Origin of the sequence: Bifidobacterium indicum, from assembly GCF_036987015.1 — a bacterium.
Lineage (GTDB): Bacteria > Actinomycetota > Actinomycetes > Actinomycetales > Bifidobacteriaceae > Bombiscardovia > Bombiscardovia indica.
Window position 1 is genome coordinate 57,672 of sequence record NZ_BTXM01000002.1, and the last position, 57,671, is coordinate 115,342.

Annotated in this window: 38 protein-coding genes and 1 pseudogene (1 of these 39 only partly in view); 20 read left to right on the plus strand and 19 right to left on the minus strand. The window is 61.1% G+C overall.

The window, feature by feature from the left end; all coding sequences use genetic code 11:
- Positions 1 to 537, minus strand: partial view of a glycoside hydrolase family 43 protein gene (locus AACP59_RS06990; RefSeq protein WP_339350588.1) — the 5' end (the start) only. Its footprint begins 981 nt before the window's first position; the window shows 537 of its 1,518 coding nt (coding positions 1–537); it begins with the start codon at positions 535 to 537; its stop codon lies off the left edge, out of view.
- A 324-nt stretch (positions 538 to 861) separates the two neighbouring features.
- On the opposite strand from AACP59_RS06990, the gene AACP59_RS06995 reads away from it, so the two are divergent.
- From AACP59_RS06995 to gnd (AACP59_RS07045), 13 genes are all read left to right on the plus strand, one after another.
- The gene (locus AACP59_RS06995; protein WP_339350474.1) at positions 862 to 3,051 is read left to right on the plus strand and encodes a family 43 glycosylhydrolase; all 2,190 of its coding nucleotides are present in this window, start codon (positions 862 to 864) and stop codon (positions 3,049 to 3,051) included.
- Positions 3,048 to 4,130, plus strand: coding sequence for a LacI family DNA-binding transcriptional regulator (locus tag AACP59_RS07000; protein ID WP_339350476.1), 1,083 nt, complete (start codon positions 3,048 to 3,050; stop codon positions 4,128 to 4,130). The genes AACP59_RS06995 and AACP59_RS07000 overlap by 4 nt, the downstream gene beginning before the upstream one ends.
- Positions 4,131 to 4,327: 197 nt before the next feature.
- The gene (locus AACP59_RS07005; protein WP_339350478.1) at positions 4,328 to 7,192 is read left to right on the plus strand and encodes a family 43 glycosylhydrolase; all 2,865 of its coding nucleotides are present in this window, start codon (positions 4,328 to 4,330) and stop codon (positions 7,190 to 7,192) included.
- Between the two features lie 105 nt (positions 7,193 to 7,297).
- Complete coding sequence (locus AACP59_RS07010) at positions 7,298 to 8,290, plus strand: glycoside hydrolase family 43 protein (RefSeq protein WP_339350480.1); 993 nt, start codon at positions 7,298 to 7,300, stop codon at positions 8,288 to 8,290.
- 275 nt (positions 8,291 to 8,565) lie between these two features.
- A complete protein-coding gene (locus AACP59_RS07015) occupies positions 8,566 to 9,876 on the plus strand; it encodes an ABC transporter substrate-binding protein (protein WP_339350481.1) in 1,311 nt (436 codons plus the stop codon).
- Positions 9,877 to 9,987: 111 nt separating this feature from the next.
- Positions 9,988 to 10,938, plus strand: a complete 951-nt coding sequence (locus AACP59_RS07020) for a carbohydrate ABC transporter permease (protein ID WP_339351213.1) — start codon at positions 9,988 to 9,990, stop codon at positions 10,936 to 10,938.
- On the plus strand, positions 10,935 to 11,843 hold the full coding sequence (locus AACP59_RS07025; RefSeq protein ID WP_339350485.1) for a carbohydrate ABC transporter permease: 909 nt from the start codon (positions 10,935 to 10,937) through the stop codon (positions 11,841 to 11,843). The genes AACP59_RS07020 and AACP59_RS07025 overlap by 4 nt, the downstream gene beginning before the upstream one ends.
- Before the next feature lie 903 nt (positions 11,844 to 12,746).
- Positions 12,747 to 13,325: a TIM-barrel domain-containing protein gene (locus AACP59_RS07030; protein WP_339350590.1), complete on the plus strand. Its 579-nt coding sequence runs from the start codon at positions 12,747 to 12,749 to the stop codon at positions 13,323 to 13,325.
- 101 nt (positions 13,326 to 13,426) lie between these two features.
- Positions 13,427 to 13,663: a TIM-barrel domain-containing protein gene (locus AACP59_RS09535; RefSeq protein WP_370465991.1), complete on the plus strand. Its 237-nt coding sequence runs from the start codon at positions 13,427 to 13,429 to the stop codon at positions 13,661 to 13,663.
- Positions 13,664 to 13,704: 41 nt separating this feature from the next.
- Entirely contained in the window at positions 13,705 to 14,028 is a 324-nt protein-coding gene (locus AACP59_RS09540) for a glycoside hydrolase family 31 family protein (protein ID WP_370465995.1), read from the plus strand.
- A gap of 204 nt (positions 14,029 to 14,232) precedes the next feature.
- Complete coding sequence (locus tag AACP59_RS07035) at positions 14,233 to 15,189, plus strand: TatD family hydrolase (RefSeq protein WP_339350487.1); 957 nt, start codon at positions 14,233 to 14,235, stop codon at positions 15,187 to 15,189.
- Positions 15,190 to 15,480: 291 nt separating this feature from the next.
- Positions 15,481 to 17,919 carry a KUP/HAK/KT family potassium transporter gene (locus tag AACP59_RS07040; RefSeq protein WP_339350489.1) on the plus strand — a complete coding sequence of 813 codons (2,439 nt, stop codon included), beginning with the start codon at positions 15,481 to 15,483 and terminating at the stop codon, positions 17,917 to 17,919.
- 246 nt (positions 17,920 to 18,165) lie between these two features.
- Complete coding sequence (gnd, locus tag AACP59_RS07045; RefSeq protein ID WP_339350490.1) at positions 18,166 to 19,632, plus strand: NADP-dependent phosphogluconate dehydrogenase; 1,467 nt, start codon at positions 18,166 to 18,168, stop codon at positions 19,630 to 19,632.
- Positions 19,633 to 19,801: 169 nt separating this feature from the next.
- Here the strand turns inward: gnd (AACP59_RS07045) and gnd (AACP59_RS07050) are convergent, their stop codons facing one another.
- The 3 genes from gnd (AACP59_RS07050) to AACP59_RS07060 form a co-directional block, all read right to left on the minus strand.
- On the minus strand, positions 19,802 to 20,680 hold the full coding sequence (gnd, locus tag AACP59_RS07050; RefSeq protein WP_297316724.1) for a phosphogluconate dehydrogenase (NAD(+)-dependent, decarboxylating): 879 nt from the start codon (positions 20,678 to 20,680) through the stop codon (positions 19,802 to 19,804).
- 104 nt (positions 20,681 to 20,784) lie between these two features.
- Positions 20,785 to 21,459, minus strand: coding sequence for a gluconokinase (locus AACP59_RS07055; protein ID WP_339352931.1), 675 nt, complete (start codon positions 21,457 to 21,459; stop codon positions 20,785 to 20,787).
- Between the two features lie 36 nt (positions 21,460 to 21,495).
- A complete protein-coding gene (locus AACP59_RS07060; protein WP_339350495.1) occupies positions 21,496 to 22,941 on the minus strand; it encodes a GntP family permease in 1,446 nt (481 codons plus the stop codon).
- Positions 22,942 to 23,215: 274 nt separating this feature from the next.
- Here AACP59_RS07060 and AACP59_RS07065 point away from each other — a divergent pair, with 274 nt between their 5' ends.
- Positions 23,216 to 23,872, plus strand: a complete 657-nt coding sequence (locus AACP59_RS07065) for a FadR/GntR family transcriptional regulator (protein ID WP_339350497.1) — start codon at positions 23,216 to 23,218, stop codon at positions 23,870 to 23,872.
- Between the two features lie 487 nt (positions 23,873 to 24,359).
- Here AACP59_RS07065 and AACP59_RS07070 read toward each other — a convergent pair whose 3' ends face one another.
- From AACP59_RS07070 to zwf, 6 genes and pseudogenes are all read right to left on the minus strand, one after another.
- A complete protein-coding gene (locus AACP59_RS07070) occupies positions 24,360 to 24,662 on the minus strand; it encodes a hypothetical protein (RefSeq protein ID WP_339350499.1) in 303 nt (100 codons plus the stop codon).
- A 190-nt stretch (positions 24,663 to 24,852) separates the two neighbouring features.
- Positions 24,853 to 30,654 (minus strand): annotated as a pseudogene (locus tag AACP59_RS07075) (RCC1 domain-containing protein); the annotation flags it as partial.
- Between the two features lie 21 nt (positions 30,655 to 30,675).
- The gene (locus AACP59_RS07080) at positions 30,676 to 31,194 is read right to left on the minus strand and encodes an InlB B-repeat-containing protein (protein ID WP_339352933.1); all 519 of its coding nucleotides are present in this window, start codon (positions 31,192 to 31,194) and stop codon (positions 30,676 to 30,678) included.
- A 565-nt stretch (positions 31,195 to 31,759) separates the two neighbouring features.
- On the minus strand, positions 31,760 to 32,551 hold the full coding sequence (pgl, locus tag AACP59_RS07085; RefSeq protein WP_339350505.1) for a 6-phosphogluconolactonase: 792 nt from the start codon (positions 32,549 to 32,551) through the stop codon (positions 31,760 to 31,762).
- Between the two features lie 78 nt (positions 32,552 to 32,629).
- Positions 32,630 to 33,679, minus strand: coding sequence for a glucose-6-phosphate dehydrogenase assembly protein OpcA (locus AACP59_RS07090; RefSeq protein WP_339350507.1), 1,050 nt, complete (start codon positions 33,677 to 33,679; stop codon positions 32,630 to 32,632).
- The gene (gene zwf / locus AACP59_RS07095; RefSeq protein WP_370465992.1) at positions 33,676 to 35,280 is read right to left on the minus strand and encodes a glucose-6-phosphate dehydrogenase; all 1,605 of its coding nucleotides are present in this window, start codon (positions 35,278 to 35,280) and stop codon (positions 33,676 to 33,678) included. Before zwf ends, AACP59_RS07090 begins: the two co-directional genes overlap by 4 nt.
- 118 nt (positions 35,281 to 35,398) lie before the next feature.
- On the opposite strand from zwf, the gene AACP59_RS07100 reads away from it, so the two are divergent.
- Positions 35,399 to 36,091, plus strand: a complete 693-nt coding sequence (locus tag AACP59_RS07100) for an HD domain-containing protein (RefSeq protein WP_339350511.1) — start codon at positions 35,399 to 35,401, stop codon at positions 36,089 to 36,091.
- A 130-nt stretch (positions 36,092 to 36,221) separates the two neighbouring features.
- On the opposite strand, the gene AACP59_RS07105 is transcribed toward AACP59_RS07100, so the two are convergent.
- The 5 genes from AACP59_RS07105 to AACP59_RS07125 form a co-directional block, all read right to left on the minus strand.
- Positions 36,222 to 37,238: a hypothetical protein gene (locus AACP59_RS07105; RefSeq protein ID WP_339350512.1), complete on the minus strand. Its 1,017-nt coding sequence runs from the start codon at positions 37,236 to 37,238 to the stop codon at positions 36,222 to 36,224.
- A gap of 28 nt (positions 37,239 to 37,266) precedes the next feature.
- Entirely contained in the window at positions 37,267 to 38,235 is a 969-nt protein-coding gene (locus tag AACP59_RS07110; RefSeq protein ID WP_297316714.1) for an ATP-binding cassette domain-containing protein, read from the minus strand.
- Positions 38,232 to 39,470 (minus strand): ABC transporter permease, encoded by a 1,239-nt coding sequence (locus AACP59_RS07115; protein WP_297316713.1) that lies wholly within the window; start codon positions 39,468 to 39,470, stop codon positions 38,232 to 38,234. The genes AACP59_RS07110 and AACP59_RS07115 overlap by 4 nt, the downstream gene beginning before the upstream one ends.
- A gap of 254 nt (positions 39,471 to 39,724) precedes the next feature.
- Positions 39,725 to 41,152, minus strand: a complete 1,428-nt coding sequence (locus AACP59_RS07120; RefSeq protein ID WP_339350514.1) for a DHA2 family efflux MFS transporter permease subunit — start codon at positions 41,150 to 41,152, stop codon at positions 39,725 to 39,727.
- 185 nt (positions 41,153 to 41,337) lie between these two features.
- Positions 41,338 to 43,710 carry a leucine-rich repeat protein gene (locus AACP59_RS07125; protein WP_339350515.1) on the minus strand — a complete coding sequence of 791 codons (2,373 nt, stop codon included), beginning with the start codon at positions 43,708 to 43,710 and terminating at the stop codon, positions 41,338 to 41,340.
- 557 nt (positions 43,711 to 44,267) lie between these two features.
- Here AACP59_RS07125 and AACP59_RS07130 point away from each other — a divergent pair.
- From AACP59_RS07130 to AACP59_RS07150, 5 genes are all read left to right on the plus strand, one after another.
- On the plus strand, positions 44,268 to 48,017 hold the full coding sequence (locus tag AACP59_RS07130; RefSeq protein WP_339350516.1) for an SNF2-related protein: 3,750 nt from the start codon (positions 44,268 to 44,270) through the stop codon (positions 48,015 to 48,017).
- A 166-nt stretch (positions 48,018 to 48,183) separates the two neighbouring features.
- On the plus strand, positions 48,184 to 50,049 hold the full coding sequence (locus AACP59_RS07135) for a sialate O-acetylesterase (protein WP_297316709.1): 1,866 nt from the start codon (positions 48,184 to 48,186) through the stop codon (positions 50,047 to 50,049).
- A 236-nt stretch (positions 50,050 to 50,285) separates the two neighbouring features.
- The gene (locus AACP59_RS07140; protein WP_339350518.1) at positions 50,286 to 52,307 is read left to right on the plus strand and encodes an alpha-glucuronidase; all 2,022 of its coding nucleotides are present in this window, start codon (positions 50,286 to 50,288) and stop codon (positions 52,305 to 52,307) included.
- Between the two features lie 11 nt (positions 52,308 to 52,318).
- Positions 52,319 to 53,938, plus strand: coding sequence for a glycoside hydrolase family 43 protein (locus AACP59_RS07145; protein WP_297317337.1), 1,620 nt, complete (start codon positions 52,319 to 52,321; stop codon positions 53,936 to 53,938).
- 9 nt (positions 53,939 to 53,947) lie between these two features.
- A complete protein-coding gene (locus tag AACP59_RS07150; protein WP_297317336.1) occupies positions 53,948 to 54,718 on the plus strand; it encodes an MIP/aquaporin family protein in 771 nt (256 codons plus the stop codon).
- Between the two features lie 152 nt (positions 54,719 to 54,870).
- Here AACP59_RS07150 and AACP59_RS07155 read toward each other — a convergent pair whose 3' ends face one another.
- The 4 genes from AACP59_RS07155 to AACP59_RS07170 all read right to left on the minus strand — a co-directional run bounded on the left by AACP59_RS07155 (position 54,871) and on the right by AACP59_RS07170 (position 57,669).
- Positions 54,871 to 55,287: a glycerophosphodiester phosphodiesterase gene (locus AACP59_RS07155; protein WP_297317335.1), complete on the minus strand. Its 417-nt coding sequence runs from the start codon at positions 55,285 to 55,287 to the stop codon at positions 54,871 to 54,873.
- 273 nt (positions 55,288 to 55,560) lie between these two features.
- Positions 55,561 to 56,895 carry a polysaccharide deacetylase family protein gene (locus AACP59_RS07160; protein ID WP_339350519.1) on the minus strand — a complete coding sequence of 445 codons (1,335 nt, stop codon included), beginning with the start codon at positions 56,893 to 56,895 and terminating at the stop codon, positions 55,561 to 55,563.
- A gap of 357 nt (positions 56,896 to 57,252) precedes the next feature.
- Complete coding sequence (locus tag AACP59_RS07165) at positions 57,253 to 57,390, minus strand: hypothetical protein (RefSeq protein WP_297317333.1); 138 nt, start codon at positions 57,388 to 57,390, stop codon at positions 57,253 to 57,255.
- 33 nt (positions 57,391 to 57,423) lie between these two features.
- Positions 57,424 to 57,669 (minus strand): SDR family NAD(P)-dependent oxidoreductase, encoded by a 246-nt coding sequence (locus tag AACP59_RS07170; RefSeq protein WP_339350592.1) that lies wholly within the window; start codon positions 57,667 to 57,669, stop codon positions 57,424 to 57,426.
- Positions 57,670 to 57,671: the final 2 nt, after the last annotated feature.

A 57,671-nucleotide genomic window follows, 5' to 3' on the forward strand; every position in this document is an offset into this window, starting at 1 on the left:
CGTATCGGTATAGGACTGATAACGATCCAGCGTGGGATCATTGCCCAGCACCTTGGGCACGTCTGTTCTCATGTAGTTTGCTCTGGTGAATCCTGAATAGACCACCGGTCCCACATAGGTCCAGTCCCCATTCGGCTTATCCGAGGTCAGCAGGACGATGACCGAACGATGCTCGGCCCCGTTCAGGCTGAGGTACATGCACCATTTCTTCATGGTCGCGTTGTAATACACGTCCGGGGCCCACATATTGCCTTTCACATCCGGGGTGGCCGACTGCTTGGGCCAGGAGTCCCATACCGATGAAAGGACTCGTCGGTAGTCATGACTGAGGTTGTTGGTGAAGGGGGTCCAGTTGATCATGTCCTTGCTGGAGGCATAGGCGCGATGGGACCCGAATACATAGTAGGTGCCATCGTCCTGGATCACTGAGGGGTCATGGACGGAGACCCTTTTGGGTTTCTGAGCCGAGGTATTCGCTGAATGATTCGGTTGGGAGGATTGACCTGAGTATGCGGACAGGCCACCGGATAGCAACATCGCCGCTCCGGCGGTCACGACCGCCAGGAATTTGCGTGCATGTCTGTGCCGTGCTGACTGGTGCAAGGCTTCCTCCTTGATGGGGCGCACATCGAAACATTCCGATCCGCAGCACACCGCTGTCCATGCAGGAATCGGGATGCTGGATTCTTGTTGCGGTTCTATGCATACAGAGAATTCAGACTGACATCCATGTATAATTTATATCGTTAGAAACACTATCACTCCGCGGATGAAATGTACAAGCCAGGGTGGCAGCGCCGGCAGGTGGAAGACCTCAACGATTCCGTGCCTGTTGCAGTTAACTTCAGTTGGAGGTTTTGTATGTGCAAGGTCGTAAAGCAGAAGAAAGGGGACGGACGTATCTCGGTCTCCCTGCTCTGCTACACCCGTCAGCCCACTGACCGGGAAGAGGCCAATAATGAGGATGTGGCTTTGAGCATGCATCTGGCCGTCAGGTCCGCAATCTCGGGGGCATGGGAACCGCTCAATGCTGATTACGGCATTTTCTTCGCCGCAGGGGTTCCGGCACCCGGCCTTTCACCCCAGGCGAGGTTGGCCTGCACCAGTAGTGCCGCCCCCACAGCCGGGAAATCGGATATGAAGGGAGCCCTCGGTCAAGGTCCGGACACATCAGGCGCTGATGCTGTTATTCCCGGGGAGGATCTGGACCTGAAGAGCCTGATCGATCCCTTCATCCTGCGGTTGCCTGATGGAACCTTCGCAGTGTTGGCGACCCAGGTTGCCAGAGGTGGGCAAGAGGACGGGTCGGAGAAGGACTCCTTCCTCCTGGCACATTCGTCCGATCTGCTTGCCTATCGCCGTCTTCCTTCTGTACGTGTTGTCGGAGCCACGGGTATACACCGCCCACGGGCTGCCCTGGTGCATGAAGGTTCCTCCTGTGCCGTCTACTGGGATGATGACCAGGGCAGGCTGTGTATGGCCCTGGTAGACGATCTACTGCAAACGGGTCAGATTGCGGCGATCAAAAATCTCGACGCGCATGATTCGGCGAACGTGAACGACCCCCTGCCACAGTCGGATTTGGAGATGATCCGGCAAGGTTGCGGGCGTGAGGATATCAGACCGGGCAACATCATCAAGGTCGACAACTCCGAACTGGAAGCCTTGGCGGGAAGGTTCGGCAGGACATACGATACGTCGGTCCGGGCGGGTGAGGTTACAGTGCATCTGGATGGCGGGTCCGGAGAGAGCAGATTGCGGGCCGCGCGTCAAGCCATGGATAGGGTTGCTTCAACCCCGGCATTGCTTGGGTACAGCGACGGTTCCCAGGCGACCAGGCAGGTCGACTGGGACCCTGACCAGTTGGCTGAACTGGGTAGGGGAATGGCTGATGGCTCATTATGCACCGGTGACCATATATCCATCCGGGGCAGGGTGCGTCAGACCATCTACCCCGTTCCCTTTGCCCGGCAGAGGGCTGATCCTTCGATCTTCCGTTGGTCCTGGCGGGGCAAGCCGCTTTGCATGTTCATCGCCACGGAGGACCAGGATGGCAACTGTGTGGACCCAAGGGGAGGGCGTACCCATATGCCCTTAAGGGTGGCCTCTGATATCGCCGGCCTGAGCGACGAAGCGGGCGGGCGTGAACACGAAATCGATCTCTTGCGCAAGGGTGATCGCAACAGTGAGGGTCGGGTCATGACGGGTTGCTTCTGGGCTCCCGAGATTCATATGATCGGAGGCAGGCTCTCCATTCTGTTCATGCCCTGCTTCGACGGGGAGGCGGTTAATCCGGATGGCAGCCTTAACGACAGGGCCGGCCTGCCGGACATGTGGACGGGCTGCTGCCATATCATGCAGTTACGTAAGGATGAGGCGGGGGAAGACCTGGATCCCCGTCTTCCTGATAACTGGACACGGCCCAGCCCTATACTGCGTGCCGACGGGGGGGCATTGAACCCGGTGCAGAGAATAAGCCTGGATATGACCGTTCTCGAGGATTCCGGTACTTGGTATTACGCCTGGCAGCAGTTGGGATCGGTGTGGATTGCCACCTTCGACCCGGGCCGACCTGAGAGGCTGTCCGGGGAACCCCGCCAGATCATTGTTCCTGAATTCGCCTGGGACAACATGATCGCTGAGGGGCCGAACGCTCTGGTTCATGATGGCAGGATATTCATGATTTACTCAGGCTCCTTGGTGGGCATCGATTACACCACCGGACTGGTCACGGCGCCGGCCGGGGTTGGTGCCGATCTGACGAATCCGCAGGTCTGGAGCAAATTGGATTACCCATTGCAGAAGTCCGGGCTATACAATGGTCAATGGCAGTTGGGGACCGGTCACGGTATGTGGTCTGAAGATGAGGATGGCAACATGCTGTACGTGTTCCATAACGCCAAACTAGAAGGCGGTCGTTACCTCGGGCGGGATGCCCAGGTGCGTCGTGTGCACTGGTCGGCTGATGGGATGCCGATATTGGATATGCAGACGGATGAAGAACTCGATCCCACCCGGGCCCTCGTCTCTTTGGAGGTTAATGTCGTATGAGTACACCCCCGTCCCCGGATTCGGGTCGTATATCTTCGCCTACGATGAAGGATGTCGCCTCAACCGCCGGTGTCTCCGTCAAGACCGTATCGAACGTCATCAACGATTACGAATTCGTCTCGGATGCCACCAGGAAAAAGGTCAACAAGGCCATCAAAAAGCTCGGATACCGCGTGAATGTGCCGGCCAGAAATCTCCGGCTGGGGTACACCGGCATGATTTCATTGGCCATTCCCGACCTCGCCATGCCGTATTTTGCACAGCTGTCATCGCTGATGATCGAGGAGAGCAAGAAGCTGGGGTTCCGGGTACTGGTGGAACCAACCCAGTACTCGCGTGACGGGGAGCTGGAGGCCTTGCATGGTTCCCAACGCTCAATGACCGACGGCCTGATATACAGTCCCCTGGAACTTGGTATGGATGACGTGTCCGAGCTCGATGTGGATTACCCCCTGGTTGTTCTGGGCGAGAGGATTTTCAGTGACCGGTTTGATCATGTGGCTACGGAAAATGTCGAAGGCGCCAAACGTGCAACGGCCTATCTGATCAATACCGGATGCCGCCGTGTGGCGGTGGTCGGTACGCACCCCAAGGAAAAAGTGGGTTCTGCTGCCCTGCGTTTCCAGGGATACCGGCAGGGATTGGAGGAGGCGGGGGTGGATTACGATCCCAGGCTGGTGGCCCCCTCGCGTATGTGGCACAGGATCGATGGGGTCAAAGCGATGAATTCCCTTCTGGACTCCGGCATCGTTCCCGATGGGGTGGTTGCTCTGAATGACATGTTGGCGGCTGGCGTGCTTCACTCCATCCAGATGCATGGAATGACTGTTCCCGATGACATCTCGGTTATTGGATTCGACAATTCGGATGATTCCCAGTATCTTTCCCCCTCCTTGACCACCATCGATCCGGGTCTGCACGCTGTTGCCCGCCTTGCGGTGAGGGTGCTGAAGGACCGGGTGAATGGTGTGCAGCCCCTCAATACCAAGCCAGGCGAGCATGTTTTCCGAAAGGTGTCCTCTTCCTTGGTCGTGCGCGGAACCACCCGTTCAATCAGCGATCGGGAGATGGCGTTCTGAAACCCCTCGGGTTTTACCTGTCCCCTGGTATCGTCTGTGATGAGCCAAAGCGGGAGGGGCAATTCTTGCGTTTAATTTATAACGTTGTAATATAATAATGAATCGATGCACTGTTCGTATCGATACAACCGGCAGATGAAGGTCGGTTTCCGCGACAAGCTCGTGAAGAAGCAGCTTCAGCCAAGGAGGTGGCGATTATGCTACGGGGTTTTTCTGCAGGTGTCAGACGGTGGACCCATCTGTGTGCCCTGGGTGCGGCGGTACTGGGTTTGGCGGTGTCTGGTTCCTGCGCCGGCCCGGCGCTGGCTGCTGATGCAACGGTAGGTGGGATACCTCGGGAACGGTCGGCAGCCATACCTCAGCCGGCCCTGCATTACGATTTTGCCTCGGTCCCTGCCGGTTCCCGGGTTGTGCCCAATGCGGAGACGGGTTCGTCTCTGGGCGAGGCCAGAATTCTCGATGCACGGGGAGGGGAGACCGGTGCGGTCAAGTCGGATGGTGCCCTTCTCTTCGACGGGTCCTCATATGTCAAGCTGCCTGATGATGTACTTCGTGGGCGGTCCAGTGCCACGGTCTCCGTCCAGGTGCGCAACGATGCCTTCAATGGTTCGGGTCCCTGGACCTATCTCTGGTCTCTGGGCGGAACCGGCCAAAGCGCTCGGGGATCGTGGGCCACGTCCACCCATACATCCCTATACACATCAATCACCTCCAAAGCCAATGGGGATGGTGAGACCTTCTTCTCCGCCTCTCGAAACCTGAATACTGAGCGATTTGAGACCTTGACGGCCACCGTGGACGGCACTGACAACACGGTGCGCCTATACATCAACGGCCGTGCCGTAGGTTCCGCAAAGGCCGGTGCCAACCCCGCTGATTTTGGCGATCATAGCCACAATGTGATTGGGCAATCACGCTACCCTGGCGTGGGGGATGCCCTCTTTCACGGGGCAATCAAATCCTTTTCCGTGTATGACACGGCATTGAGCCAGACACAGATCGAGGCATCCCTGCCCGCTGACGGCATCGTCGATCTTCTGCAGTCCCAAGCGGCCGCCCTTTCGGTGCCTGAGGCGGTGATCGAGGACTTCACGCTGCCTGACTCCACGGAATCCGCAAGGGTGCATTGGTCTTCATCGAACCCTGCTGTTCTCAATGTGGATGAGGGCACGGACGGGGCCCATATCACCCGTGGCGATCAGGATGTCACCGTGACTCTGACTGCGAGACTGGAGCCACGCCCTGGACTGCAGGTGCCGGGATCGACCGTATCCCGTTCCTTCCAAGTGACGGTCAGGGCACGTTCGGCCACGGAGGCCGACTCCCATGAGAGGGTTTCAGTGCATGATCCTGGTGTCGTCAAGGCCAATGGCAAGTATTATCTGTTCGGGTCGCACAGGGCTTGGGCGCGGAGCACCGATCTCAAACATTGGGAACCCTTTACCAACAACCTCAGTACTGACTATCAACGTATCCTGGCCCCAGTATGGAATTCTTGGCCAAAGCAGCCATCCAACCCGGACGTAACAGGCAACATGTGGGCCCCGGATGTCATTTGGAATCCCACCATGCATAAATGGTGTATGTATCTGAGCCTGAACGGGGGAGGATTCCCCTATCAGAAGTCGACGATGGTTTTGTTGACGGCTGACGACATCGAGGGGGACTGGACCCTGGTGGGTCCGGTGATCTATTCCGGTTTCAATGCCGCTGACGTGGACAGGACCGATGTACCACGCGTTCTGGGAGCAGATGCAGACCTGCATCGTTACGATAGTCTTCAGGATACGGGTATCAATATGATTGATGCCTGTGTCAGGGATGATGGTCAGGGCGGCCTGTGGATGAGTTTCGGATCCTGGTTCGGGGGCATCTGGATGATCAGACTGGACCCGGCCACCGGGCTGCGCGACTACGGGACCACCTACACGACCAAGCCCAACACCTCCGACGCCTATTACGGGCACAAACTCGCAGGAGGCTTCGGCAATTCGGGCGAAGGCTCAGCCCTGGTGCATCGTGGGGGTTGGTGGTATCTGATCCTGTCCTATGGAGGTCTGAGCCAGACGGGCGGTTATCAGATGCGTGAGTTCCGTTCCCGGAGCATTACCGGCCCTTATGTGGATCAGAACGGAAAACCGGCGGTCTATGGAAGACATCTGACGGATGACACGATCATCAATCGTGGTCTGAGAATTGACAGTTCATATATCCAGCCGGGTCAGCGGGACGTGTATACCTCGCAGGGAGGTAATTCGGTTCTCGTGGATGGCGATTGCGTGTTCAACGTTTTCCACACCCGTTTCGTGCGTACCGAAGGGAATCTGGAGGAGCATCAGGTCAGGGTTCAACAAATGGTGACCACTGCGGATGGGTGGCTGGTCATGGCACCATTTGAGTATACGGATGCGGTAGGTACCGTGCCTGCAGATCAGGTGCCTGGCACATATCAGGTGGTGGTCCATGACCCTGTGAAGGCCTATGCCGGATCCGGTATGAACAGTGATGCCATCTACCGGTCGAGGACCCTGCAGTTGTTGCCGAACGGGAGCCTTTCCGGCGTAGCTGCAGGAAGTTGGAATCTGCAAGGGTCCAATCTGACCTTGCAGGTGTCCTCATCTCACGATGGTGCACTGATTCATGGCACTTACCATCTGTCCCTGGGCAAGCAGTTGGATGAGTCAGGTCGCCCTGTGGTCTTCTTCACCGGTTTGGGAGGCGATCTCTTTACCGACGCGGGAGATGATGTGTCCCAGGCTGCAGGATCGGCAGCCTTGTGGGGTTCGCGACCTCTATCCAATGCAGGTGGGGTCTCCACCACAGAGACAGGTCAGAAAGAAGTCACAGCCACTTCGGATGCGGGTAGCGTTTCTGCAGGTATCGGACTTGGAACTGAACGAGATGTGACGGTCGTGGCCGACCCCGGTGCAGGCGATGGCCACCTGTCTGCGACGGGCGTTGATGCCACTGTTCTTCTGACAAGCGGTCTAGTAGCCCTGGGGCTCGGCATCTGTCTGATGGGAGGACCCGTCATTTCCAGGAAGATGTCCGGACCTCATTGACGGTTGCATCCCTTCGGAGTCTCGCCGTCGCCTGGCTCGTCTTCGAGTATCAACAGTTACCAGTATCGCCATGTCTCTTCAGGCTTTCGGAATAGGAAAACAACAATGTGCCAGTACCATAATCCAATTGTTCTGCAACGAGCCGATCCCTGGGTCGTCAGACATAACGGAACATACTATTTTACAGGATCCCACCCATCCTATGACAGAATTATCCTTCGGCAGGCCTCCAGGATCAATGATCTGCAGACCGCTCAGGAGAACACAATCTGGTGGAAGCATGATGCAGGACCGATGAGCAGGTATATCTGGGCCCCTGAGTTGCACAGAATCAATGATGCTTGGTACATTTACTTTGCCGCGGCCGAGGAGGACTTCGGGTCGACTGAATTGCCTACCCATCGCATGTATGTGCTTGAGAATACCGACACCGACCCGATGAGCGACCACTGGGTCGAAAAGGGCCGAATCCTCACGCCCATGGATTCTTTTTCCCTGGATGCGACCACTACGGAAATCGGCGGCGATCAATACTTGATCTGGGCTCAGAAGGATCCCTCGATTCCAGGCAATTCTAATCTGAATATCGCCCGTATGGAGAATCCATGGACCCTGGCCAGTAAGCCGGTCCTGCTCTCCAAGCCCGAATATGACTGGGAGTGTGTCGATTTCATGGTCAACGAGGGTCCCGCCATTTTACGTCATCAGGGTATGGTCTACCTGACCTATTCGGCATCGGGTACGGGTGTGCCCTATGCGGTAGGTATGCTCGTAGCCAGGGAGGACGCGGATCTGTTGGACGCAAGGTCCTGGTCAAAGAGCACCGAGCCTGTGTTCAAGACGGATGAGGCCAATCACCAGTATGGTCCGGGGCATAACTCCTTTACGGTCAGTGAGGATGGCAGCAGGGATCTGATGATTTATCACGCCCGAAACTACACCCATATAGAAGGTGATCCCCTGTTCGATCCCAACCGGCATGCCCGTGTCGGAGTGGTGACATGGACTGATGACGGACCCGATTTTGGGATCCCCCTTCCTGATGACCGGTGGACACCGCTTAGCACGACAATTCTTCCGCCTGACGGCTCCCACTGAGGGGGATGACGGTTCAGGAATGAGAATCCGACATCTGGGAAAACGGATGGAAGAGGTTGGTATTAGCCACTCGGCCACGTAACTTGTACATCGTTATAATTACTGCTATTATTTATTTTGCAACGTTATAAATGTGAGTTTACAAAGAAGTCGGCTACATCCACATGTGAAGGAGCATGACTCAACCAGGGAATCAAATGGACCCGGCTCAGGGAGATATGAGGTTTCCGCTTCCTGATTGCTTTGTGAACATCCTTGGTGGAAAGGAAAAGAAGATGAAGATAATGAGGAAAGCGGCAGTAGCTGCAGTGGCTGTGGCCACATTGAGCACCGTCTGGCTCTCCGCCTGTGGCTCCGGCAGCAATGGCGCCGAAGGCAAGGATGGTGTGACCAACATTGTGATGTGGCACGGCTTCTCGGAGGCAGACGGCAAGACCTTGAAGAAGATTGTCGACAACTTCAACAAGTCGCAGAAGCAGTACCATATCGACGCCCAGCTTCAGCCCTGGAGCACCATCGGTGAGACCATGGTTACCAAGGTCACTTCCGGTGACGGGCCTGACTTTGTCACCACTGGTGCCGACAACGGCCAGGGCTGGTCCATCGATGGTACCTTCCAGTGTGTACAGGATTTCTATGATGATCCCGCCAATGGAACCAAGGACTATCTGCCGAACGTGACGGCCCAAACTGAATTCAGCATCGACGGTAAGAAGCAGCAGTGCGCGGTTCCGATGGGCTACGCGCCTACTACCGTCTGGTACAACACCGACATGTGGAATGCTGCTGGTCTGACCGATAAGGACTACCCCCAGACTTGGGACCAGTTGCTCGATGTCGCCAAGAAACTGACCAAATCGGATGGCTCCCAGTATGGTCTCGCCCTGCCTGATGCAGGTTGGGCACCCTTCATGAAGGGCAACGGTTCCGGCTTGTATACCACCAAGGGCAAGGTGTCTTTGGACACCCCTGAGAATAAGGCCTTCCTCGAAAAGATGCGTGATTTCTACAAGGGTGGATATTCTAAGAGCGGAATGGATGACACGGCAGCCCGTGAGTCCTTCGAATCGGGTCAGTCCGCCATGGTGATTGTTGGTCCCTGGGAGGATCAGGCCGCTACCGACAAGGGCATCAAGCATGATCTCTTCCCGGTCCCTGGTGGTAACGGCACCTACGTTTACCCAGATGGGAAGAAGGGTTCCAACACGGGTTCGACCGGTTTGTATTGGTGGATCACTTCTCAGGTCAAGGATGATAACAAGAAGAAGGGCATCTACGAGTTCTTCAAGTACTACAACAACCACGACAACCAGGTTATGTGGTCTCTCGGATCCGCATATCCGCCGAACAACAAGACTGTGACGGCCGAAGAGCTCTCCAAGCGCCCGCTCATTGCCAAGGTGGCTGAGAATACCGACAAGTCCTATGTCGGCATAGCCGGCCTCAAGGGTGGATTCGCGGATATCGCCGCAACCCTTGATTCCGTCTCTCAGAATACCGCCCGCACCGATGACGATATCTCGGCCTCCCTTTCCAAGGCTTCAGGCAAGATCCAGAAGTATCTGGACGAATACAAGGCAGACTGACCAGGAAAAGCCGTCGTGGTTCCGCGTCGGACCGTTTGTACGACCCGACGCGGAACCAGACGGCTGACCCGTCTCCTGGGATGACACCCAGACGGTACTTTGGAGCGATTAATGTCTACTACCAGTCGAAATCCTCCTCAGCAGGGCACTGTGGAGGATATCAAAGAAAACAAAAGAACTCTGTCTCGGCGCAACGTACGCATCGGTCTGAGCTTTGTAGCCCCGGCCCTGATCGTGTTGTCGGTATTTGTCTTCTACCCTACAATCAAGACCTTTTTCACGTCACTGACCACGGACCGTATCAACCGTAAAGGCATCTTCGTAGGTCTGAGCAACTACAGCGAGCTCTTCTCCAATGCAGATTTCTGGACTGATTTCCGCAATACGGTCATCTATGCGGTGGTGTATGCGCCTCTGGTGGTCATCGTGGCCCTGGCCTTCGCCATGCTGCTCAACCGGAAGGACATCAAGGGGGTTGGTTTCTTCCGTACCTGCCTTTTCATGCCCTACATCATTTCGCTGACCGTAGCCTCGATTGCATGGAGTTTCCTCCTTTCACCCTCGCTGGGTCTCATACCTTACTGGGCCAACAGATTCTTCGGAGTTCAGCATCTTGACCTGCTCGGCACCAAATCCACGGCCCTTGCCACTATAATTCTCATTACGGTCTGGAAGAACTTCGGATACTTCATGGTGATCTTCCTGGCCGGGTTGCAGGGCATCAATCCGGATCTGTATGAAGCGGCCTCTCTGGATGGGGCCAATGCCTGGCAAAGGTTCCTTCACATCACCCTGCCAGGTCTCATGCCGACATTTAACTATGTGGTCATTTTCGGACTGATCGGTTCCTTCCAGGTCTTCGATCAGGTCTTCATCATGACCTCTGGAGGCCCTGACCGGGCAACGGAAACCATCGTCTACCGCATCTACACGGAGGCTTTCGGCAATGGCAAGATGGGCTATGCCTCGGCCCTCTCCTACATACTGCTGATCATGACGCTGATTATCGGCATCATCCAGCTCGTGTGGAACAACAAGCATGAGAAGGAGGAGATTGGATGAGTCACGCGACTTCCATGACTTCAGTAAATGACCGTACCCCGGAAGAGATGGCCCATGACAAGCTGGTGAGAAGAGCCCGTATCCGTCACACCATTGCCAGGATACTCACGTATGTCCTGTTGATTGTCATGACGATCATCATCATCTTCCCCCTGTTGATTGTCCTGATCACCTCCTTTACGCCCAATGAGTTGACGCAGACCTGGCCGCCGAAGGTGATACCATCGTCTTTCACCCTGGACAATTACACCTCCTTGTTCCAGAGGATGCCAATAGGTAAGCAGTTGCTCAACACGGTGATCTTCGCCGGTGCGGTGACCGTGTTCTCGGTCTTCTTCGATGCCCTGGCAGCCTATGGTTTGTCGAGGATTGATTTCAAGGGCAGGGGACTCCTGTTGGGTGTCCTCATCGCCACGATGATGATTCCAGCCATGGCCCTTCTCATTCCGGTATACAAACTGCTGGCAAGCATAGGTCTGGTCAACACCTATTGGGGCATCATCATTCCCCGTATGGCGGATGTGGGAGGTATCTTCCTGCTCAGGCAATTCTTCATTTCCCTGCCCAAGGACCTGGATAATGCCGCCCGGATCGACGGCGCGGGTGAGTTCCGTATCTTCCTGCAGATTATCCTGCCGAATGCCAAGTCCGCCGTGCTGGTGGTGACCATGTTCAACTTCATGGGCAACTGGAACGATCTGCTGTGGCCCTTGATCATGACCAGTCGTCCGGAAACCAGAACCATCACCGCGGGCCTGGCCATGCTGACCGGTCATGGCTCCTCCGTGACTCCGTATGGCGTGGTCATGGCCGGAGCGCTGATATCGGCCCTGCCCCTGTTGATCATCTTCTTCCTCATTCAGAAGAGCTTCGTACAGGGTATAGCCATGACCGGTATCAAGTAAGGGCGGTGGTATGACGCCGTGGGCGGGTTGATGACGGGTTCGTCTTCGCCCGCCCGCGTCTATTGGCGGGGCCTCAGCCTGGCCAGGACGAGTGATTGCCGATCGAGCGCCGGAGCGGGGTGATGATTCGCATAGACACGGGGAGACCACAGGCCGCATCCCCTTGTCCACTTGTCGCCAGTGAGGAAGAAGACGTTGTGTGAAAGGTGGGAGAAGGATGCCCTCGACATTTCAATTTGAGGGTCAGGCCATAATCTGGAAGGGCAACGGGGAGGAGCTCAGGTAGAGGTAGAGGCTTGGGAGCAGGATGCGGGCCAGCCGTAGCCGGAGGCTGGGAGATAACGGTTGGGGTCTCCTACCCCAACATGGAAGGTTCATCACGGTCCGGTACGGGTGGTGTCAATTCCGACGGTTCACAGGCCAGGTTGATCAATGGTGATCTTATCGTCCTACTGAGGTTGAAGAATGGTTCAATACCAGTGTGAGTGGCATGGAGTCGCGTTGCTCTCTGCTATTCACGAGGACGGGCCTTTTCAAGGAATTGCCATCTGGGGCGGCCTGGCCCTAAAAGCGAGGCGGTAGAGCCTGCCGGGGCGGGTCCATGCCCGCCACGGCTTCATTCGTCTCTTCAGGGGACGAATGCCTTGGAACACCAACAGAGGCACATGGACCTCAAGGGGTGCAGCTTCGAACTCGCCCATCGCAACTCCCAGGCTTCCATTCCCTTTGTTGTTTCGCATCCCGGGTATGCTTTCCTATGGAATAATCCCGCTGCTGCTTCCGTCTCCTCATCGAGGAACCGTACCGAGTGGAGAGCTCAATCCACTTTGCAGATTGATTATTGGGTCACAGCCAGAGATACGTCCGCGACGATTCTGCATCATTACGCCGATGCCACTGGTAATGCGCCGGTCATGCCGGACTGGGCGCTCGGTTACTTGGCAGTGCAAATTGTGGTATTGGAACCAACAGCAGGTCCTTGAAGCGGCTCATGAGTTTCGTCGGCGACGCGTTCCCCCTGATGCGATTGTGATCGACTTCTTCCACTGGTCGCACACGGGTGATTATCGTTTCGCGAGGGAGTCCTGGCCCGATTCCAAGGCTATGTGTGATGAGCTACATGAGATGCGTATGAAGGTCATGGTATCCGTCTGGCCTCAGGTATCCCTGAAGTCCGAGAACTACGTGACTATGCACGCCTCGAATCTGCTGGTCGGCGCTGAGCAGGGCATGGATCTGGGCACGATGTTCGAAGAGCCGAATCATTTGTATGTTGCGACCAACCCCGAAGCCAGGCGCTCTTTCCGGGAAAGGTGCAAGGAGAACTATACCGACCAGTGTGTGGACGCCTCCTGGTCGGACGAGGCGGAACCCGAATATCATACGTATGATTTTCCCGGCTACCGGAGTATCACGAGGGGCCAAACCAGCTTGTTGGCAACATCTATCCGGTCATACAACAAGGGATTCGATGGGGGCTGATGGAAAACGGGTGTGAGGGCGATATCGTTAATCTCACACGTAGCGCCTGGGTGTGATCTCAGCAATACGCCACACTGGTCAGGTCCGGTGATGCGGGATACATGTTTGATGATCTGGCCCATCAGTTTACCGGTGTCATACACATGGGTATGGCAGGGATTCCCTGGTTTACCAACGATACGGGAGGTCTCCACGGTGGGGATGTGAACTCACCGCAGTTCCAGGAACCTTTGATGCCTCGGCGTGACTTTTCCTGCTTCCTGCCGGTCATGCGCGATCATGGCGATCGTTTCCACAAGAGGGGCGGACAGGAGGTTCACGAACAAATCAAGGCCTGAGACGACAAACCATGCCTGTTCTCCGGGTCACTCAACGAACCATGGCCCTACGGAAAACAAGTGGAGGGGTCTTCCGTAAATACATAGACCTGCGTCAGAGTATCGGACTCTATCTGTCTGCCTTGTTCCAGACTGCACATGTGAGCGGAGACCCCCTGGTGAGGGGTCTCTTCTATGAGGTGCCGCAGGACCGAACCGCTGGCGATATTGCTGATGAATACATGTTCGGTTCGGATCTTCCGGAGGGTCCTGTGATCCGGTTCGGTCAATGCAGCCGCGCTGTTTACCTGCCGGGCGACGAGATGACCACTTGGACGGATCAGCACGAGGGGGAGAAAGACCTATCGGGGCGGAACAACTGTTGAGGCTGATTGCCCCTCAGATGTGATTCCACTGTTCGCGGGATGACCATGGTTTGGCAGGGCTGTTTGAACCACTCAGGGGGTGCGCCAGTGGGCTTACGTCAATCATGGTGCCATACCTGGAATGGGCATCAGCTTCGATTGCATTTGTGTGTGCTGGACGGCTGCTTCCCTATACTGGCGAGGGTCATTTCTAGACTGGAGGGCATGAGCAGGCATCATCGCAATCGCAGTTGGGCCCCTGCCCCCGAGGCCCTGCCCCAGGGGGTGGAGGTCATCGACGACCATACCCATATGGCCTCGGTGGTCCCCTTCGCCCGGGAGATGGACCGGCAGGCCAGGGAACGTGGGCAGGAGCCGGTTCCGGTCTACAGCGTGGACCAGCAGCTGGACCAGGCCCGGGCCGTGGGGGTGGTTGGCGCCATCGACGTGGGGTGCGAGCTGCCCAACCTCCAGACCGCCGTCGACCTGGCCCTGTCCCATCCCGGGGTGGTTCACGCCGCCTTGGCCATTCACCCCAACGAGGCCGTTCTGCATGGCCATCGGGGGGTGCCGGGTCCGGACGGGTTGCCGATCACCTACCGGCCCTGGCACGATACCCCTTTCGAGGAGGCCCTCGGGGAGGTCCGGCGGTTGGCACTGGCCTACCCCGACCAGGTGGTGGCCATCGGGGAGACCGGGATGGACCTGTTCAGAACGGGCCGGGAGGCCGCGGACATCCAGCGCCAGGCCCTGCGCGACCATATGGCCCTGGCCAAGGAATTGGACCTGCCTTTGCAGATCCACGACAGGGACGCCCACCAGGAGGTCATCGACACCCTCCTGGCGGACGGTGCACCGGAGCGGACCGTCTTCCACTCCTATTCGGGCGATGCGGACATGGCCCGGGTCGCAGCCGAGCACGGCTGGTATCTGAGCTTCTCGGGAACCGTCTCCTACAAGGGGAACGAGGGGATTCGCCAGGCCCTCCCCATCGTGGGGCCGGACCACATCATGGTCGAGACCGACGCCCCCTACCTGACTCCCATGCCCTATCGTGGTCGGACGAACGCCCCCTATATGATTCCCTACACCCTCCGGGCCATGGCCGACGCCCTGGATAAGCCCATTGAGGAGGTGGCCAGGGCCACCAGGGAAACCACCAGGAGGGTCTACGGAATCTGACGACCCGGTCCAGCCGGCCCAGGGGTGAGTGCTGGAGGGCGGCGGGTCGGATGCCATCGCACATCCTCAGAGGACTCGGACAGGGGTGAGCGCCTGCGGCCGGACACGGGGCCTTGCGTTCGGGCATCGGGATCAGGCCCTGAGGAAAACCTGCAGGAAACGGATTAAAACCGTCGTTGCGGTTGTACCAGAAGGGGCAAAAGGTGCTACGGTAGTCGTCGCGGTATACGCGGGAAGCTCGGTGCTGCCTGCGTGCATTAGAGGAGAAGGCTTTGGCCTATGGAGGGCTGTATGGCTAGTGAGCGGCATGAAATGTCGACCGAGGATGGAGCCGAGGGGGTTGAAGAGACCCCCATCTTATCCGAGTCGTCCGAGTCCGACGGTCGGTCGGAGCGGACGATAAGGAGGGAGGAGTCCGGGGATTCGACATCCCGCAGGCCTTCCAAGGTCGTCAAGAAGGTCAGGGCGACCAAGACATCCAAGACCGGCAAGGCCGTCAGGACCGGCGGCAGCCGACAGGCGGTCGAACAGGAATCCATCCTTCCGCCCGAGAGCTTTACCCGGGCCCCCAGGATTTCGGCCAAGGCCCGCACCCGCGAGGAGGAGAACGAACTCAAACGCGCCCGCCGCGAGGCCCAGCGTGCAGCCGTACGCCAGCGGAACCCGCCGCGAGGCCCCCTGGGTCGCTGGTGGCGCAAGATCCAGTCCTCCCCGGACAGGATCAGCCTGGGCATGTGCATCGTGGCCCTGGGCGTGGTCTACGGCGATATAGGAACCTCCCCCCTCTACACCTTCCAGACCTTCGTGTCCGGGCAGGGCGGCATCGGCAAGGTGGACCGCCCCGCCGTCCTGGGCATGCTCTCCCTGGTCTTCTGGTCCATCACCCTGATCACCACGGTCAAGTACGTCCTGGTGGCCATGCGGATCGACAACAAGGGTGAGGGCGGCATCTTCGCCCTCTACACCCTGGTGCGGCGCTACGGCAAGTGGCTGGCCATCCCCGCCATGCTGGGCGGCGCCGCCTTCCTGGCCGATTCGGTCCTGACCCCGGCGGTCTCCATATCGTCGGCAGTCGAAGGTCTGAAGACCATACCCGTCCTGGAACCCGTCTTCAAGGAGAACGGGAACCTGACCATGGTCATCACCTTCGTGATCATCCTTATCCTCTTCGCCGTCCAGTCCCGCGGAACGGAACGGATCGGTAAGGTCTTCGGCAGCGTGGTCATGGTCTGGTTCGCCTTCCTGGCCGTGATCGGCATCTACTGCATCGGTGGGGACTGGTCCATCTTCGAGGCCCTGAACCCGGTCTATGGCATCCGCTTCCTCTTCAGCCCCCGGAACCCGGTGGGCCTGACCATCATGGGCACGGTCTTCCTCTCGACCACGGGAGCCGAGGCCCTCTACTCCGACATGGGCCATGTGGGCCGTGGCAACATCTACGCCACCTGGCCTTTCATCAACATCGCCCTGGTCTTCAACTACTTCGGACAGGGCGCCTGGCTACTGCGCAACACGACCAACCCGGCCCTGCAGGGGGTCACCGGGCTCAACCCCTTCTTCCAGATGATGCCCACCACGGTGCGTTACGTGGCCGTCATCCTCTCGGTCACCGCCGGTGTCATCGCCTCCCAGGCCCTGATAACCGGGGCCTTCACGATGGTCTCCGAGGCCACAGGTCTGAACTGGATGCCCCACCTCCAGGTGCGTTACCCGGCCCGGACCCGCGGACAGCTCTACATCCCGACCGTCAACTGGGTGCTTTGCGCAGCCACTCTGACCGTCCTGGTCCTCTTCAAGGATTCCGAGCACATCTCAGCCGCCTACGGCCTGGCCCTGACCGTGACCATGATCACGACGACCGTCCTCCTGGCCGACTACCTCTGGCACGACCGGAAGCGGATCGGTTCCATCGTCTTCGCCGTGGTCTTCCTGGCCATCCAGATCCTCTTCTTCCTGGCCTCCATGGCCAAGTTCATGCACGGCGGCTGGTTCACCATGCTCCTGACCGCAGCCATCCTCTACATCATGTACACCTGGGACCAGGGAACCAAGGTGGAGCGCTCGCAGCGACGGCACATGGCCGCCAAGGAGTGCCTGCCCGCCCTGGAGATGCTCCACAACGACTTCCGCATCCCCTACTTCGCCGACAACCTGGTCTACCTGACCTCGGATGCCGAGATGCGCCGCCTGGATACGGACATCTTCTTCTCGATCTTCGCCAACCATCCCAAGCGTGCCCGGGCCTGGTGGGCGGTGTCGGTCCAGACCACCGACGCCCCCTACACCCGTAAGTATTCAGTCGAGAACTTCGGGACCAATTACCTCTTCCGGGTGAGGATGAAGCTGGGTTTCAAGGTGGATCAGAACGTGGCCACCTACCTGCACCAGATCATGCACGAACTGATCGATAGTGGGGAACTGCCCAAGCAGCCCTCGATCTATCCCAAGGTGGACGAGGATCCGCAGATCGGTACGATCACCTACGTTCTGGTTCACAAGGCCCTGATGCCCGAGTCCAAGATCGACTCCCGTGGCGCCCTCTCCCTCAAGGTCAAGTACGCCATCAGGAAGCTGGCCGGATCGCCCATCAAGTGGTTTGGTCTGGCCCCCTACAACCCGATCGTCGAGGTTCAGCCCCTCTTCGTCTCGACGCGTTCGGTACCCAAGCTGACCAGGGTCATGCTGCCTCCGCGCAAGGTCAAGCCTCCGAAGCATCCCAAAGCCCAGTAGCACGGGGAGTGAGCACAGGCACGGCCAGGTCCGGCCAGGCGTTGACCACCATGCCGGGGAGACCTTGCCGGCTCGGGAATGGTGGCCTTTGGCGGCCTGGTACGACTTGCGGGTGGGCGATTGGACCCCCGACACGGCTGCCCCGGTATGGAAGCAAGCCCACCCAAATCGGCATTGAGCCATAGAATTGGCCTGGTGAAAACCTAGACCCGGTCATGCCCGGGCGGTCGTTCGAAAGGTGAAGTGATGACAGAAGCTCAAGCAAATATCGGAGTCGTGGGCCTGGCCGCCATGGGTGCCAGCCTGTCCAGGAACCTGGCCCGGCACGGCAACACCGTGGCCGTCTACAACCGGCACTACTCCCGTACAGAGACGCTGATCCAGGAGCACGGGGATGAGGGGAGGTTCGTTCCCGCCAGGACCCTGCAGGAGTTCGTCGGTTCCCTGACCAGGCCCCGCACGGCCATCATCATGGTCAAGGCCGGCGACCCGACCGACCAGATGATCAATGACCTGGCCGATCTGATGGAGCCTGGCGATATCATCGTCGATGCCGGCAATGCCTACTTCAAGGACACCATCCGCCGCGAGAAGGCCATCAGGGCCCGGGGTCTGCACTTCGTGGGCTGCGGCGTTTCCGGCGGCGAGGAGGGCGCCCTTCTGGGACCCTCCATGATGCCTGGTGGAACCGATGAATCCTGGCGGACCCTGGGGCCGATCCTCAAGTCCATAGCGGCCCAGGCCGAGGGGGAGCCCTGTGTGACCCATATCGGCACCGACGGCGCAGGCCACTTCGTCAAGATGGTCCATAACGGCATCGAGTACTCCGACATGCAGGTCATCGCCGAGTCCTACGACCTTATGCGCCGCGGCCTGGGCATGGAACCCGAGCAGATCGCCGACGTCTTCGAGAAGTGGAACCAGGGCGACCTGAACTCCTACCTGGTGCAGATCACGGCCGAGGTGCTGCACCACACCGACTCCGCCACCGGCAGGCCCTTCATCGACATCGTGACCGACCAGGCCGGTATGAAGGGCACCGGCACCTGGACCGTGCAGACAGCCTTGGACCTGGCTGTGCCGGTCACCGGCATAGGCGAGGCCGTCTTCGCCCGGGGGCTCTCCTCCTCCGCCGACCTGCGCCGGGAGGCCGCCCGGAAGGGTCTGAACGGCCCCGAACCCCAGGCCATCCTGAGTGACCTGGCCGCCGATCCCGACCAGCGCAAGGCCTTCATCGAGGACGTGCGCCAGGCCCTCTACGCCTCCAAGATCGTGGCCTATGCCCAGGGCTTCAATGAGATGCAGGAAGGTGCCAACGTCTACGGATGGAAACTCGACATGGGTGCCATCGCCCGCATCTGGCGCGGCGGTTGCATCATCCGGGCCAAGTTCCTGAACAGGATCTCCGATGCCTACGGTTCCGGCGAGGAATTCGGCTCCCTCCTCTTCGACCCCTTCTTCAAGCAGGCCGTCGAGGGTGCCCAGGATTCCTGGCGCCGCGTGGTGGTCCGCGCCACCCAGGCCGGCATTCCCATCCCGGTCTTCGCCAGCTCCCTCTCCTACTATGACGGCCCGCGTTCGAGGCGCCTGCCTGCAGCCCTGATCCAGGGCCAGCGCGACCTCTTCGGTGCCCACACCTATGGGCGCGTGGACCAGCCCGGTGTCTTCCACACCCTCTGGGCCGGAGACAAGTCCGAGATCAAGCAGGACTGATTCCCCACCCCTGCCACAACGAAGGCCTGCCCGCAGAGACGCGGACACACTCCGTCGATGGGTTGACAGCGCTGGTGCCCCGAACCGACCCGGTCCGGGGCACCAGCATTATTGGTCTGATCTGTGGGCTACGCATGGGACCCATCCGGTACACGGTAATTGTCGGAGGCTACTCCTTGACGATGGGGTGGCCGCCGAAGGCGCTGCGCAGGGCCGAGACCACCTTCATGGTCATGGGGTCCTGAATCTGCGAGGACTGGCGGGCGTAGAGGGCCGAGGTGATGGCCGGGGTCGGTACCCCCAATTCCAGGGCATCCCCGATCATCCACCTGGCTTCCCCGGTTTCCTCGGCTGTGCCGGCGATGTGGGTCAGGTGGGGGTCCTGCTGGAGGGACTCGGCCAGGAGGTCCAGGAGCCAGGACTGGATGACCGACCCCTTCCGCCAGGACTGGACCACCTCACCGGGTTCCTCGATCAGATCGGAGGCCTCCAGGACGGCGTACCCCTCGGCCATGGACTGCATCATGCCGTACTCGATGCCGTTATGGACCATCTTGGCATAGTGGCCGGCACCGGTGCCGCCGGCGTGGACCAGGCCGAACTCGCCTTCGGGCTTGAGGGTGTCGAGAACGGGCTGGATTCGGGCCACGTCCTCATCGGACCCGCCCACCATCAGGGCGTAGCCGTTCTCCTTGCCCCAGATGCCGTTGGAGGTGCCCACGTCGACCAGGCCGATTCCCTTGGCCCCCAAAGCCTTCGCATGCTCTTGGTCCTGGGCGAAGCGGGTGTTTCCCCCGTCGATCACCAGGTCGCCGCTGTCCATCAGATCGCCCAGCTGGTTCAGTGTGGACTCGACGGGCTTGCCCGCCGGTACCATGACCCAGATGGCACGTGGGGCCTCCAGGGCGTCGATCAGGGCCTTGAGACTGTCCACGTCTCTGCCTGAATCCGGGGAGATGTCGTATCCGACGACCTGGTGGCCACCCGCGCGCAGGCGGTCGGCCATGTTCCTGCCCATGCGGCCCAGGCCGATCATTCCGATTTTCATAATGCTGTTCCTTTCTGCTGATTGGCAAGGGACGTCTACTCGCCGGTATCGACGCGGTTGCTCTGCCGTATGGCCGGTCTCCCCTGGTTTCTTGAGATCGCTGCTCATCGCTGCCGGGATTTCCGAGCCGCCTGGCGGGCGCGCTCGGCCCTGACCTGCTCCGTGTGGGTCTCGACATCGCATTGCAGTCCCAGGGTGTCGATGACCTCCTCGGCCTCGATTTCGGGGGCCATGCGCAGCCCCACGTCGATGGTCAGGTGGATCTCGTCCTTGCCCAGAGGTTCCAGGGTCTCGAACTGCGACTTGAGCATCTGGGGCTTCATGAAGTGCCCCTGGCGGTGTGAGAGCCGTTCCATGATGGAGTCGTAGTCCCCGCTCAGATGGATGAAGACTACGCCCGGCATCCGGATCCTGTCACGATAGGACCGCTTCAGGGCGGAGCAGGTGACGGTGCCGGGCACCTTCCTCTCCATGTGGTCCTGGATCCAAGCGTGGATCTTGTCGAGCCAGGGCCAGCGATCATCGTCGTTCAGTGGAATCCCATGGGCCATCTTGTCGATATTGGCCCGGGGATGGAAGTCATCGGCCTCGGCCATGTCCCAGCCCAGTTTCTCGCTCAGGTGGGTGTTCATCGTGGTCTTGCCGCAACCGGAAACCCACATGATGACAAGGATCGGCGTGTGGTCCTTGAAATAATCCGGGGGAACCGTGTTTTCCACGGCCGAGGGGATCGAGTGCTCGTCGAACCCCTCGGCGTTCGTTGAGAGTGTGTCTACCATATGTGTCCTTTCAATGGTTGGGTGAGGGGCTGGAGCTCAGCCGGCGATGGGGATGAAGATGCTGGCGATCATGACCAGGACCAGGACCACCACCGAGAGGAGGCACTCCAGAACCGACCAGGTCTTCAGGGTCTCGCCCACGCTCAGACCGAAGTATTCCTTGATAAGCCAGAAGCCGGCGTCGTTCAGGTGGGAGAGGAATATGGACCCGGCACCGATGGCGATCACCAGGAGGGTGGTGGCCATCGGGGTGGCATGCATCATGGTCATGGCGTTGCTGAGTATGCCGGCCGTGGTCAGGATGGAGACGGTGGCCGAGCCGGTGGCGACACGGACGAAGACCGCGATCAGCCAGCCCAACAGGAAGATGGAGATGCTTGAGGTCTCCACGAAGTTGCCGATGATCTTGCCGATGCCCGTGGCGACCAGGACTCCTTTGAAGCCCCCACCTGCGCCGACGATCAGGAGGATGCCGGCCACTGCGGGTAGGGATGCGCCCAGGGAATCGTTGACGGTCTTCCAGGAAATACCGGAGGCGGCCTTGAGTACCAGCATGGAAACGATCAGGGCGATGGCCAGGGCCATGACGGGGTTGCCGATGAAGTTGATGGTCTGGGCGAATCCGTCCGTGCGGTCCTTGAATCCGGGCAGGGCGATTTCGAAGATCGAAGTGAGGAGCATGAGGACGGCGGGAAGAAGGATGCAGCAGACGGAAATGCCGAATGAGGGAAGTCTGGTCTCCTCCTTGCCGGCTTCATCGCTTTTGACCACGAAGTCGGCAGGTGCCTCGACCGGGACCCACCGGGCGGCCACCCGGGAGAAGAGGGGGCCGACCAGGACCAGGGTGATCAGGGCGAAGGGGATGCCGAACATCATGGTCAACCCCACATTGCCGGTTTCCTTGAACTGGCTCAGGGCGGCCAGCGGGCCGGGATGGGGTGGCACGCAGGCGTGCATGATCGACAGGCCCGCCAGGGTGGGAATCGCAACGCGCATCAGTGGCAGTTTGGTGCGTTGGGCCACCAGGATGATGACCGGCACCAGGATGACCAGGCCTACCTCGAAGAACATGGGGAGGCCGATCAGCGCTCCTATCAGGGCCATGATCCAGGGTATGGAGGCTGCGGAGGATTTGGATACCAGGGTGTTGACCACCTGGTCGGTGGCGCCGGTATCCATGAGCACCTTGCCGATCATGGCACCCAGGCCTATCAGGATGCCCACTGATCCCATGGTGTTGCCGAACTCGCCGGTGAAACTGGTCAGCGTTGCCATGGGTCCATAGCCTGACCCGATGCCTACCACCAGTCCGGCCGCCAGGAGGGATACGAAGGGATGGAGTTTGACGACGGTCACCAGGAATATGAGCACCACCAGGCTGAAGATCAGACTGATGCCCAATTGTGTGGTGTTGAGCTTGGCGGTCTCGCCGGCGGCGACCAGGACCCGCTCGGTGGTTGCCAGGTGCAACATGGTTTGCATTGCTGCCTCTTCTCTGAGGAATCGGGCGAATCCGGTCTCCCGGATTCGTTTTTTTTTTATTTTGCATGACATAATATCGACCGAATGACATTATGTATGTTTTAACTGCTACAAGTGTACACACCCTGTGGACGGCGACGCCGCCGCCACGATTTCATTATGGCAGGTTTCACCTGTATTTCCAGTCTGAGACACCTCGCCGGGAATGATTGGTAGAGTGAGTTTCATGGGAACGGAACCGTCGTTGCATGACAGGCTGCTGGATCAATGGGGTATGGATATCATCAGCGGCGATATAGCCGAGGGGGAGCGTCTGCCCGCTCCCGCCCCGGGTCGGGAGCTTCCCTCCCGAACGGTTACCAGAGAAGTGACCCGTGTCCTCGAATCCATGCGACTGGTCACTGTAAAACGTAAGGTGGGAGCCGTCGTCAACCCGCCCCGGGTCTGGAACATCTACGACCCTATGGTCATCGAATGGAGACTGCGCGGTCCGGACCGGGAGGGCACGCTCCACGAACTCTCGGAGCTACGGGGAAGTGTGGAGCCCACAGCGGCCCGACTCGCGGCCGCCAGGGCCAAGCCGGAACAATGGGCCGCCCTGACCCAGGCCGCCATTGACATGGTGGCCCACGCCAACCAGGCGAATGAGTCCGACTACCTCCAAGCTGACGAGTGTTTTCATAGGACCCTTCTGGAATCATCCGGCAACGCCATGTTCGCTGCTCTTGGTGATGTGGTGGCCTCTGTCCTGGCCGGACGTACCCGTCATGAACTCATGCCACGCCGGGCCAATGAGCAGGCGCTGAGACTCCACGGCGACGTGGCGGCCCTGATACGCCAGGGTGACGGTGATGGTGCGCGCAGGGCCATGGAGCGTATCGTCGACGAATCCGACCAGGCCATTCATATCATGACTCGCTCGCAGGAGTAAGTCGTCGGCAGGGAAGGATGGCATGGTCGCCGATCCGTAACGATTGGTATGGTGCCAGGATCGCCAACCGCCCATATGCGTCTCTGAGCATGCGCCCAGATGGGTCCGACACGGCTTTGACCGGCCGTGGGGGAAGGAGGGTTGCCGCAACAGGGTGCGCAGGGCCATTCCGACCGCTGTTCGGCACCTGGTTTTCCGATTGATTCTGCATCCGCGCGCCAGATAAGGAGACCGTTTGGGTGCATGCTTTCAAGGCGGTAGGGCTCTCCCCCGATTGAAGGATAAGAAAGAAGGCAGCCCGCCAAGGGGAAAATACTGGCGGAGCTGCCTCCCGGTCGGGAAGCGGGGGAGCTTCCCTTCTCATGGCCGCTTACTCGAGAGAAATCCTGAATAACAGGATGAATTCGTGGAACCGCGGATTCGCGGTGACGCCGTGCTGCTGATACGGCACATTGCCCTTCCTCACCACATATCCATCCTGATCACCTCATGCCTCCGGCTGCGTTCGATGTTTGCGTTGGGCGGCGATGGCCGCCATGGTCAGAAGACCGATCAGCAGGAGGAGTATGATTCCCCCTCTACCGGCATTCGGCAGTATCCCGTAACGCTCGAAGGTATAGACGTTGCCGGTGTCCGTGGTCTGTGGCTCCTCGGCCAGTGTCCATTCGATGCCGACGGGAACCTGGCCGACTTCGTGGCTGGGGGTGATTGCCTGCCAGGTCCCGTCCGGTTGCCGGCCATTAATCGTTCCGTCGCTATCACCGAAGGTAAGTCGGGTGGGAATGCCCATGGGCGGGATGGCGATACGGGTGGCCAGCACCAGATCGGTGTTGTCGGAACCGGTTCCGTTCTGCCGGGTGTTGTTCCAGCCGAATCCATAGGCTATTCCATCCGAGCCGATGGCCAGGCTGTGGTTGTCGCCGGCGCTGATGCTCCCGGCCTTGAGCCCCTGACTGGCATCGTTGGGGTCCCTGGCCGTGGGAGTCGTCCCCCCAGCCGTAAACCACCTGGTCGTTGCCGATGGCCAGGCTGTGGTTGTCGCCGGCCGCCACCCGCTTGTAGGCGAAGCTGCCGGATGCACCCCGTGGGAGGGCGACTTGAACGGGTACGGGCTCGTCGTCCCCGTCGGATTTGACCTGGCCGCTCCCGTTCGATCCCCAAGCCCAGGCCCTTCCATCCTGGTCCAGGGCCAGGGAGTGGGACGATCCGGCGCTGATCTGGATGTATACGGGGCTTTTGCTCATGCCTGATGGCACTGCCAGCGGTTTCGGTACCTTGCTTTCGCTGCTTCCGTCACCAAGACCGAGTCTCCCGTTGGCATCGGATCCCCAAGCGTATACCTTCCGGTCGTTGCCGATGGCCAGATTGTGCTCGCTTCCAGCGCTGATCTGGACATAGGAGAAACCGGATGGGGCTTCACCGGGCTTGGCTACCCGGATCGGAGTCGGGGAACTGTATGTCCTTCCATCGCCCAGTCCGCCCGTGACGGATCCCCAGGCATAGACATTCCCGTCGTTGCCCAGAGCCAGGGTATGCCTACCGCCCACGGCCACCTGAGTGAATCTGAAGTCTGGGTTTACATCTGATGGAAGAACCACCTTGACGGGGTTTGCCGAGGTGTCGGATGTACCGTCCCCCAGGCCTGTGGTGTTGGTGCCCCAGGCATAGACCATCCCATCGGATCCCAGGCCCATGCTCATCGTGGTGCCTGCGGCGGCCTGCAGCCAGGTGAACCCGGGTGCGGACCCTCTCGGAGTTGAGATTGCAACGGGTTCGTTTCGATTGGTTCGCGTGCCGTCCCCAAGTTGGCCGGAGCTGTTGTCGCCCCAACCGTAGGCTTTCCCGTCACTGCCGATAGCGAGTGAATATCCGGCACCGGCGCTGACCTGTGCCAGACGCATGTTGCCGGTTGATGGTGGGGTGAGGGTCACGGTGTCGCCGCCGGTATAGATGCCATGTGTGGGGGTGAGGGTCCATTTGGCGTTTGCGGGGCTCCACCTGGCTTTCAGGGTGAGGCTTTCCTGGATGGGTTGGTTGAAGTCATAGGCGGCGCTACCGTTGAACCATCCGTCGAATCGTTGACCTGGTTTGGTGGGGTCGGCAGGCCGGATGACGGTGGTGTCCTCGTCCGCGGTCTGCGATGGCGGCGTAGGCGAACCCCCGTCGGCATCGTAGGTGATGGTGTAGCGGTTAGGGGTATAGGTGAAGTCGAGAGCGGCGTCGGGTTGGGTGAGACCGTTCCGATTCCAGTGGATGATGAGGGGGACCATGCCGGGTCGATGCCGTCTGGGTGGCGCGATGACGGTCCAGGTGCCGTCGGCCTGTCGGGAGGGATCGGCTCCCGGTGTTCCGTCGAAATCGACGGAAATGATTTGCAGGTCGGGGTAGTCGATGGTGACAGGTGTGGTGCTGCCGGCGGTGGTGTCATCGCCGAGTTGGCCGTGGGCGTTGTCACCCCAGGCATGCGGGGTGCCGTGAATGTCGATGGCGAGGGTATGCCCGGTGCCATCGGCGGTACGGACCCAGGTGGCATCGGGGGCGGGTGGATCGACGATGACTGGCGTGGTCGTGTCGGCGTGGCTGCCGAGTTGACCGTGGGTGTTGTCGCCCCAGGCGTACATGCGGCCGTTGTCGGCGATGGCGTGGGATACGTGGCCGCCGGCGGAGATCGTGGTGATGGTGATTGCTGTGGGCAGTTCGGGTTTGATGGGTCTGCCGGTGTCGGTACCGCTGCCGTCGCCGAGTTGGCCGTGCTGGTCGGAGCCGAACGTGTAGGGAGTGTCGGTGTCGGTGTCGGAGCCGATGACGAGGGTGTGGTCGGTGCCGGCCGTGACATACAGCCAGGTGAAGGCGGGGGATGTGCCGGTCGGGGCCTGCACCTGGGTTGGGGTGCCGGTGGCGCCGCCGGTGTTTCCGTCGCCGAGTTGGCCATGGGTGTTGTCGCCCCAGGCGTACATGTGGCCGTTGTTGGCGATGGCGAGGGTGTGGCTGCCGCCGGCCCGGACCTGTGTGTAGACCATCCATGAAGGGGTGGCTGGCGGCATGGCCCGTACGGTTGGGGTGCCGGTGGCGCCGCCGGTGTTTCCGTCGCCGAGTTGGCCATGGGTGTCGTCCCCCCAGGTCCATGCCCTGCCCTGGGTGTCAAGGGCGATCATATGGGCGGTGCCTGCGCTGATCTGGGTGAACCTGCTGTCGCCCGTGTCTACCTGTCGGGGTGTGGGGTCGTCGCCGCCGGTGTTTCCGTGGCCGAGTTGGCCGTGCCCGTTGTCGCCCCAGGTCCAGATGTGACCGTCGGTGTCGAGGGCGGCGGAGTATCCGTCGCCGGCGGTGGATTGGGTGAATCGGACACCATCAGGGGTGGGAACGCTGGTGGGGGTGGAGTGTTTAGCCCGGGTGGGGTCGCCGAGTTGGCCGTGGGTGTTGTCACCCCATGCATACAGAAGACCGTCACTGGATACGGCCAGAGAGTGGGTGTCTCCGGCGCTGATGCCGGCCAGGCGAGTGTTGGTCGCGTCGTCGGGTGCGGTCAGGGTCAGACTTGTGCCTCCGGATGTGAGACCAGAGGCCGGAGAACGGGTCCAGGAACCCGGTCGGCTCCATCTGGCAGTGATGGTCGTGTCGCTGGTGACGGGCTGGGTGAAGTCATAGGCCGCGTTGCCCTGGAACCAACCGTCGAACCTGTAACCGGCGCGTTGCGGGTCGGCTGCCGGCCGGATCGCCTGCCCCCAGTCATCCACGTCATGGCTGGTGACCGGGACGCCGTTGGCCGGGTCGAACCGGACCCGGTGGCTGACTGTGAGATACGTGTAGGGAAGGGTAACCGTGCCGGAGTCCAGGTCCCGTCGGGACCAGGAGACTTTTACATCCACCGGGCCCGGCGTGTGCGCCGGCGGGCGCACCTTCCAGGAGCCGTCAGGGTTCCTGACCGGCACGATCATCGAAGGCGTTCCGTCGAAGGTGACTGAGGACACCGTCAAGGGCCATGGGAACCATACGCTTTCCGGTTTCGGATTTGCGGGTGGTGTCTCTGTGTTGTTGGCGTTGACGCTGTTGTTGCCGAGCTGGCCACGGTCATTTCGGCCAAAACCGTAGACGTTGCCGTCCGATCCGATGACCAGCATGTGCCAGTGGTTGCTGCCGATGGTGAGACCGATGTAGGTGAAGTCGCTCGGTGTCCCGTCAGGTTTGGGTATGCGTGTGGGTGTGGCTACGCCCGTGCTGCTACCGTTGGTGGTGGTGGTGCCGAGTTGACCGTATAGGTTGTTTCCCCACGCCCAGGCTCCCGTGTCCGTGATGGCGGTGGAAAAGTCCCAGCTTGCATTGATGTCGACGACACCGGACAGGCCTGGTACCCGTCCTGGGCGGGCACGTTCTCCGCTGCGTCCGAGCTCCTTGTAATTATTGCCTCCCCATGTATAGACGTTGCCGTCGGTGGCTATGCCCATGGACACGTACGCTCCGGCACTGATTGTGGTGAACTTCAGGTCGGTGCTGACCGGGCCTGGCTTGTTGACAGGGTAGGCGTCGCTGGGGTCCCGCCCCAATATGCCGTAGTAGTCACTGAGGGTGTTGGTTTCATAGCGGCCCCAGGTCCAGGCGGTGCCGTCGGCGGCCAGGGCCATGGAATCCCGGTCGCCTGCACTTATCGCGGTGAAGGTGGTTCCAGCGGGCATGTCAACTTTCCTGGGGGTGATGTCATTCATGCCCGGACGACCGAGCTGGCTGTCCTTGTTCCATCCCCAGGTCCAGACGTTGCCGTCGCGGTCCAGGGCCATGGAATGGATGTTGCCGGCGCTGATGGCGATGAACTGAACACCAGGAGGAGTGGAGGCAAGACCCGGTGTCGGATAGTATCCATCCATAGAGCCGCGTCCCAGACGTCCGGCTTCGTTGTTGCCCCAGGTCCAGATTCTGCCGTCGCGGTCCAGGGCCATGGAATACCACCCGCCGTTGGAGACATGGGTGAACTTCACGCCATTGGGCATCCTGACCATCACCGGGGTGGCTCGATCCGCCGAGGTGTCCCCTTTGGATTGTCCTTTTTCGCCGTTTCCCAGCTGGCCGCAATCGTTTCTTCCCCATGCGTAGGCGTTTCCGTCGCTGCCTAATGCCAAGGAATGAAACTGTCCTGAGGACACCTGGGAAAAGGCAATGCGGCTCGGGGGATCGATGCGCACATCGTTGCCACCGGTCCGCGGACCCGACGTGGGATGGATCGACCACTGGTTTTTGTATGTCCACCTAGCGGTCAGTGTGGTGGGCCCATTGATGGGCTTGCTGAAGTCGTAGGCGACATTTCCCTTGAACCAGCCGTCGAATGTCCAATCCGTCTCGCTCGGATCGTCTGGGCGCTGGATGGTGTCTCCTACGGCGACCTGCTGGCTGGGGATGGGGGTGCCATGCTCCGATTGGAAAGTGACGGCGGCCGCGGCACCGGTGTAGGTGAACCTCTGGCTGTTGTCCTCGGATTGGCTTGCACCGGTGGTGTCGGTGGACTGGATGGTGAGGGTGACGGTGCCCAGATGGTGTCTAGGGGAGACCACGTGCCATCCGTCGGCTTGCTTGTTGATGTCGCCGATGTTATGGCTGTCGCCGAAAAGGACGGAGGTTATCCGCCGGTCGGTCGACCGCCAGACCATGCCTGGCTTCGGATTGGCTGCCGCGGATCCGCCTGTTGCGGTGTTGGTGGTATTGGTGCCTAGTTGTCCATAGTCGTTGCGGCCCATGCTGTAGGCGTTCCCGTCAGACCCGATGACCAGCATGTGCAGGCTGGTGTTGCCCCTGGTGAGACCGGTGTAGGTGAAGGTGGCGGGTGTTCCATCAGGGTTCGGCACGCGGGTGGGGATGGACGTGTCGGTGGTGGTGCCCAGTTGGCCGTAGTCGTTGCTCCCCCAAGCCCAGGTACCGGTGTCGGTGATGGCGGTGGAGTAGTTCCAGCCGGCGTTGATGTCGGCTGCACCGGTCAGTCCGGGTACCTGCCCTGCCCTGGTCGTGTCGCCGGTGCGTCCCAGTTGTTTGGATCCGTTGCCGCCCCAGGTGAATATGGCGTGGTCGTTCGTGATGGCCATGGAATGGGTGTATCCGGCGGTGATCGTGGTGAATTTTCGGTCGGTGTCGACCTGGCCGGGCCTGTTGGCGGGGGTGGCATCGGTAGGTGTGCGGCCCAGTACGCCGTAGAAATCATCTCTTGTGCCGCCGTTGTCTCCCCAGGTCCAGGCGGTGCCGTCGGCTGCCAGGGCCATGGAATGGTAAACACCGGCGCTGATTGCCGTGAAGACGGTTCCTTCCGGTGCGGTCACTTTCGCCGGCGTGTTGTCGCTTGCCTTGCTGCCGTATGGAGGACGGCCGAGCTGACCGTTAAAGTTGATGCCCCAGGTCCAGATGTTGCCGTTGGTGTCCAGGGCCATGGAATGCAGATTTCCGGCGCTGATAGCCTTGAAGGCCGTGCCTGATGGGATGTCAGCCAGGCCGGGTGTGGTGTAGGAGGTGTTGATGGAGCCGCGGCCCAGTCGTCCGCCATCGTTGAATCCCCAGGTCCATATCCTGCCGTCGCGGTCCAGGGCCATGGAATACCAACCACCTGCGGACACCCGGGTGAATTTCACGCCCGCGGGCATGGACACCGGTACTGGAGTCGTTCTGCTCGTTGTGGTCCCATCGCCCAGTTGGCCGCATTCGTTCATTCCCCATGCATAGGCGTTCCCGTCACTGCCCAATGCCAGGGAATGGTACTGGCCCGTGGTTACCTGAGCAAGTCGAACCGGATCCCTGGGCGAATTCACCGTTACGTCAGTGCCGCCCTGTCATGGTCCGTTCGTGGGGCTGGTTGCCCACTGCCCCCATCTGGCCTTCAGCGTTATATCGTTGGTGACGGGCTTGGAGAAGTCGTAGGCGACATCACCCTGGAACCAGCCGTCGAACGTCCAGCCTGGGCGCGATGGGTCGTCGTGCGGCCAGGAGGCTATCCCGCCGTCGGCCACGGTTTGCGGGGCGGGCATGCCCGTGGTGCCCTCATCCGATATGAATTGGACGGCGTGGGTACCTACGGCCTTCGGCGACGGGCCAGAAGGCTGTGCCGAAGTGGGCTGCCGAGTGGTGGCCAGAGGATTCGGCGTCGCCAGGGGTGAAGGATGGTTCCCTGCTTCCGGCCGGGGGTTCGCAGGCTGACGAGATGGAGTCGATTTGGTGGCTTGTGGGGATGGATGCTCGAATGGTGTTGTGGTGGGGGAGGGCGAGGAATCGCTATCTAGTTCGAGGTCTGACGACCTTAAAGCTGGAGTTTTTTTCCCCCCCCCCCCCCCCTGCTTTGAGACCCCATCGATGTATCGGTGTCTGGTTGCCCGGCACTGGCGGTATGTGCTTCTGTCATGAGGCCCAGGCCCATGGCCGCGAGCACGGCGAGGACGCTGATAATGGGACGTGCGATACGTCTAGATACAACATGCATGAAAGATGCCTCCCCAACAGGCTGCCCTTCCGAAACCTCTTCGGACCTGATTTTTTCATCCCCATGAACAATCAGGAGTGGACAGTACTTTCGATATAGTATTCGGTACTATGACACATCCTTCCTGTCTCGTTGGATATTTCCGGCGGAAGGGGGTTCCTGTATCCACGGTCTGAAGAAGAGCGGAACTGATATCTGGGAGTCGAGTGAGACGGGTCGCTTCAGGGGGAACGGAATTTGGCGGCCATCCCGAAGCCGGTATCGATCGGGCCTGCCAAATCCGCGTAGCGTAACGGGGGCGTCACTTTCATCCAGTGCCGCAGACGTGTATACGGTCGGCCGAATCATGGCCGGTGTTCAGGATGGCCTTACAAGCGGATACCGAAGCTGATGAGTCACCAGGACAGCATGCCGACGATTGCTCTTCGCTGGTTGGAATTTCAGCCAAGCAGGCCTGCGGCATCCTCGTCAAGCAGCCATAAGGTCTGTTCGGTACCCCTGGCGAATGAGGAGGGGACGTGGGGGTTGTCCACTCCCCCCAGTGCCTCCTTCACGGCCTCGGCCTTTTCACGGGTGGAGGTGAAGAGCCAGACCTTGGGGGTACGGCGAATGAACGGGGTGGTCATGGTCACTCGCAACGGGGGAAGCTTGGGCGAATGGTCGATGCCTGCAACCAGCTTGGTTTCGTCGTTGATCAGCACCTCGGGGCGGTCGGGGAAGAGTGATGCGTAGTGCCCATCCGGCCCTACGCCGAAAACCGCCAGGTCCATGTGGCCATTGGGGCCGATCCCTCGAATGATCTCATCCTGGTAGGTCCGTGCAGCCTGGGCCAGTGCTTGTGCGTCATCGGCTTCGTTCGCCGTTGCAATCTGCTCGGGGGTACGAATATCGGCCGGCATTTCATGAACATGGTCCGCAGGGAGCTCACCATCGTCAACGAGCCTGCCGAACCATGCATCCCGGGCTTGCTTGGCGTTGCGCTCAGGGTCGTCCGGGCTCACGAATCTCTCGTCACTCCACCACAGATGGACTCGTTTCCAGTCGAGGTCGGCGGCAAGATCACTGGTACCCATGAGTGTATAGATATCCGCCGCATCCATCCCACCGGTCAGAGCCAGATCCGCCCGCTCCTGACGTGCCAGGATGTCCCCCAACTCGATCAGTATCCGTGCGGCGGTGGTCTTGTTGAGCAGGCTTGTAGTGGCATAGCGGATGATTGTACGCTCGGTCATGGCATCTCCTTCGTGGCGGTGGTGTCTATCATACTTGCACTCCTGCGTCTCCGTTCACTCCCGGCACCGAACCGGCCGTCACCTGGTGCACCGGTTATGGACCATCGGCCAGCCCCTGCTGATGACATCCTGATAGACCTCATCAGGATCAAGGCGTCCCATTTCCTCGCTCATACAGTCGACGGCCGTTCGCAAAGGCATGGAAATGGTCTGACTGGCCTGGCCAGGCTGGTTTATTCTGGCCTGATCGGCCCTGTGGCGTTCCATGCTCATGGTTCCGTCACCACGTGTGAAGTACACCCCGGTGATGGCCTGGGCCCGTGGATCACGCTCGACCGTGACCGGCACCTCAAGCTTCAGAGCCAGCCAGGAAGCCAGAAGCTCCAAGGGCAGGAAGTGTGCCTGGCCGGTCACCCGCACCGAGGTTACGGGCAGATGTGGCGGTTGGTCGATGATGGAGGCGAGTAAGGCCCGCCAGATTGTGGTTCTTGTCCAGGAAAGGTCCACGTCGGCAGCGCCCGAATGCTCCAGGAGGGAGGCGAAAGCGATTTCCGGGTCATCGGCTTCCATGGCATCGGTGATCCGGCTGGTGGCCATGGCGCCGATCAGGTCCTTGGATGGGGCCTTGGGTGCGTTGGCTGGCCACCAGACCACTAGGGGGGCATCCGGCACCAGTAGCGGGATGACCAGGGCATCGGAATGGTCCAGGAGGGCCGGAACCGGTCTCAGCACTATTACCTCGCCGGCTCCCGCATCCGATCCGAAACGGATTTCGGCATCCAGAGTGTGATCCCCGCCAGGTCTGGCGGTCTTATAGGAGATGCAGCGATCGTCGGGGTCGAGCGTTCGGTCTGATTCGGCAGGGGTGCTTCCTGAGGTTCCGGGTCTGTCGGATTTCTCGTCGGTGTTCGTATGCTTATCGGCGTCGGTCACTATGGCGATGACCCGGCAGGGGTGCTCCCTGCTGGCGGCGTTGATGGTCTCCAGGGCTCCCTCCAGGTGGGCGTCCCCGGTGATGATGACCAGGGTCAACACACGACCCTGGGCCGCCTCCCCTCGCTCCACATGCAGTTCGTCGATCTCACGGGCGATGGCGGAGGTGGTGGTGTTGTTCAACCTGACGATCATGGCATCCTCCAATGGTGTCCGTCACGGGCAAGCATTCGGTCGGCCTCTTCGGGCCCCCAGGTGCCGGCCCGGTATGGTTGAGGTCGGCCTTGTTCCGTCCAGAACTCCTCTATCGGGTCCAGGATCCTCCACGAGAGATTGACCTCCTCCGTGGTCGGGAAGAGGGGTGGGTCCCCCAGAAGGACATCGAGGATCAACCGCTCGTAGGCTTCGGGTGAGGCTTCAGTGAAGGAGCGCCCATATGAGAAGTCCATGTTCACATCGCGAACCTCCATGGCCGAGCCTGGTGTCTTGGCCCCGAAGCGTAGGGTCACGCCCTCGTCGGGCTGGACGCGAATCACGATCGCGTTGGCACCCAACTCCCGGGTGGCTGTGGCCTCGAAGGGGAGGTGGGGGGCTCGCTTGAACACGACGGCGATTTCGCTCACACGTTTACCCAGACGCTTGCCGGTGCGCAGATAGAAGGGAACGCCCGCCCAGCGCCGTGTGTCCACATCGAGGCGGATGGCCGCGTAGGTCTCGGTGGTGGAATCAGGACTGATGCCGTCCTCGTCCAGGTAGCCCACCACATGTTGGGAGCCCTGCCAGCCGGCGGCGTACTGGCCCCGGGCCGTGTGGGCGGCCAGATCCTTGGGCAGCCGGATGGCCGAAAGCACCTTGGTCTTCTCGGCCGTCAGGTCGCTGGCCGCGAAGGAGACGGGCTCCTCCATGGCGGTCAGGGCCATCAGCTGCAGGAGGTGGTTCTGGATCACGTCGCGGGCGGCGCCGATCCCGTCGTAGTAGCCGGCCCTGCCGCCGATGCCCATGTCCTCGGCCATGGTGATCTGCACGTGTGATACGTAGTTGGAGTTCCAGACCGGCTCGAACATCATGTTGGCGAAGCGCAGGGCCAACAGGTTCTGTACGGTCTCCTTGCCCAGGTAGTGGTCGATTCGGAAGACGGAGTCCGGCTCGAAGACCTCCGAGACCACCCGGTCCAGCTCCTTGGCCGAGGCCAGGTCGCGGCCGAAGGGCTTCTCGATGATGACCCTGCGCCAGGCCCCCTCGGTGGAGTGGGAGAGACCGGACTCGGCAAGCTGGCGGGCCACAATGGGGAAGGCCCTGGGCGGCACCGACATGTAGAAGGCGTGGTTGCCGCGGGTGCCCCTCACCCGGTCCAGTTCGGAGACCGTTGCCGAGAGGCGCCGGAAGGCCTCGGCATCATCGAAGGTGCCCTTGACGAACCGCATGCCCTGGCTGAGATGCCGCCAGGTGGACTCGTTGAAGGGGGTGCGGCAGTGGGCCCTGACGTTCTCCTCGGCGAAGGAGGCGAAGGCCTGGTCGTCCCAGTCGCGCCGGCCGAACCCGATCAGGCCGAAGCTGGCTGGCAGGAGCCCCCTGTTGGCCAGGTCGTAGACGGCCGGCAGGAGCTTCTTCTTGGCCAGGTCGCCGGTGACTCCGAAGATGACCAGCGAGCTGGGGCCGGCGATACGGGGCATGCGCAGATCGCGCGGATCCAGCAGGGGATTGTGCCAGGGGCCCTGTTCGGCCGGCCTTGCATCGGTGGATTCGGGACCGTCCGCGGGGCGCCGGTTGGGTGTTGTAGCCATAGTGCTCCTCATGAAATATGTAGTCACCAGTTTAGTATTTGCCCCTCCGAGAATAAGGACATGTCCGTGAATGCGGCACAAGAGTCGGTAATGTCACATTTCCCGACCGGCCTCTCCCTACAATGGTCCTATGATTCCGAATGTCGAAACGGCGGAGGCCCTGCACCGCAAGGTCGCCCCCTCCCAGGCCGCCTATGATCTGATTCATACCCATTGCGTCATAATCTCCACCATCGCGGTGGGGATCGTAGACCGGGTGAACGCTCTCTTCCTCCGGCAATGCACCCTGCCCCAGGACGCCCCGGAGCGTGATCCCTCGCATGGTGGGGGCAGCATTCCGCCACGCCTCCTCAACCGTGACCTGGTCCGGGTCGGGGCCCTCCTGCATGACATCGGCACCTATCTGATCCTCAAGGATGACGGTGCCCAGGGCCGCCCCCTGACCTTCCAGGGCGAGCGCTACATCCGGCATGGCCTGGAGGGATACCGTCTCCTCCTGGACGAGGGGGTCGACGAGTCCGTGGCCCAGTTCGCCCGGAACCACACCGGGGTGGGGCTGACCCGCCAGCAGGTGGAGGAGGAGCACCTGAACCTCCCGCCCGATGACTATGTCCCGGTCAACCTGGAGCAGGAGGTGGTCATGTATGCGGACAAGTTCCACAGCAAGCGCCAGCCCCCGATCTTCGTCTCCGAGGCCACGGCGGCCAGGCGCACGGCCAGGTACGGCCCGGCCAACCTCAAGCGCTGGCGGGACCTGGTCGCCAGGTACGGGGTGCCCGACCTCCAGCCCCTGGCAGACCACTACGGCATGGAGATCGTCTGAGGCTGGCCGACTGTTGGCCGTGACGCCCCAGGGCAGAACCCCTCACCCAGGTCTTCGGGACCGGGGTGAGGGGTTCCCTGCTTTCCGAGGATGGGTGAAGGGTCGTGATGCCGTCCATGCCTGCCTTGGTTCACCTGTGGTTCCAGTAGGACCGGTAACGGTTGCGGAATTGGCTGACCATCCAGGAATCAGGGCGGTAAGGGGCCATACGGGAGTCGGGCCCAGGAGGCTCCATCCGCCCGTCGGATGCCGAGGGTGCCTGCATGGATGGTGCAACCCCGTTCAGTCCGGGTGCCCGACCTCTCGCGATGGCAGCCAGGAACCCCTCCATGCCGTCCTGGCCATAGTCATAGGGGGAGCAGCACCAGGCGGGGTTGGCTTCGAGGACGATCGGGTGCATTCGTCCATGGATTGCGCCTGGCGCCGTCGGATTCAGGAAGGCCAGATCCAGGCAGACGGCGTCGATGCCACCCCGGTCGGCGGCGATCACCGCGGTCCGTTCGGCCGACGTCCGCAGGCTCTGATCGAAGGTGGCCCCGTCGAAGACCGTGATGATGTCACGGCCCTCCGGCCCTGCGTGGCGGCAGTACCCGCTGGAGGCCACGGCCCGGCCGTCCAGCACCACCACCCGCCACTCCTGGTCGATGCCGTCTACATGTCGGCTGATCTGAATCAAGGAATCGTCGGGAGCCGGGGCCAGGTCGCCCTGGAGCTGATCCAGACTGCGCCGGGCTGCCCGGAACTCCGGCACCCGGCCACCGGCCACCTGGGACCAGGGGTCGATACCCAGGCTGTCAGGCGGTTCCCGCCACAGACGAATCTCCCCGACCCTGGACACCATGACGTCCCGGCCCAGGAGGTCCTTGTCCAGGAGGGTCAGCCAGTCGGCCGGCGGGGCCATAAGCTCCAGGGGAGGGTGCCCCAGGGATTCCAGCCAGGCGTTCCGGGCTATCAGCAGCCCGGGGTCGATCCAGAGGGCATCGCCCTGGTCCAGGTCGGGCGTAGGTGCCAGGCCGTCATGCCAGACTAGGTTCCAGGTGGTGTCGGAGGGGAGGGCCTGGAGCATGGTCTGGGCGATCCACCGGTCGTGCGATACGACATGGCAGGTGGCGGTCCCGCCGCCGCGCGGACCTGAGGCAGGGCGCACTGGGGGTGAGCCGGGTCCCGCCATGGGCTCAGTCGACGATGAAGCGGTCGTCGTAGGTGCCCTCATCGGCCGTGTCCAGACTGTCGGAGGTGATGAGGATCACCGCGCAGTCGTTCCGGCGTGAGACCTTCCTCAGGGTGGCCAGGAGGGTGTCCCAGTCGCCGGGCTCCAGGCCGTCGGTCGGCTCGTCGGCGATGAGCACGTCGCACTCGCAGCACAGGGCCCGGGCCACGGAGGCCAGGCGGTAGTTCAGTCCGTCCAGCTCCTTGGCGGGCTTGGCCTGGAGCCTGTCGGGGAAACCGACCCTGTCGAGCATGCGCCGGGCCAGGTTGTCCTTGGGGCCCAGGAAGGTCCTTCCGCTGGCATCCATGGTGTAGACCAGGTTCTCCACGGCGGTCAGGTCGTTGCGCAGGGCATCGGTGCCGAAGATGGCGCCGATCTGGTGGCCGCGGTAGTCCGCGGCCTCAAGCTGGCGCAGGTCGGTGCCACGGAAGAGCACCGACCCCTCGGTGGGGGCTCGCAGACCGGTCATCAGGGCCATCAGGGCGGCCTGCCTGGCGGGTGACTTGGTCACGACCGAGTAGAGTCGGCGCAGCTGGAAGTCAATGTTCACGTCGTCCAGGATCAGCTCGGTCTGTCCTTTGACCTTCCGCGAGAATTCCACGTGCTTCAGGGAGAGCACCGGGTAGCCGCCAGGCACCAGGACGGACTCGTCCACCTGGCCCAGGAGGGTGTCCTCGGGCTCGTCTCCCTCTTCGTCCTCGTCCGGGGTCTCCTGCTCGATGACCACATCGAAGGTCATCTCCTCCTCAACCTCGTCGGAGTCCTTGGGCCCGCCGTCCTCCTCTTGGGACTGCTCGGCGGCATCTGCGTCCGGGGAGACCTTGGTGTCGGTATCAGTGTTGGTGTCGGCGTTCTGCCCGGTGTTCGACTCCTTCTGGTGTCCGGCCTCGTGCTCCTCGTCCGGATCGTCATGGTCATGCTTCTGGTCGCTCATGCCTGTTCCTCCAGATCGTTGGTGTACAGCTGCGAGGTTCTGAATACAGCCACCCGAATGGCTGCGGCCAGGGCCATGACCGCGCAGACGGCCAGGCCGATCAGGGCCATTCGCCAGACCAGGCTGATGTCGGACGAGACGGCCAGCTTGCCCAGGTCGAAGCGGGCCCGGATCAGGGGCCTGCTGATCAGGGTTCCCAGACCCAGGCCCAGCACCATGCCCGGCAGGGAGAGCAGGAGGGTCTCCAGGGCGAACTGCCAGCCCAGGCGGACCTTGTGGATGCCGATGGTCATGGCCATCCCGATCTCGTTGCCGCGTGGCTTCAGCATCAGGGCCAGACAGGCCAGGAGGACCAGGCCGCCCAGAACGGAAACAAGGATGATGGCCATCCGGGCCTGATCGGCGGCCTGGTGCACGGGCTGCATCTTCTGCTCGTAGCGGGCCAGACTGGGCGAGGAGATGTCGTACTTGGACTCCTTCAGCCCGTTCTTCCGCATGGACATGGTGAATTTCCGGTAGTCCGAAGGGGAGGAGAGCACGAAGGCCACATTGAGCTCATGCCCCTTGGATCCGGGCTTGCTGGCCGTATCCAGCTCCAGGTTGGCGAAGACCGGGTAGCCGGTATATATGGTGTCGTAGGCGGTTGCGGGTTGGGACTGCCGGGTGTAACTGTAGATGCCGCCCACCTTGACCTGGGTGGTCATGTCGGTCTTGAAGGGGTTGACCAGGGTCACCCTGTCGCCCACCTTGACCGTGTTGGCCTGGGCGGTCTTCTCGGATATGAGGACCGACTGGACCCCGGAGGAGTCCTGTGAGTTGTAGTCGATCCCCTTGCCCTTGTCCACCGTGAAGGTGCCGTAGGGCAGGCTGGGTTCGGCGTCCTTGCTCGAGATTCCCTGAAGGGAGAAGTCTCCATTGGTGGTGAGCCCCTGCACGTTTATCTGCGAGGTCTCGGTGAAATAGGCCTTGTACTGCAGGCCGGTGGTCTGGAGCTGCTGGGCGTACTTGGAGTATTCCTCCCAGCCCAGGGGCTTGGCCTTGGACTCCTTTCTCGGGGTGATGACAGCATCGGCCGTCTGGGCCTCGTAGCCGCTGGTCCGGGCCGTGCGGTCGATCTTGACCACAGTGGCTCCGACCAGGGTCAGGGCCGTCACGACCAGGCAGGCCAGGAAAAAGACGAGGCTGCGGGCCAGATGCCGCCTGATGGTGAGCCAGGCGTTCTTGAGAACGAACATTGCACCCTTCCTGATTAGCATCCCGGGCGCGGTCGGGTCGACCGCCCTGGTTCCGAATCGGCCCACAGGTCGGGGCGGCCAGAAGTCCGATTCACCATAATCCAGTCTAGCGAAAGACGGTGCCAAGAGTAGGTGGTCAATCATGGAGGAAACTGGACGTCGACTGAATGAAGTCGGGCGCCCGGCCCCTGACCGGGAATTGTTTCCCGCAGGAACCGGGCGCCCGAGAGACGGACGGAGATCAGGCCCGGATGTCAGGTCTCCTGCTCGTCGGCGTGCGAGAACCTGCGCACCTTCAGGGAGATGACCAGGGCGATGACGATCAGGACGATCGTGAACCAGATGCCGAAGTGGGTCCCGTTGGTGAAGGCCGCGGCCTTGTCATCGGTTCCGGCCTGGGCCTCGCCGATGGCCAGTAGAGAGGTGGCCACTGCGGTCGCCACCGCACCGACGATCTGCTGCATGGTGTTGATGATGGTGCTGCCGTCGCCGGACTGGGCCCCGGTCAGTGAGTTCAGGGCGTAGGTCTGGGCGGGCGACATGGCCAGGGGGCAGCCGATCATCAGGATGATGTGGGCCGCCACCACGAAGATGGCCGGGGTGTGCTGGGTGGCGAAGAGGAGCATGACCCCGCCGATCAGGGCCACGATGAAGCCGGTCCTGACTGGGATCCTCGCCCCGAACCCGTCATAGAGCCTGCCGGCGAAGGCCGAGACCAGGGCGTTGATGGCGCCGCCGGGCAGCATCAGGATGCCGGTCATGGCCACGGGCAGGAGGAGTCCGCGCTGGAGGAACTGGGGCAGGATGTACATGGACGAAAGAATGACCGCGAAGTCCAGCATGACCAGGGCGGCGCCGTACCGGAAGGCCGGGATGGAGAAGATCCGCAGGTTCAGTACGGGGTGCTCAAGTCCCAGCTGACGGCGGATATAGAGGACCAGGGCGATGACCGCCACGACCAGGATCGCCAGGGTGATCGGGGAACCCCAACCATACTTGCTGGCCAGGCTGACGCCCGCGACCAGGCCGCCGAAGCCGATGATCGACTCCAGGATGGAGAGGATGTCGGGCTTCTGCCGGGTGATGGTCCCGACATTCTTCAGGAAGAAGATGGCGAAGACCAGGGCGATGACCAGGAATGGGGTGAAGAGCCAGAAGATCCAGTGCCAGGTGAACCTGCCCAGGATCAGACCGGTCAGGGTAGGGCCGATGGCCGGTGCGAACATGATGACCAGGGCGCACATGCCCATGACCGTGCCCAGCTTGGCCGGAGGGAAGATCAGCATAGCCACGGTGAACATGAGCGGCAGGATCAGACCCGTGCCGACCCCCTGGATCAGTCTGCCGGTCAGGAGGACGGCGAAGTCGGGGGCCATGGCCGAGATGACCGAGCCGACCAGGAAGGCGGCAAGGCCGAAGATGACGGTCTGGCGGGTGGTGAACCACTTGGAGATCAGGCTGGAGAAGGGCAGGACGATGCCGATGACCAACATATAGCCGGTGACCAGCCACTGGACCGTGGCTCCGGGTATCTTCAGGCTCTCCATCAGGTTGGGTAGGGCGATGTTGAGGGAGGTTTCACTCAACATGCCCACGAAAGCGCCGATCATCAGTGCTGCGATGGCGGGCCAGGGGTGGTCGACCTGGACCCTGGATCGTGTCGGGGCTGCAGGTTTGGACATCTCTTCCAAAATACTCTTCTCCTTCTCGAGACAAACAGAGTGACATGTTAGAGATTGAAACGAGTTTTCGTAAGTCGGCATGTCTACCGGAGTTCCAGGCATCCCCGTATGAGCGCATAAGGCCAGGCGTCCGAAGACCCCGTCTTTGGTCGGTGTCGGGAACCTCGGAGGGTGGGGTGATCCCTTCAACCGTCGCAGTGGTGCAGGAGGCGGTTGACCAGGAGGATGGAGGCCCCGGAAAGGGATATGCCGATCAGGAGGGTCCCGATTATGGCGCGAATCGGTATCGCGCCCGCCAGGGGTAGTTGAAAGTCGATCGTCTTGATGATGAAGGTGGCATCGCCCAGGCTGTAGTCGACGTCATACCATCTGGTGCCCAGGTGGTTCGCATCAAGCAGGTTGACGATCCGGGCCTTCCCCTGTTCGGTCAGCCTGACCTGGTAGGTCCCCACCGCGCTGGCCCCATCCCCCTGAACGGTTCCATCCGCATTCATGAGTTGCAGGTCTCCGGGTTCCAGGGTGAATGTGCCCGGATGAACGGTGGTCCCGTCCGATTCGAACATGGTCAGGGTGTACTTCGCCGGTTCGGGTTTATGGACCTCCCCGTTTGCGACCGCCGTTGTGCTGCCCGAGAGCTTGCCCTTGAGATGGCGGGTGACGTTGACATAGGCATCCGCGATGGAGGAGGGGTTCGTACTTCCCCGCGGGTACCGGAACTGTACATGCCAGAGGCCCTCGCTGGACAGGTTGTATTCAAGGGTGTCGGACCCGCCCTGACTGTTGGTGAGCCGCACCACCCCCATGGGGTCAGTCAGAATCACATCCAAGCTCGAAACGGTGATGGCGTTGCCGCCCGCATCCCTGGCTGAGATGAAGTTATCGAGCGGCGTCCATCTGGCCTGATAATCGCTGAAGGAGTCACGAACCCGTATCCTGTCCTCGTTCAGATAGACCTGATAGTAGCCGTTGAAGACGGATTTCCCGTCCTGTGCCATGTTCCAGGCGAAACGGAAGCTGGTCGTACCCGCCGGGACGGTGAACGTGCCGCCTCCTGCCGATGAGTAGGAGACACCAGTGGAACTCCATACGTTGCCTGGGTCGATGTCGATATGGTCCAGCCCCAGACCGGCCAGGTCGGTGTCGCCGAAGAGTTCGCCCAGGCTGATGAGACGCTTGTTGGGAGCGAAGTAGATGGCCGGGTTCTCGATATTGGCCGGTGATGCGCCGTTCAGCTGGGCCGAGGGGAGACTCAGCTCGGATATGTTGTTGTAGTCGAAGGCGTGGTCGCCGATGCTGACCGAACTGTCGGCATGGACCCCGGTCAACAGGTTGCCCACGAAGGCGAGCGTTCCGATACTGGTCAAGGTGTCGGGGAATGTGAGGTCGCTCGAATTCAATTCCCCCATGATGCGGTTGTAGGCGAAAGCGGAATCGCTGATGGTCTCCAGGACCGAGTCGGGCGGTATCGTCATCGTCCCGATGAGGTTGCCGAAGAAGGCCCTGTCGCCGATGTGCTCCAGGGTGGCGGGCAGGGTCAGGTCGTCCTGGATTTTGTCGTAGATGAAGGCCTCCGCTCCGATGTCGGTCAGGGAGTCGGCCCCTGTCAGGTCCAGCCGGGTCAGTGTCGCCATGTTCGAAAAGGCGTTCTCGCCGATGGTCTTCACCCTGTCCGGGATGGTGACGGATGACAGGAGGGTGTTGCGGAAGGCGGAGTTTCCGATACCGGTCAGGGAGGTTGCCTGGCTGAGATCCAGGTTGGACAGCCTGTTCGGATGGTTCGTGTCGTTGATGAAGGCCGACTCGCCGATGGTCTCCACCTTGTCGGGAATGCCGATCGACGGGATATCGCTATATGCAAAGGCCTGGTATCCGATGGTCTTCAGGTTCGAGGGCAGATGAATCTCATCGATGTGCGTGCCGAAGAAGGCCTGGGATTTGATGGTCTCTACACTGTCGGGTATGCAGAGGTGGCGGATGGCGTTGCCGCTGCCCGGCTGGTAGACCATGGCCTGCTCGCCGATGGAAGTGACCGTATAGGTGTTCCCGTCCTTGGTGAAGGTGCCGGGCAGCTGGACCTCGCTCCCGTCCGGCAGCCATCCCAGGCTGGGGGTGAATTTTTCCAGTTCGGCGGTTCTGCCGGTCTCGCTGGTGATGGTCCAGTTCCACCTTTCAGGTTCGGCCTCGACGGTGCATCCGCCACCTCCGGAGCTTGGGGTGGAAGGGGTGTCCCTGCTGTTGATCTGAGGACTCTTCGCCTGTGGGGCCTGTGCCGGTTGGGCTTGGCCAGTCCGGCCCGGTGTTTGCTGGTTCCCAGCCGGTTCACCCGGGGTCTGTTCCTGTCCAAGCGGTTGTGTCGGGCGTGTTCCGGCGGCTTTCGCCCGTTCGCCCGGTTCGGAGATTTCGTCGGCTGCGGCGAATTGTGGCATACCCAGGAGGGCGCAGGTGCCGAGCAGCCCCACCAGCACCAGAATCGTTATGAAAATCGTGGCGAAGGAAGCGAAACTGCCTGAACGCAGGGAGCTCAGATCTGCTCTTTTCTCTCCTAACCTGTATGCCATAAATCCTCGTCTCGTCACCCCGGCACCCTGCTCCTGGATTCGCACCCGCAGAGCAATCGAGAACTTTTCCACTATATTATAGATAAAAACAGGGAAAGCGGGATGGATAAGAGGTTTCTGGAGATTCAATATGAAATTCTGGTTTCCCCATTCGATTACGGTGCGGCCACCGTTCCCATGTGTTCCGTGGCATCATTGATTCGGGGCCCTCCGCCCACCCTGCTGTTCGCCTGGGGCCCTGATGTGGGGTGACGGGAATTTCTCGCTACTCATCGATATGGAACCGGTGCCATTTATTGCTGTACTGATCCTGTTTTTTTTTTCACAGTAATGGACAACACTTCTTCAGGCCTCCACTCCATCCACCTTTCCGTCCTCGCTTCCCTGCGGAGGGCGCTTTTGCGCAATCCGACACCGGCCGACGTTTTTATTCCTATCGATGGGCTCGGAGGGCGGTGCGACTGACTTGGTAGACTCAGGGCGTTGTTGGTGGGCTCTTGGAGAGAAGACGAGTCTTGCCCCTCTCCGTTCAAGTACGATGGTCTTCAGAGGAGGTCGTGGGTTTGGATTGGCATGCGGCGGTCTATGGTGGAAGGTCCGGCGGGGGGAGTGACCTGGGCTTTTTCGATGCCGGTGACGATGATGATTCAACCACCTACGAGGGCCTGGATGTCATATCTGATGCCAAGCTGCGCCGCCTGGGGGGCAGGGCCTACTTCCGTGCTCATGAGCTCCTCGACGCACACCGCATGACCGGCATGAAGGTCCGGGAAGAGGGCGACCTCCTGACTCTCTCGACCCGGGTTCGTTCCACCTATGACCTGACCGACGACTACGTGGTGCAGACCCGACTGGACCAGTCAGAAGGCCAGGTGATCGGTTCCTCCTGCACCTGCCAGGCTTTCGGGCGACAGGGTTCCGTCTGCAAGCATGTCATAGCCCTGATCATGGCCTACAACGAGGATCCGGACGGGTTCGACCGGGTGACCGTCCCCGGCGGCCGCAGATCCGGGGCCCGCAGGACCTCCCGCTCCCTGGGCGCCTACATGCTCCGGGAGGAGAGGAACATCCGGCGTTCCTATCAGGACAGGCAGCTCAAGCTCCTCAGGGAGGTCGATGACCGTGCAGGGGATCAGGCCGGCCCCGTAACCGACCGTAACCGGCACATGCCCATAGGCTCGGTTGGGCTCAGACCCGACCTGGCCGATCTGACCGGCGGTTGGCAGATCCGGTTCCACATCACCAGTGTCTCCAAGGGCGTCTCCTACCTGGTCAAGGACATCCCCGCCCTCCTGCGGGCTGTGGATCAGTCCGAATTCGTCTCCTATGGCCGCCACTTGGCCTTCGTCCATTCCAGGGACACCTTCGACCAGCGGTCCCTTTCCCTGCTCGGCCTGGTGGAGAGGGCCGCCGTCATCCGTCGAAATCTGGCCGCCCAGCAGGAACCCTCCGGCCGTCACGTTACCCGGTCCTCCCTGGGGCAGATGACCCTGACCGACGACGAGGTGGCCCAGCTCCTCGACCTCTATGTGGACTCGGGCCTGACCCTGGACTATACGCCCCACGAGCGTTATCTGCGCCAGACCATGCCCGCCCGGGTGGTTGATGGGGACCCGGACCTGGGAATCAGCATCAGTCCCGACCGGTCCGGTGGGGCCGGCTTCGGCGGGTACCTGATCGGGCATGAGGTGTCGGTGGAACGGTTCATTCCGGGCCAGGCCACCTCCTTTGTGGTGGTGCGCCCAGTCACCTCCGGCGGGATCCAGGATGCCGACCCGGTCATTCACCGGTGTTCCCCGAGGTTCATCAAGGATCGGGAACTGATTGAAACCCTCTGCGGTGACCAGGAGGAATCCGGGCTCTATCTGGACCGGGACGACCTGGGCCTCTTCACTCGGACAGTCCTGCCTGAGTTGGACGGTTCCGGTGCTGATTCGGCCCGGGGGCGGGGTCGGGAGCAAGGTCGCGGTCTGGAAGGGGATCAAAATCGCGGCCAGGGTCTCGCCCCGGGTCATGGTCAGAACGGGAAGGGGTTGCGGACTCCCGCCCTGGTCGCCAGTCTTCCTCCTGAACTCTCGGAATTGCGCCGCCCCCCCTGTCAGATCGAGTTCTATCTGGATCGTGACCAGGAGGGAATCATCTGCGATCCTGAAGCCAGGTATGCAGAGCTAAGCTATCCTATTTTCCAGGATCTTCCCACAGCCGGTGATGCCATCCGTGACCTGGATAGCGAGCGTCTGGCCAAGGAGGCGGTCCGCCAGTACTTCCCCGCCCCCCGGGAGGGTCTGGTCCGGATTCCCGAATCGGACGAAAAGGGCATCTACGCCTTCCTGACCCAGGGCCTGCCCCTCCTGCGGGGCCTTGGTCAGGTCTTCTCCACCCCGGCCTTCGACGGCCTGACCGTGACCAGCCATACCCAGATCAGGGTGGGGGTCAGCCTCAAGTCGGGACTGGTCGAGATATCTCCCATCGCCAAGGAGATCGACCCGGACGAGGTGGCCGAGCTCCTGGCCCAGTACCGCAAGCGTCGGCGCTTCCACAGGCTGCGCAACGGGGCTTTCGTGGACCTGGCCACCCTGGATACCAGCAAGATCGATGCCGTGGCCTCGGACCTGGGCATCCCCCTGGCCACCTTGGATGCCGGCCAGGTGCCGGTGCCCGCCTACCAGGCCTACTACCTGGATGTCCAGGTTGGTCAGGAGGACCGGGACCAGGGTTTCCGCTCCTATCTGGACGGGCTCAGGACCGTGGATCCCCGGGCCTATCAGGTGCCGGAGAACCTTCATGGCCGGTTGCGGCCCTACCAGGTCGAGGGGTACCGGTGGCTGAACACGGTGAGCGATCGGGGCTTCGGCGGCATCCTGGCCGACGAGATGGGCCTGGGCAAGACCGTGCAGATGCTGGCCTATCTGCTTTACCGTCACAATCAGACCGCCGGGGAATTCGGCCAGTCCAACATGGGAGACCAGGCGGGCAATACACCCGGCCAGGCTGGTTATCAGGGCCGGTCCGCTGGTGAACCAGGTCTGCCCTCCCTGATCGTCTGCCCGGCCTCCCTGGTATACAACTGGGCTGCCGAAGCCCGGCATTTCGCCCCCGAATTGAAGGTCGGGATCCTGGCCGGACGCAAGGCCGACAGGAGGTCCATGCTCGAGGCCTGCGGATCCTACGATCTTCTGGTCACCTCCTATGACCTGCTTCGACGCGACATCGAGGACTACCGGGGTCGCTCGTTCGACACCCTGGTCCTGGACGAGGCCCAGTACATCAAGAACCATGCCACCAAGGCCTCCCGGGCCGTGCGGACCGTGGACTCGCGCCATCGATTCGCCCTGACCGGTACCCCCATCGAGAACCGGCTGTCCGAGCTCTGGAGCATCTTCGACTTCCTCATGCCCGGTATCCTGGGCCCGTATGCCCACTTCCGCGACCGTTTCGAGATGCCCATCCTGAGCGGTGACCAGGATGCCCAGGCCAGGCTCCAGGCCCTGGTCGGCCCCTTCATCCTTCGTAGGATCAAGTCCCAGGTCCTGACCGACCTTCCCGAGAAGATCGAGAATGTCATCACCGTCCCCCTGGAAGGCCGCCAGCGCAAGCTGTACGCCGCCCTGGAGCAGGAGCTCAGGGGCACCCTGAACCGCGAGCATGACCGGGAGTACGAGGTCGGCAAGATCCAGGTCCTGGCACAGTTGACCAGGCTGCGGCAGGTCTGCTGCGACCCCCGACTGGTCTATGACGACCCGCAGGATGGCGAAGCTCGCTCCGAGGTGGACCGCCCCGGCCGGTCGGCCAAGCTGGACGCCATCGAGGACCTGGTCATTTCCTGTCAGGATGCCGGTCGCAAGATGCTGATCTTCTCCCAGTTCACCTCCTACCTGGACCTGATCGCCCAGCGGCTGCGTGGGCTCGGGGTGGGCTACGACATGATCACCGGCGCCACATCCAAGAAGCGCCGCCTGGACCTGGTCGAGCAGTTCAACAGCGACAGGACACCGGTCTTCCTGATCTCCCTGAAGGCGGGCAACACCGGTCTGAACCTGACCGGTGCCTGCGTGGTGGTCCACGCCGACCCCTGGTGGAACGCAGCCGCCCAGGAGCAGGCCAACGATCGGGCCCACCGGATCGGCCAGACCCAGGACGTGAACGTCTATCAGATCGTGGCCAAGGATACGATCGAGGAGCGCATCCTCAACCTGCAGCGATCCAAGAGCGACCTGGTTTCCCGCTTCGTGGACTCCGCGGCGGTCACCGGTGCCTCCGACATCGGCCGTCTGAGCCGCAAGGACCTCTTGGCTCTTCTGGGCTGATCCGGTCCTTCCCGGGCGGCTGGGCCGATGGACGGTTCCCTGCATCCGACCGATTTGTCGATGATACGGTCATCACATAATCTGGTGCTTGGGCAGGAACGATCGCTTCCTGACGATGAGGTGGTTCCCTATGCGTTTGTCGCCTGTGTTCAGTGCGGGAATGGTGTTGCAGCGAGATGCGCCCGGTCGGGTCTGGGGGCATGGCGACCCCGGTTCCCTGGTTCGGGTGACCCTGGATCATGCCTCCGGAACCGCCGAGGTGGATGCCTCCGGCCATTGGCGGCTCGACCTGCCTGCTCACGCAGCCGGTGGCCCCTATGTCCTTCGTGCCACCTCCACCGATCGGTCCGGGGCCGAGGGTGAGGAGATCCTGGTTGAAGATGTCCTTTTCGGCGATGTATGGATATTGGCCGGTCAGTCGAATATGCAACTCGGGATGGGGCGGTTGAAGGACCGCTACCAGGATGAGGTCGACCATGTCGACGATGACCGGATACGTTTCTTCCGCGTTCCGGAATCGGTCTCCTTCAGGGGGCCTCTTGATGATGTGCAAGGAGGGTTCTGGGAGGTTGTGGGCAGGGATGGCCTGACCGATGTGTCCGGTGTCGGGTTCTTTTTCGCACGGGCGATCAGGCGGGATCAGGATGTGCCCCTGGGGTTGATCCAGGTGGCCATCGGCGGCACTCCCATAGAGACCTGGATGAGCGGTCCGCGCCTGGAAGGTCTCGGGTATCTCGGGGCAGGGGCGGCGGATCGCCCCGCCCCGGAGGACATTGCCGCTTTTCGGCGGTCCGAGGATGAAGCCGACGAGGCGTACCGGAGGGACGTTGACCGGGCCGATCGTGGCCTGGCCGGCGATTGGTTTGCCCCGGACTACGACGATTCCGGCTGGGATGGTCTGGACCTCGACCGGGCCTGGCGGGTGCATGATGCCCTGGCCGACCCGGGGGTCGTCTGGATGCGGTGCCGGGTCGATATTCCGGCTCCCTATCAGGGGCATCCGGCCAGGCTGAACCTGGGCACCCTGGTCGATGCGGACGAATGCTATGTGGACGGACGCCTGGTCGGATCGACCGGATACCGCTACCCGCCCCGGTCCTATCCGATTGACCGCCTGGGTGCCCAGGTGCAGATAACCGTGCGTCTGCATATCGATACTGACCTAGGTGGCGGGTGGACCCCGGGCAAGCACCGCTCCCTGGCCATCACCGACATGGATCGTGCCGAAGTGGATCTGGATACCAAGGGGCTCTGGTCCTACCGGAGGGGTGTCTGTGCGCCACCGGCTCCGGTCAGGCACTTCCCGTCCCGGCTTCCATCCTCCTGTTTCAACGCCATGGTGGCGCCCTTGGGCGGGATGCCGATATGTGGAGTCCTCTGGTACCAGGGTGAGTCCAATGCCTCGCGTACCGCCGTAGGATATGCCCGGAAATTCATGGGTCTCATTCAGGATTGGCGGACCCTGTTCGGCAGGCCTGACCTTCCGTTCATCTATGTCCAGTTGCCCAACCTGTGTATCGAGGGCCAGCAATGGCCACGTCTGCGTGATGAGCAGCGCAAGGCCCTGGTCCTGGACCAGACCGCCATGGTGGTTGCCTGTGACCTCGGGGAAGACAACGACCTGCACCCCCTGGACAAAAAGCACGTGGGGGAACGTCTGGCCTACGCCGCCCAGGCCATGGTCTACGGGGCCGACCACCAGGCGATGGGTCCCGATATCAGCCATGCCGAACGTAGGGAGGAGGGAATCATCCTCCACTTCACCGGGGCCGGCTCAGGTCTGGTGGCTCAGGGGCCCCTGACCTTCGACCTGGTCGATGCCGGGTCCGGTCACGGCCCACAGACCGTGCAAGGGGCCATCGCTTCCCCCGACACGGTCCTTATCCCCGTGGACTCGGATCGGGTTCTGGGCGACCCTGTCTTCGTAAGGTATGCCTGGGCTCACTCGCCCCGTGTCCCCCTTGCCAATGTGGAGGGTCTCCTGGTTTCGCCCTTCGAGATTCCGCTTGACCAGGCGGTGCACGCCGCCTGATTCTGGCAGCATCTCCGGATTCGTACGGGAATAGGATATCGAAACTTTCTGGGTATACAGCAGGGTACTGTCGACCTTTGAGCACAATAAATGGGTGGTTTCCAGTGTTCTGGTTTCACATGACCAGGAATTCGCGCATATTGAGAGTATGTCTATAATATAAAATTATGGTATAACTAACGAAATTTACGTAACGGTCTAGGGTGACTGTCTGTATAGGAAAGAAAGAAAAGAGCATGTTTGAGCCCATGTGGTTGTCCGATGAGGTTGTCCGCCCCATCGCCAGTGCCTATCTATTCAGTTTGGAAGGTCTGGATTTTCTGAATCCCGTCGCCGAGCGGCTCTATCGGGAGCTGACTGACTTCTGTGGCGCTGCTCAGGCATCAGCGCAGGAAAAGCCTAATCTGATCCTCACCGCCAGGGCCGGTCTGCTCGACGGGGATGAAGCATATCGCCTTCGTAGGGAGGGTGACTGCGTCAAGATCGAGGGCAACACGGCCACGGCCCTGCTCTATGGTCTCTATGGATGGATTCGCAGGGTGGCCTGTGGCGAACAGGTCTACGACTACACCTCGGTTCCGGATCAGGCCCTGCGGATGATCGACCACTGGGACCAGACTGACGGGTCGGTGGAACGTGGGTATGCAGGCGAATCCATCTTCTTCGGAGAACTGTGTTCCAACCGCCATGACGATTTCCGAGCCTTCCCGCAGAGGAACGGGGATGACCCCTTCCGTGGCGACTTGGCGCGAGTCCTCGCTTACGCCCGCCTTCTTGCCTCGATTGGTATCAATGCCATTGCCCTGAACAATGTGAACGTGCGTGGTCTGGCCCGGAGCCTGATCAGGCCTCCGTATATCGATCGGGTCGCGGTCCTCGCCGACATCTTCGCTCAGTTCGGCATCAGGACCTTCCTCTCGGTGAACTTCGCCTCCCCCATCGATATAGGAGGCATGCCCACGGCCGACCCCCTGGATGAGGGTGTGGTCGCCTGGTGGGAAGGAATCGTCGATGACATATATCGGCGCATTCCCAGGTTCGGAGGTTTCCTGGTCAAGGCGGACGCTGAGGGGGAGCCGGGCCCCATGCAGTATGGGCGCACCCATGTCGACGGGGCCAATATGCTGGCCCGGTCCCTTGACAGACATGGCGGCCTGGTCATATGGAGGGCCTTCGTCTACGACTGCCACCAGGACTGGAGGGACAGGAGCCTTGACCGTGCCAGGTCCACCTACGACAACTTCATCAATCTCGATGGTCAGTTCGCCGACAATGTCATCCTCCAGGTCAAGTTCGGCCCCATCGATTTTCAGGTCAGTGAACCGCTCAACCCCCTGATTGGTCGGATGACCCGGACCAATCTCATGGTCGAGTTCCAAATCACGGCCGAATACCTCGGACAGCAGATCGATATCAACTATGTGCTGCCCCAATGGCTGGCCATGACTGATTGGGACACCTGCGCCCCCCTGTCTGATTCCCGCGTGCGGGCAGTGGTTCCCCGTCTGAGTCTTGTACCCTCGCGCACAGGGTTCGCTGGGGTCAGCAATGTGGGCATGGACAGGAACTGGACCGGAAATACCCTGGCCCAGGCCAACCTGTACGGATTCGGTCGAATGTGCTGGGACGCCGGTGCGACAGCCGAGTCCATCCTGGATGAATGGCTGACCCTCACCTTCCCGGGTCTGCATGGGGCGGCGGCAGAGGCGGTCCGGCAGATCATGCTCACCTCAAACAAGACCTTCCGTGACTACTGCGCCCCCATGGGCGTAGGGTTCATGGTCAAGCCCGGTCTGCACTACGGCGTGGATGTGAACGGGTATGAGTATGACCGGTGGGGAACCTATCATTTCGCCGATCGGAACGGGATTGGTGTCGACAGGACCCAGGCCACAGGTACAGGCTTCACGTCCCAATACCATCCGGCGCTTGCGGAGCGCTTCGAACGGGTCGATACAACGCCTGAGGAACTCCTGCTTTTCTTCCATCACCTGCCCTATACCTATGTGCTGCATGACGGACAGACCCTCATCCAGCACATCTACAACTCTCACTTCGAAGGAGCGGAAGCGGTTGATCGATACATAGGACTCTGGGAGGGCGTCAGAGGCTCGATACCCCAGGATGACTGGGAGAACGTTGCCGAGAGACTCCAGGCCCAGAAGCACAATGCGACCGAGTGGCGCGACCAGGTAAACACATATTTCCATCGCATGAGCGGGGTGCCCGATGGGCTTGGCCGCGTGATATATGCATAAGAGGGATACCGATGATCATTGACAATCCTGTACTGAGGGGCTTCCATCCCGATCCATCGATGATTCGCGTGGGAGACACCTACTACATCGCCACATCCACCTTCGAGTGGTTCCCCGGGGTGCGCATCCATTCCTCGCGGGATATGGTCCATTGGCAGTATGTGACCAGCGTCCTGGACTCCAAGAGGATGATCGACATGCGCGGCGACCCGTCATCCGGAGGTGTCTGGGCTCCCGACCTGTCGTATGCGGATGGGCGGTTCTGGCTGGTCTTCTCCGATGTCAAGATGGTCACCGGCACCTTCAAGGACGGTACCAACTACCTGACCAGCGCCGAACGAATCGACGGCCCCTGGACCGATCCGATCCCGCTCAACTACGTGGGGTTCGATGCATCCCTCTTCCATGATGACGACGGGAGGAAGTACCTGGTCCAGCAGACCTGGGACCACCGTGAATACCACCATCACTTTGATGGCATAAGCCTGACCGAGTTCGACACCGACACCATGCATCTCCTGCCAGAGACCGCCAGGACCATTTGGAGGGGGACGGATGCCAAGCTGTCGGAGGGGCCCCACATATACAAGATCAATGGGTGGTACTATCTCTTCGCCGCCGAGGGTGGGACCACCTATGCCCACCAGGAGACCGTATCGCGCTCGCGGACCCTGGATGCCGAATCCTTCCTGACCATGCCGGGTGATGAACCCTTCCTGGGCAACTTCGATACGCCCCGGTCGTACCTGCAGAAGCAGGGGCATGGTTCCCTGGTAGATACGCCCTCGGGGGAGTGGTACTACGCCTCCCTCTGTGGTCGCCCCTGGCACCGACCCGAGGAATCGGTCAATGACCCACGGGGATGGTGCACGCTCGGACGTGAGACATCCATCCAGAAGGTGGACTGGGATCAAGACGGGTGGCCCCATATTGAAGGCGGTCATGGAGGGAAACGCTTTGTGGAGGCCCCTTCGGATGCCATGGAGTCGGATGGCACCACCGAACACCATCAGCATGACGACTTCCAATCGAACAAGCTGGGGCCGGACTGGAACACCCTGCGTGTGCCCTTCGACCGGAAGATGGGTTCCGTGGGCGGCGGTTCCTTGCAGCTCAGGGGTCAGGGGTCCCTGCACAACCTCTTCGACCTCTCCCTGGTGGCCAGGCGTTGGCAGGCGTTCGAGTTCGATGCCCAGGTGCGGTTGAGTTTCGATCCGCACACCTACCAGGCCATGGCGGGGTTGACCAACTACTACAGTGACGCCAACTTCAGCTGGATCTTCGTCACCTGGGACGAGGAGCGGAAGACGCGGGTCATCGAGGTGGCCCAGTCCGACAGGAACAGGTACACGTCCTACCTGAAGGAGAAGGCCATACCGGTTCCTGAGGGGGCCGATGTCTGGCTGAGGACCCAGGTTCGTAGAGCCACGTACTCCTATCGGTATTCCTTCGATGGCAGGCAGTGGTACCCCGTTCCGGTTACCCTTGATGCGGCGATCCTGTCGGACGATTACGTCCTGCAGGAGCTTGACGGGTACTTTACCGGCGCCTTCGTGGGAATGGCCGCAGTCGACTATTCGGGTTACGGAGAAATGGCCACATTCCGTGCGTTTGACTACAAGGAGCAATGAGGTCCAGGCATGATAAGCGGCATTGAGATGTTCGGGTCGGAGTTTCTGGGAACGGCCGCGATGATGGCCATTGCCGTCATGGTTTCGGCCAGCAGGTCCCTTCCGCGAAACGCCGCCTACAGGTCCGACTGGATCAATGCCGCCCTGGGCTGGGGTCTGGCCGTCTATGTAGGTGTTTATGTGGGCTGGCGCACCGGTGGACATCTCAACCCCTCGGTCACCCTGGCCAGGGTCGTCAGCCACTGGATCGACCCCAAGGCCACCCTGAACGGACTGCCCATGGGGAAGGGGGGCATACCGGTGACCGCCGCCAACGTCGGCATCTTCATCCTCGCCCAGTTTCTGGGCGCCTTTGTGGGGTGCTGCATCGGATACCTGGGTACCCGCAGGCATTTCGACCTGCATACCGACCCTGATGTGAAGCTCACCATATTCTGCACCAAACCGGGTATTCGGTCGAATTTCTGGAATGTGGTCTCGGAGATCGTCGGCACGGCCATCCTGGTCACCTGGGTCTTCGTGAACGGGGGGACGCCCACCCAGGTCGGTCCCCTGGGCGTTGCCCTGGTCATCACGGTCCTGGTCATGGCCCTTGGTGGCGTTTCCGGGGCAGCCCTGAATCCGGCGCGTGACTTCTCGGCCCGGGTGGCCTATGCGGTTCTGCCCATGGCCGACAAGGATGATGCGGATTGGGGTTACGCCTGGGTTCCCTTCGTGGGTCCCTGCATCGGGGCAGTGATCGGTGTGGTTCTGCCCAACCTTTTCAGTCTCGTATTCTGACCACCAGGCCCGGTCTGGTCTGGTTGGATCGGGATTGCCCTGGATGCCGCCTTGCCGCGGATGTGACAAGCTTCGATGTAGTCCGGCATGGACACATGGAAAGCCCCGGAGGGCGATGGCCTCCGGGGCTTTGGGGATCGGGCCGCAACCGATCAGTAGCTGGCCGAGGTGGGACCCTCGAAGCGCACATTGAGACCGCGCCCGTGGTGGAGGAACATTTCGGCTCCGTGGCGGTCAAGGTCACGGTGGGTGAAGAGCATGCGGATGGCGAAGGCCGTCTGCACGTCGTCAGGCAGGTCCAGGAAGGCCTTGTGGGCATCCCAACCGTCGGCCGCCACGGCCTTGTCAGGCACATAGGCATATCCGTAGCCGTCCTCGTCCACGTATCCCAGGAAGGGCAGGTCCCAGGCCTGGTGGTAGGCCAGCTGGCCCTTGTAGTCCTCGACCTTCTTCAGGGCCTCGTCACTGATTCCGTACTTCCTCGCCACCTCATTGGCCTTGGCCGTCTTTGCCGCGGCATCCTTTGCGAACATGGACGTATCGACGACGATGAGTGTATCTTCTGCCATGACTGACCTTTCTGATTGGACCGCCTGCACGGGGTCAAGCGGATGTCATGACCGTGCAGTGCCATGACAAGTGGCTGACCATCAATCCTCGACGGCCCTCCTGGATGCAACAACGCTTCCATCTCTAACGATACCAAATTTCAGGGCGGGAATGGGGATGGTGACCGAGGAATTGTCGCATGGCGGAACCCGTCTCCTGTTTGGGATTACTGGTGGTCGAGGTCAAAGACGGTCGCAGTTTCTGTGCCTGGAGAGCACCCGGACTTCCGGGTCTCAGGGTCTCAGAATGTTGGTCCGGGAGTAGTAGACGGTTCCGGCCCGAGGGTACTCGCCGGTCAGTTCGGGTATGGTGACCGGGCGGTATCCCTCATTGTGCAGATCGTCCAATAGGCCGGGCAGTGCCTCCAGGGTGTGGGGCTGGATGTCGTGCATGAGGATGATGGAACCGGGCTGGAGCTCGGCCTTGATCTTCCTGTGGACCGAATCCGGAGTGGCACCTTCGGCCCAGTCGTATGAGTCCACGTCATACATGGCGATGGCCGCCCCAAGATGATTGCGGATGTATGTCCTGCTGGCTTCGTCCACCCTCCCATGAGGGGGCCTGACCATAACGGCCGTTCGCTTGGAGGCAGTGCGGATGACCTGGCCGGACCGGATGAATTCCTGTTCCTCCTGATGTTTGGCCATGGAGTCGGGGAGGTCCTGGTGGCTCCAGGTGTGGTTGCCTACCGGATAGCCCTCCCTGGTCATCCTTTCCAGTATCGGGGCGGTCTGGGGACCCACCTTTTGACCGACCGGGAAGAAGGTGGCGATGGATCGGCTCTTGGCCAAGACATCCAAAGCCTGGTTCGTGAGTTTCTGGTCGGGGCCATCGTCAAAGGTCAGGGCCAGGCAGGACTGGTGTGCGCAGTCGATGCCTTGACGCTCGTTCCGGGCCTGGACGAGCCGGTCCGCATCCCGGTACAGGGTCTCCACCAGGGCCGGGACACTGCCCGGATCCGGGTGCTCTCCGACCTGGTGCAAATCGTCGACCAGTGTCAATCTGACGGGGGCGTTCTCGCCAACCTGGGTCTTGGAATCCTCGGCGAATTCAGCCAGACCGGGCATGATCGCCTTGAGCAGGGCCAGGTCATCCGCCTGGGGTGGCAGGTGGGTATCCATGTTGTGCAGCTCGGCGATGGCCTGCTCGGATCTGGCTGTCAGCCGACGCATCATGTCTGCCGTTCTGTGTCGGCTCTTGGACAGCTGCCGGGCCGAACATCCCCTGGTGCCGTAAATGCCCGTTTCGAGGGCCTGTTTCCTGTCGCTGCCTTCTTGCCGTCGTATTCGGGTCAGGACCTTTCGGACGGAGGCCGAAGGCTGGTTTCCTCCCGACACCGCCTCCATCGAGTCCAGGAGCTTGTTCAGGTGGTCGTCGCTGATCTTCCAGGCGTTTCCCCACTCCATGCACCTGGATATGCCCGACCTGTAATAGCGGTATGAGGGTCTGTAGGCCGCCAGTCCGACGGCAAGGGCCAGGAGGACAAGCAGGACCACCGCCAGGGTGATGTTCCCGCCCCGTCGATGCTTGTGGCCGCGGGTGCCTGTGATACCTGTGTCTTCTACCATGCTTACCCTTATGACTCAATCGTCCGCACCGGATGAAGCAGTTGCCGGGGTCGTGCAGTGCCATGACAATCTGGGTGACCGTCTCACTTTGACGGTTTTCCTGGATGTGACAGCCTCTCCATTAGAGATAATAGCAAATGTCTATGAAGCAATGGTGGTTTGGTTGCCCTGCCTGTTGCGGATTCTTATGGCCGGCCTGAACCTTTTCCAGGATGTGGTTTCCTTTGCCGGGTTCCTTACCGGCCCGGGCTTGCATTCATGGATGACGATGCCGCCGTGTGTCCGGTCCGGTGATATCTCCGAATGGGTTCCCGGATGGTCGTGTTCGGGAACCCATCCGCTTTCCGGGAGAGCGGGTCACTGGGCGATGAAGCCGCCATCGACCACGAATTCGGAGCCCATGGCGAACTTGGATTCGTCCGGGACCGGGTAGACGCAGATCTCCTCGACATCGTAGGGTTCGCCGATGTGGCCCGAGGGGGAGAACTTGCTCATCCGGTCCTCTTTGGCTCCCGACTGATCAGGGGTCTAGATGAAGCCGGGGTGGACCGAGTTGATCCTGGCATCATAGCCGGTGCTGGCCGAATCCGGAGCAGCCGACTTGGTCAGGAGCCTGGTGCCGCCCTTGCTGCCGTTATGGGCACCGGCCCGGCTCAGGCCAACGAATCCCTCGGTGGATGAGATGTTGATGATGGAGCCGCCACGACCTTTCATCACCCGCAGCCCGTGCTTGGTTCCCAGGAAGGTGCCATGGTCCCCAAGAGGTGTGAGGATGG

Coding starts and splice junctions, on each gene's coding strand:
- AACP59_RS07070 (WP_339350499.1), bottom strand. CDS start 24,662: ATGGGCATTCCCACCCGACTTACCTTCGGTGATAGCGACGGAACGATT.
- AACP59_RS07125 (WP_339350515.1), bottom strand. CDS start 43,710: ATGGCATACAGGTTAGGAGAGAAAAGAGCAGATCTGAGCTCCCTGCGT.
- AACP59_RS07020 (WP_339351213.1), top strand. CDS start 9,988: ATGTCTACTACCAGTCGAAATCCTCCTCAGCAGGGCACTGTGGAGGAT.
- AACP59_RS07150 (WP_297317336.1), top strand. CDS start 53,948: ATGATAAGCGGCATTGAGATGTTCGGGTCGGAGTTTCTGGGAACGGCC.
- AACP59_RS07010 (WP_339350480.1), top strand. CDS start 7,298: ATGTGCCAGTACCATAATCCAATTGTTCTGCAACGAGCCGATCCCTGG.
- AACP59_RS07035 (WP_339350487.1), top strand. CDS start 14,233: ATGAGCAGGCATCATCGCAATCGCAGTTGGGCCCCTGCCCCCGAGGCC.
- AACP59_RS07025 (WP_339350485.1), top strand. CDS start 10,935: ATGAGTCACGCGACTTCCATGACTTCAGTAAATGACCGTACCCCGGAA.
- AACP59_RS07115 (WP_297316713.1), bottom strand. CDS start 39,470: ATGTTCGTTCTCAAGAACGCCTGGCTCACCATCAGGCGGCATCTGGCC.
- AACP59_RS07060 (WP_339350495.1), bottom strand. CDS start 22,941: ATGCAAACCATGTTGCACCTGGCAACCACCGAGCGGGTCCTGGTCGCC.
- AACP59_RS09540 (WP_370465995.1), top strand. CDS start 13,705: ATGGCCCTACGGAAAACAAGTGGAGGGGTCTTCCGTAAATACATAGAC.
- AACP59_RS07160 (WP_339350519.1), bottom strand. CDS start 56,895: ATGGTAGAAGACACAGGTATCACAGGCACCCGCGGCCACAAGCATCGA.
- AACP59_RS07065 (WP_339350497.1), top strand. CDS start 23,216: ATGGATATCATCAGCGGCGATATAGCCGAGGGGGAGCGTCTGCCCGCT.
- AACP59_RS07155 (WP_297317335.1), bottom strand. CDS start 55,287: ATGGCAGAAGATACACTCATCGTCGTCGATACGTCCATGTTCGCAAAG.
- AACP59_RS07145 (WP_297317337.1), top strand. CDS start 52,319: ATGATCATTGACAATCCTGTACTGAGGGGCTTCCATCCCGATCCATCG.
- zwf (WP_370465992.1), bottom strand. CDS start 35,280: ATGAGGAGCACTATGGCTACAACACCCAACCGGCGCCCCGCGGACGGT.
- AACP59_RS07140 (WP_339350518.1), top strand. CDS start 50,286: ATGTTTGAGCCCATGTGGTTGTCCGATGAGGTTGTCCGCCCCATCGCC.
- AACP59_RS07165 (WP_297317333.1), bottom strand. CDS start 57,390: ATGAGCAAGTTCTCCCCCTCGGGCCACATCGGCGAACCCTACGATGTC.
- AACP59_RS07055 (WP_339352931.1), bottom strand. CDS start 21,459: ATGGTAGACACACTCTCAACGAACGCCGAGGGGTTCGACGAGCACTCG.
- AACP59_RS07100 (WP_339350511.1), top strand. CDS start 35,399: ATGATTCCGAATGTCGAAACGGCGGAGGCCCTGCACCGCAAGGTCGCC.
- gnd (WP_297316724.1), bottom strand. CDS start 20,680: ATGAAAATCGGAATGATCGGCCTGGGCCGCATGGGCAGGAACATGGCC.
- gnd (WP_339350490.1), top strand. CDS start 18,166: ATGACAGAAGCTCAAGCAAATATCGGAGTCGTGGGCCTGGCCGCCATG.
- AACP59_RS07040 (WP_339350489.1), top strand. CDS start 15,481: ATGGCTAGTGAGCGGCATGAAATGTCGACCGAGGATGGAGCCGAGGGG.
- AACP59_RS07090 (WP_339350507.1), bottom strand. CDS start 33,679: ATGATCGTCAGGTTGAACAACACCACCACCTCCGCCATCGCCCGTGAG.
- AACP59_RS07015 (WP_339350481.1), top strand. CDS start 8,566: ATGAAGATAATGAGGAAAGCGGCAGTAGCTGCAGTGGCTGTGGCCACA.
- AACP59_RS06995 (WP_339350474.1), top strand. CDS start 862: ATGTGCAAGGTCGTAAAGCAGAAGAAAGGGGACGGACGTATCTCGGTC.
- AACP59_RS07005 (WP_339350478.1), top strand. CDS start 4,328: ATGCTACGGGGTTTTTCTGCAGGTGTCAGACGGTGGACCCATCTGTGT.
- AACP59_RS09535 (WP_370465991.1), top strand. CDS start 13,427: ATGTTTGATGATCTGGCCCATCAGTTTACCGGTGTCATACACATGGGT.
- AACP59_RS07000 (WP_339350476.1), top strand. CDS start 3,048: ATGAGTACACCCCCGTCCCCGGATTCGGGTCGTATATCTTCGCCTACG.
- AACP59_RS07120 (WP_339350514.1), bottom strand. CDS start 41,152: ATGTCCAAACCTGCAGCCCCGACACGATCCAGGGTCCAGGTCGACCAC.
- AACP59_RS07110 (WP_297316714.1), bottom strand. CDS start 38,235: ATGAGCGACCAGAAGCATGACCATGACGATCCGGACGAGGAGCACGAG.
- pgl (WP_339350505.1), bottom strand. CDS start 32,551: ATGACCGAGCGTACAATCATCCGCTATGCCACTACAAGCCTGCTCAAC.
- AACP59_RS07030 (WP_339350590.1), top strand. CDS start 12,747: ATGCGCCGGTCATGCCGGACTGGGCGCTCGGTTACTTGGCAGTGCAAA.